This window comes from Kitasatospora sp. NPDC048286, assembly GCF_043201735.1.
Classification (GTDB): Bacteria; Actinomycetota; Actinomycetes; order Streptomycetales; family Streptomycetaceae; genus Kitasatospora.
On the sequence record NZ_JBICZE010000003.1, the window covers coordinates 1 to 57,083 of the forward strand.

Here is a 57,083-nt window from a genome sequence, read left to right on the forward strand (position 1 = left end):
GGCTCCCAGTAGACGACTGGGTTGATAGGCCGGATATGGAAGCCCTGTAAGGGGTGGAGTTGACCGGTACTAATAGGCCGAGGGCTTGTCCTCAGTTGCTCGCGTCCACTGTGTTGTTCTGAAACAACGACCCGCCCGATTCCGGGTGTCGGTTTGACAGTTTCATAGTGTTTCGGTGGTCATAGCGTGAGGGAAACGCCCGGTTACATTCCGAACCCGGAAGCTAAGCCTCACAGCGCCGATGGTACTGCAGGGGGGACCCTGTGGGAGAGTAGGACGCCGCCGAACAATTCTTCTAGAGAAGCCCCCGCCGGGCGAACCGGTCGGGGGCTTCTCTGTTGTAGGGTCAACATGCAATTGTCGTCACACGGGACAGGAGGCCCCCGGGTGGAGGTCCAGGAGACGCGGGTCCAGACCGATCGCGTCCTCACCATCCCCAACATGCTGAGCATGGGCCGGCTGGTCGGTGTTCCGCTGTTTCTCTGGCTCATCCTGTGGCCGGTCTTCGACGGGCCCAACAACGATGGTTGGGCGCTGCTGATCCTGGCGTTGAGCGGGGTCAGCGACTACCTGGACGGAAAGCTCGCCAGGCGGTGGGGGCAGATCAGCCGGGTGGGGCAGCTGCTCGATCCGCTGGCCGACCGGCTCTATGTGCTCTCCACGCTGGTCGGACTGACCTGGCGTGAGATTCTGCCGTGGTGGCTCACCGCGATCCTGTTGGCCCGTGAGGTATTCATCGCCGCGCTGCTGCCGATTCTGAACCGGCACGGCTACGGCCCGCTCCAGGTGAGTTTCCTGGGGAAGGCCGCGACGTTCAATCTGATGTACGCGTTTCCGCTTCTGCTGCTCGGCAGCGTGGACAGCTGGATCGCGCGGCCGGCCGAGGTGGTGAGCTGGGCGTTCATCTGGTGGGGGACGACGCTGTACTGGTGGGCCGCGATTCTTTACGCGGTTCAGGCGAGGCGGATCGTCCGGGCGAGCGCCGCGGGCTCCGCGTCCACAGTCTGAGACATGATCTGAGAGAAGCCCCACGCCTCATCGGTGCGTCGGACGAGACCTTCCGGGTAGAGAACCTTCTGGAACGCTTTGATGGACCTGCTGGTCCACCACCGCGAAGGAGGACGCACCCGTAATGAAAGCCGTTGTAATGGCAGGGGGCGAGGGCACCCGACTCCGCCCGATGACCTCCAGCATGCCGAAGCCGCTGCTTCCGGTCGCCAATAGGCCGATCATGGAGCACGTGCTTCGGCTGCTGAAGCGGCACGGTCTCTCCGACACCGTCGTCACCGTGCAGTTCCTGGCGTCGCTGGTCAAGAACTATTTCGGCGACGGCGAAGAGCTGGGCATGCATCTGACCTATGCCCACGAGGAGACGCCACTGGGCACTGCGGGGAGTGTCAAGAACGCAGAGGACGCGCTCAAGGACGATTCCTTTCTGGTGATCTCCGGTGACGCGCTGACCGACTTCGACCTCTCGGAATTGATCGACTTTCACCGCAGCAAGAACGCTCTGGTCACCGTCTGCCTCACGAGGGTGCCGAATCCACTGGAGTTCGGCATCACGATCACGGACGACGAGGGCAGGGTCGAGCGTTTCCTGGAGAAGCCGACCTGGGGGCAGGTCTTCTCCGACACCGTGAACACCGGTATCTACGTGATGGAGCCCGAGGTCTTCGACTACGTCGCGGCGGGTGAGTCCGTCGACTGGTCGAGCGATGTCTTCCCACAGCTGTTGAAGGAGGGCAAGCGGGTCTACGGCTACGTCGCCGAGGGTTACTGGGAGGACGTGGGCACCCACGAGAGCTACGGCAAGGCCCAGGCGGACGTCCTGGAGGGAAAGGTCGACGTCGAGCTCGACGGGTTCGAGATCTCCCCGGGCGTCTGGGTCGCCGAGGGCGCCGAGGTGGACCCGGAGGCGGTGCTGCGCGGGCCGCTGTACATCGGGGACTACGCCAAGGTCGAGGCCGGCGTGGAGATCCGCGAGCACACCGTGCTGGGCAGCAACGTGGTCGTCAAGCGCGGCGCGTTCCTGCACAAGGCGGTGGTGCACGACAACGTGTACGTCGGGCCGCAGAGCAATCTGCGGGGCTGCGTGGTCGGCAAGAACACCGACGTGATGCGGGCCGCGCGGATCGAGGACGGCGCGGTGATCGGGGACGAGTGCCTGGTCGGCGAGGAGTCGATCATCGGGGCGAACGTCCGGGTCTACCCGTTCAAGACCATCGAGGCCGGCGCCGTCGTCAACACCTCGGTGATCTGGGAGTCGCGCGGCCAGGAGCACCTCTTCGGGGTCCGCGGCGTCTCGGGCGTCCTGAACGTCGAGATCACCCCGGAGCTGGCCGTGCGGCTCGCCGGGGCGTACGCGACGACGCTCAAGAAGGGCGCCACCGTCACCATCGCGCGTGACCACTCGCGTGGCGCGCGTGCGCTCAAACGGGCGATGATCTCGGCGCTCCAGACCTCCGCGATCGACGTCCGCGACCTCGAGAACGTGCCCATGCCGGTGGCCCGGCAGCACACGGCACGGGGGAGCGCGGGCGGGATCTTCCTGCGGACCACGCCCGGCGTGCCGGACTCGCTGGACATCCTCTTCTTCGACGAGCGCGGGGCGGACCTCTCGCAGGCCGGCCAGCGGAAGCTCGACCGGGTCTACGCGCGCCAGGAGTTCCGTCGGGCCTTCCCCGGTGAGATCGGGGACCTCACCTTCCCGTCCAGCGTCTTCGACTCCTACGCCGGCAACCTGCTGCGGACGGTGGACACCACCGGGGTCCGGGAGGCCGGGCTGAAGGTGGTCGTGGACACCGCGCACGGCAGCGCGGGCCTCGTTCTGCCGAGCATCCTCGGCCGGCTCGGGGTCGAGGCGCTCACCGTCTCCACCGGGCTGGACGAGGCGCGGCCGACCGAGGACGCGGAGGAGCGCCGGGCCGGCCTGGCCAGGCTCGGCGAGCTGGTCGCCTCCTCGCGGGCGGCCTTCGGGGTGCGGTTCGACCCGGTGGGCGAGCGCGTCGCGTTCGTGGACGAGCTCGGTCGGGTGATCGACGACGACCGGGCGCTGCTGGTGCTGCTCGACCTGGTCGCGGCCGAGCGGCGCAGCGGGCAGGTGGCACTGCCGGTGACCACCACGCGGATCGCCGAGCAGGTCGCCGCGTACCACGGAACCCAGGTCATCTGGACCACGACGACACCGGACGACCTCGCGAAGGCGGCCTCCGCCGAGGGCACGGTGTTCGGCGGGGACGGGCGCGGCGGCTTCGTGGTGCCCGAGTTCAGCGGTGTGCTGGACGGCGCCGCGGCGTTCGTCCGGCTGGTCGGCCTGGTGGCGCGGACCCAGCTCACGCTGAGCCAGATCGACGCGCGGATCCCGCAGGCGCACATCCGTCGCCGGGACATCGCGACGCCGTGGGCGGCCAAGGGCATGGTCATGCGCTCGGTGGTGGAGGCGGCCGGAAGCCGTCGGCTGGACACCACCGACGGCGTCCGGGTGGTCGAGGCGGACGGGCGCTGGACGCTGGTGCTGCCGGACCCGGCCGAGGCGGTCACCCACCTGTGGGCGGAGGGCCCCGACGACGAGGCCACCGAGGCGCTGCTGGACGAGTGGGCGGCCGTGGTCGACGGGGCGGGGCGGTGACGGCCCCGGCCGAGCCGAGGACCTGAGCCGGGCACGGTCGGGAACCGGGCTCGGAACTGCCTCGAACGGCGGGGCGCACGGTGTGATCCGTGCGCCCCGCTGTCCGTTTTCACATCATTCGGAACAATCCGTCACTCGCCGTCATGTGTGCAGCGTGTGTGCAGCTCAGGGGCCGTGCAATGGCCCTCTCGGCGACGTGGGACGATGGTCTCCATGCCAGCGACGCCGACACCGAGTGCCCCGAACGGACGGTACAACCGTCCGGATGCCTCGATGTCCTTGCTGACCAACGTGATGGACCACAGCCTGGACGAGGGCTACGCGGAGGCGGCCGCCGCCCGCGGCGGTGCCCGCGACAGTCGGATACCCGGCACCTGGCAGGGGCTGCTCACGCTGGGTGCCGGACTGTCGCTGGTCGGCGCGGTGGTGACGGTGGGCGCGGTGAACGCGCACAAGGCCGAGCCCTCGCTGGCCAAGGAGCGGGACGCGTTGATCCACCGGATCAACGACAGCAACACCTCGGCCGACCGGCTGCAGAAGCAGGTGCAGGAGCTGCGGCTCAAGGTCGACACCACGCAGCAGCAGGCGCTCGCGTCGGGGGCGGGCGACACCGGGGGGATGGCCGAGGCGGTGGGCCTGGGCCAGGTCACCGGGCCGGGCGTGAAGCTCGTCCTGGAGGACGCCGCCGGTACGGGCCTCGGCGGCAACGTCGACCCGCGGGCCGGGCAGGGCTTCTCCAACAGCGGCCGGCTGCGGGACCGTGACCTCCAGCTGGTGGTGAACGGCCTCTGGGGATCCGGGGCCGAGGCGATCGCGATCAACGGCCAGCGGCTGACCGCGCTGTCCGCGATCCGGGCCGCGGGCGAGGCGGTGCTGGTGGACAACCGGCCGCTGGTGCCGCCCTACAACATCCAGGCGATCGGGGACGGCTCGAAGCTCCTCACGGCCTTCGAGAAGGACATGGCCGGGCAGTACCTGCGGCTGCTCCAGGAGCAGTACGGCATCAAGTCGACGCTCTCCGTCCAGAAGAACCTGACGCTGCCGGCCGCGGTCGGGCTCACGCTGCGGACCGCGCAGCCGGTGACGCCCGAGGCGTCGCCCCCGGCGGCCCCGGTCGGAACGCCCTCGGCCGGAGCCGGAACCCAGGAGAGCCCCGGCGCGTCCGTCTCACCATCGGCCTCGCCTTCCGCCTCCGGGTCGCCGGCCGCGTCCGGCGGTACCCCCACCCCCAAACGGCGTCCGATGACCGGAGCCACCAAGACCACGACAGGGACAGGAGCAGCCAGACCGTGATTGCCGTACTGGGTCTTGTGATCGGGGTGGTCGTCGGCCTCTTCGTCCAACCCGAGGTGCCGGACGCCGTCGTGCCCTACCTGCCGATCGCGGTGGTGGCGGCGCTGGACGCCGTGTTCGGCGGCGTCCGGGCGATGCTCGACGGGATCTTCAACGACAAGGTGTTCATCGTCTCGTTCCTGTCGAACGTGGTGGTCGCGGCACTGATCGTCTTCCTCGGCGACCAGCTGGGGGTCGGCTCGCAGCTGTCCACCGGCGTGGTCGTCGTCCTCGGCATCCGCATCTTCTCCAACGCGGCCGCGATCCGGCGCCATGTCTTCCGCGCCTGAGCCGGGCCGCGGGGCGGCGGAGGAGAAGCGGGAGGCGGTGGCGGTGGAGCCGACCGCCGGGAAGCCGCGCGAGGAGTCGGGCGAGAAGCCCGTCGAGCAGGCCGCGAACGGACCCGAGCCGGAGCCGGACGCGCGGTCCGGGGCGGCGGGGGCGGCGGAGGCCAGCGGGGCTGTCGAGACGGCCGGGGAGGCCGCCGAGTCCGAGGAGTCCGGGGAGGCGTCGGAGGGGAAGCCCGACGCCGAGGCCGAGCCTGACGCCGGTACGGGGCCTGAGCCGACGTTGCGGCTCACGAAGCCCGCCGAGCCGGCGCCCGAGGCCGAGCCGGACGCCGAGTCCGTGGCCGAGCCCGCGGCGAAGTCCGCGCCGGCACCCGTGCCTGTCGCCGAGCCCGAGCACAAGCCGGAAGCATCGCCGGAGCCGGAGCCGGAAGCCGAGCCCGACCCCGCCGCGGACCGGAACGCCGGCCGACGGCGGCTGAAGGCGGCGATCTGGCCGCCGCGGCTGTCGCGCGGGCAGCTGGTGGTGGCGCTGCTGCTGTTCTCGCTCGGTCTGGGGCTGGCGATCCAGGTGCGGTCGACCAACGACCACCACAGTCAGCTGCGCGGGGCCCGCCAGGAGGACCTGGTGCGGATCCTCGACGAACTGGACAGCCGGCAGCAGCGTCTCCAGCAGGAGAAGGCGGAGCTGGAGCAGTCCCTGGCGAAGTTGGAGAACAGCTCCAACCAGGCCAAGGAGGCCCAGGAGCAGACCAGGAAGAAGATGACGGAGCTCGGTGTGCTCGCCGGCACCGCCAAAGCCACTGGTCCGGGCATCGTACTCACGGTCGATGATCCCCAAGGGCAGGTGAAGGCAGATATGCTGCTGGACACCCTGCAAGAACTTCGAGCGGCGGGGGCGGAGGCGATTCAGATCAACGATGTGCGCGTGGTGGTCAACACCTACTTCACCGACCTGTCGGCCGGTGGGGTGCAGATCGACGGGAAGAAGGTCTCGCAGCCCTACCGCTTCACGGTCGTGGGGAACCCGCAGGATCTGACACCCGCGCTGAACATCCCGGGAGGTGTCGTCCGCACGCTGGAGAGCCACCAGGCGCGGGCGACGATCGCCCCGCAGCAGAAGGTGGTCGTCGACGCCCTCGTGGACCCGAAGTCGCCGCAGTACGCCAAGCCGGCTTCGAAGTGACGGGGCGCCCGACGAACGGCCTGTCAAGGGCGGGCGGCACCCGCTGCGGGGTGCCGCCGTCACATGGGCGAGACTGGTTCGCACCAGTACGCTCCGGAGCAACAACCGCAGCACCAACCGACGAAGTACCACTCCGGCGAGCCGCAAGGATCGGGCTCGCAGCATGTCCGAGGTTCTCACCCTGCCCCGCGGGCGGGTCTGTCACACGCAAGGGGATTCGCCCGTGAGTTTCTTCTCGAAGTTGTTCGGTCGCAACAAGGGCCGTGACGCGGCCGCCGTCGAGGCGCCCACCGCGCGTCACCGCCGGTCGGAGGACGAGCCCGCGGTGCCGGGCATGCGTCCGGCCCCCGAGGCCGCGCCGTACGGCCAGCAGCTCTACCGGGACGGCGGCGCCGCCCAGTATGCGGCCAATCCGGCGGGCTACGGCGCGTCGGTTGACCCTTCCGGCGAGCCGCGCATAGGTTTCCCGTCAGGACCCTCAACCTCCGGTGGAGGGTTTGCCCCGGATCCGTACGCCGGGCACAACCCGTCGGGTGTGCCCCGCCAGGAGGCTGTGAACATGGCTGGCCCCACTCCGTGCCCCAGGTGCGGCAACCAGAACCCGGCCTCGGCCCGGTTCTGTTCAAACTGCGGCACGGCGCTGCGCGGCGGCCTGCTCCCGGAGGGGGCTGCGGAGACCACGTCGACCATCTCCATCTCCGGCCTGGAGTCGTACGACCCCAGCGCCACGACCGGCACCGGCGCCACGCCGGCCCTGTCGGCCGAGGTGCTGTCGGCGATCGACGCGCTGCCGCCGGGCTCGGCCCTGCTGATCGTGCAGCGCGGCCCGAACTCCGGCAGCCGCTTCCTGCTGGACTCGGACATCACCACGGCGGGTCGTCACCCGCAGGGTGACATCTTCCTGGACGACGTCACGGTCTCGCGCCGGCACGTGGAGTTCCGCCGCACCCCGGCCGGCTTCAGTGTCGCGGACGTGGGCAGCCTCAACGGCACCTACGTGAACCGGGAGCGGATCGACGAGGTGTCGCTGAACAACGGCGACGAGGTGCAGATCGGGAAGTACCGGCTGGTGTTCTTCGCCGGCCACCACCGGGGGTACTGAAAACGACGTCGGCGGGAGCCCGAGTGAATACGAATACCCCTTCCTCTTCTCTCGGGGCGGCCACCCCAACCCCGTCCGGTCCGCAGGCGGACCGCGGCGGGCGCGCGGTGGTCGCGGGCCCGCGGCAGCCGGTCCGGGCCGAACGGCCCGCCGGCCGCCGGCGCGGCGGTGACGAGCTGCTGAGCATCGGCGCGGTGCTGGCCTTCCTGCGCGACGACTTCCCCGAGGTCACGATCTCCAAGATCCGCTTCCTGGAGACGGAGGGACTGGTCGAGCCGCAGCGCACGCCCTCGGGGTACCGCAAGTTCAGCCCGGCCGACGTCGAGCGGCTGGCCTACGTCCTGCGCATGCAGCGGGACCACTACCTGCCGCTGCGGGTGATCCGGGAGCACCTGGACGCCATCGAGCGCGGCGAGAACCCGCCCGCGCTGCCCTCCGCCGACACCCGGCCCGGACCGCTGGAGGAGGCGGACCGGGAGCTGGTGGCCGCCGGCGAGGTGCCCTCCGGCGTCCGGCTGGGGCGCGCCGAGCTGCTGGCGGCGGCCGAGGCCGGGGAGCAGGAGCTGGCGGAGTGGGAGTCCTACGGGCTGGTCGCCCCGGGCCCGGACGGCGGCTACGACGGTGAGGCGCTCCAGGTGGCCCGGTTGGTCGCGGAGCTCGGCCGGTACGGGCTGGAGCCCCGCCACCTGCGGGCCATGAAGGCCGCGGCGGACCGCGAGATCGCGCTGGTGGAGCAGGTGGTGGCGCCGCTGCGCCGACACCGGAACCCACAGACCAGGGCGCACGCGGAGGCCACCGCCCGGGAGCTCGCGACGCTGTCCGTACGGCTGCACGCGGCGATGGTCCAGGCCGGCCTGCGGGCCCGCGGATAGCGGCTCCCGACGTGGCCGGGCGCGTCCGACACGCCCTGCGGCACCGGCCGCACCTCGCTGACCAGCGGCGTCGGCTCTGCGCTTTCATATCCGGGAGCGGAGCCATAGGGTTGCCTGTGTGAATGAGCTCGACGTCGTGGGTGTCCGAGTGGAGATGCCTTCCAACCAGCCGATCGTGCTGCTGCGGGAGGTCGGGGGAGATCGCTACCTGCCGATCTGGATCGGCCCCGGCGAGGCGACCGCGATCGCCTTCGCCCAGCAGGGCATGACCCCGGTGCGCCCGCTGACGCACGACCTGTTCAAGGACGTCCTGGAGGCGCTCGGCCAGCAGCTCACCGAGGTCCGGATCACCGACCTGCGGGAGGGCGTGTTCTACGCCGAGCTGGTGTTCGCCGGCGGGGTCGAGGTGAGCGCCCGGCCGTCCGACGCCATAGCGCTGGCGCTGCGCACCGGCACGCCGATCTACGGGAGCGAGGAGGTGCTCGCCGAGGCGGGCATCGCGATCCCGGACGAGCAGGAGGACGAGGTCGAGAAGTTCCGCGAGTTCCTCGACCAGGTCTCGCCCGAGGACTTCGGGGGCAGCGGCCCGCAGTAGCGGGGGCCGGGCGCGCGGCCGTTTGGCCTACCGTTTTGCCAAAAACCGTCCATCTACCCACACTAGGGGCACGAAAAACCACTCTCCTGAGTGATGTGGTTTGTCCGGTCCGGCGTGGCGATCGTTGACGGGTCATAGGGGACTGCCTACCGTCAGGAGTGGCTGTCCGGGTGGCCGATGCCCGCAGTCGGGTTGCCCGCAGCACAAGTGGACGGAGGCAGGCATGAGCAGCACCGGCGATGACGCGGCCGTGGGAGGCCGGTGCGCCGTGCACATGCCGCGCACCGCTCGCACCGTCACGGATCTCCCCCGGATGGGCAGGTTCCCGGCCGTACAACCGGGTCAGCCGAGCATCGAACGGCTGGCGCCGACGTCCGAGCTGCTCGGCTTCCGCGGCCCGACGGCCTGCGCGGCGGCCGGCATCACCTACCGCCAGCTGGACTACTGGGCCCGCACCGGACTGCTGGAGCCCAGCGTCCGCACCGCGTACCCGTCGACCAGCCAGCGGCTCTACAGCTTCCGCGACATCCTGCTGCTGAAGATCGTGAAGCGGCTGCTCGACGCGGGTGTCTCGCTGCAGAACATCCGGGTGGCGGTCGCCCACCTGCAGGGCGCCGCCCAGGCCGACCTGGCCGGGATGACGCTGATGTGCGACGGCGCGACGGTGTACGAGTGCGCCACGCCGCAGCAGGTGGTGGACCTGCTGAAGGGCGGTCAGGGGGTCTTCGGCATCGCGGTCGGAGCGGTCTGGCAGGAGCTGGAGCTCACCCTCGGGAGGCTGCACGCGGAGCGCACCGACACCGGCGAGACGCTGGTCGGGCACGACCCGGCCGACGAGTTGGCGCAGCGGCGCAACCGGGCGGTCTGAGCAGGAGTTCGACGGGGCCGCGGGCCCGGACGGGGAACCGTTCGGACCCGCGGCCCCGTCGTGTTCCCTGAACTGGCGTGATCGAGGGAGGGCACGTGGGAGACGGCACCGGGATATCGGGGCTGCTGTGGCGCAGGGCCGGGCTGCTGGGGGCGCGGCTGCGGCAGCGGCGGACGCAGCGCAGGCTGTTCCAGCTCGGGACGGTGCTCTGCTCGCTGGCGCTGGCGCCGAGCGCCTGGGTGTGGTTCTCCGCGGGCGACCGGGTGGGCACGGTGGAGAGCGCGCCCGCGGCGCCGGTCGCGGTGGTCTTCGGCGCAGGGCTGGACGAGGGGAAGCCCTCGCCGTACCTGGAGCACCGGCTGGTCGCGGCGTTGGACCTGTACCGGGAGGGGAAGGTGCAGGCGATCCTGGTGACCGGGGACAACGGGCGGGTCGAGTACGACGAGCCCGACGCGATGTACACGTACCTGACCCAGCACGGGGTGCCCGAGGACCGGGTGGTCCGGGACTACGCCGGCTTCGACACCTGGGACTCCTGCACCCGGGCGCGCCGGATCTTCGGGGTGGACCACGCGGTGCTGGTCAGCCAGGACTTCCACGTCCGCCGGGCGCTGGCGCTGTGCGAGGCGGCGGGCATCCGCTCGTACGCGGTCGGGGTGCCGGAGTGGCACGACGCGACCTGGCTGTACGGCGGGCTGCGGGAGGTCGCCGGGGCGGGCAAGGCGGCGGCCAACGCCTGGCTGCGGCCGGACCCGTTGTTCCTCGGGCCCAAGGAGGACGGCATTCCGAAGGCGCTGGCGGAGGCGGCGGGGAAGTAGCGCCCGTCCCGTGCCGCCGGTGGCCCGTCGCGGGCCGTCCGGCCCGGGTCGTACGCACTGTCGGACCCGTACGCGATGATCGGCGGGTGCGATCTCTGCCGAGCATCATCCACCTCGACATGGACGCCTTCTTCGCGGCGGTGGAGCAGGCGGCCAAGCCGAGCCTGCGCGGCAAGCCGGTGGTCGTCGGTGGGCTCGGCGGTCGCGGGGTGGTCTCCACGGCCTCGTACGAGGCGCGGAGGTTCGGGGTGCACTCGGCGATGCCGATGGCGCAGGCGCGCCGGCTCTGCCCCAACGCCGCCTTCCTGACGGGGCGGTTCGAGGCCTACCGGCGGAACAGCGAGATCGTGATGGGGCTGCTGCGGCAGCTGTCCCCGCTGGTGCAGCCGCTGAGCCTGGACGAGGCCTTCGTGGACCTGGAGGCCGGTGCGTACGGTCCCGCGCTGCTGGAGGCGGACCACGAGACCGGCGAGCGGCTGGTCCTGGCGCTGGCCGAGGACCTGCGGGCGGACATCCGGCGGCTGACCGGGCTGACCGGCTCGGTCGGGGCGGCCGGGTCCAAGCTGATGGCCAAGATCGCCTCCGAGCGGGCCAAGCCGGACGGGCTGGTCATGATCGAGCCCGGGCAGGAGCGGGCCGTGCTGGGGCCGATGCCGGTGCGGGCGCTGCCCGGGATCGGGCCGGCCACCGAGCAGGTGCTGCGCCGGGCCGGGCTGAACACGGTGGCCGACCTCGCGGAGGCGGGGGAGGCGGAGCTGGTGCAGCTGGTCGGACGGGCGCACGGCGCCGGGATCTTCCAGATGTCCACCGGCCTGGACGACCGGCCGGTGATCGCCGACCAGGACGCCAAGTCGGTGTCGGTGGAGGACACCTACGAGGTCGACCTGGCCGACCGGGAGCGGGTGCTGCGCGAGGTCGAGGCGCTGGCCGGCCGGTGCGTACGGCGGCTGCGGGCGGCCGGGCGCTCGGGGCGGACGGTGGTGCTCAAGGTCCGGCGGTTCGACTTCTCGACGCTGACCCGCTCGGAGACGCTCGGCGGACCCACCGACGACGAGGCGGTGATCACCGCGACCGCGCGCCGGCTGGCCGAGCAGGTGGACATCACCGGCGGGGTCCGGCTGCTCGGCGTGGGCGTCGCCCAACTCGCCGACTACACCCAGGAGGACCTGTTCGCCCAGGCGCTGCGGGAGGAGGCCGCGGAGCACGCCGAGGTCGCGGCCGCGGCGCAGCAGGCCGAGGAGGAGCCCGAGGTCGTCGTGGTGCGGCGCTGGATGCCCGGACAGGACGTCCGGCACGAGGAGTTCGGGCCGGGCTGGGTGCAGGGCAGTGGCGTCGGGCGGGTCACCGTGCGGTTCGAGACGCCGTGGAGCGGGCCGGGGCGAGTGCGGACCTTCGCGGTGGACGACCCGGCGCTCGAACCCTCCCGGCCGCTGCCGCTGCGCCGGGAGGAGGGCGGGGACGAGGGCGGGGACGGCGCGTCGGACGGGGGCGGCTGAGCGGACGGGGAGGTGGCCTGCGGAGCGGGCCCGGAACGCGAAGCGGCCCCACCCGGTGGGGGAGTACCGGGTGGGGCCGATCACCGTGCCGGACCCCGTACGTTCGTGATGCCCTCGCGACGTACGGGGACCGGGGCCCCGCGCCCTGTCCCTGGGCGCGGGGGCCGGACGCCTCGTCAGGCGTCGGTCTTGACCAGCGCGGGGCTGGAGTCCTGCTGGGCCGAGCCGCCGAGGACGGTCGGGGTGGCGGCCGACTTGGCGCCGCGGATCAGGAAGGGGACGACGCCGGCGACGATGCAGACGACGGCCGCGGTCCAGAACGCGTGCTTGTAGGCGTCCAGGGTGGGCAGGGAGAGCGGGATCTGCGGCGGCAGCTTCAGGGTGTCGCCGGTCAGGATGGCGGCCATGACGGCGGTGCCGATCGCGCCGCCGACCGTGCGCAGCACGGAGTTCATACCGTTGGCGATGCCGCTCTGCTCGGCCGGGACGGCGCCGTTGATGTAGGCCGGCATCGCGGCGAAGGCGAGGCCGACGCCGAGACCGAAGATCGCCGAGGCGGTGTAGATGTCGCCCTCTCGGCCGTGGCGCACGGCGAGGTAGGCCATCGCGACGGCGCCGAGGACGCCACCGAGGACCAGGGGCAGGCGCGGGCCGCGACGGGCGATCAGCAGGGCGCCGACCGGGGCGGCGACCATCGAGCCGATCGCGGACGGCAGCAGCATGATGCCGGCGTGCAGCACGGTGGCGGTGAAGCCGTAGTGGGTCAGCTTCTCCGGGGTCTGGGCGAAGTTGCTGATGACCATGAAGGAGCCGTACATGCCGAAGCCGATGAGCAGGCCGGCCACGTTGGTGAAGGCGACGGCCGGACGGGCCATCATCTTCATGTCCACCAGGGGGTGCGCGACCTTGGTCTCGATGATCCCCCAGACCAGGGCGACCACGGCGGCGACGGCGAAGAGGCCGAGCGTCTTGTTGGAGGTCCAGCCCCAGTGGTTGCCCTGGCTGACCGCGACCAGCAGCGCGGAGAGCCAGCCGGCCAGGGTGAGGGCGCCCAGCGGGTCGGCGCCGCCCTCCTTGTCGGTGACCGGGTCGGTCGGCACGCGGAAGGCGACCAGGGCGATGGCGATCAGGCCGAAGACCAGGCCCATCCAGAAGATCGACTTGTAGTCCCAGTGCTCCAGCAGGAGACCGGTGGCGACCAGGCCGAGGCCGGAGCCGACGCCCATCGAGGCGCTGATGGCGGCGACGCCGCCGGTCACCTTCTGCTTGGGCAGCTCGTCACGGACGATGCTGATCGCGAGCGGCAGGACACCGCCGCCGGCGCCCTGGAGGACGCGGGCGACGACCAGCCAGGTGAAGGAGTGGGTGCTGACCGCCAGCGCCGAACCGGCGACCAGGCCGGCCAGCGAGATCAGCAGCATCGGCTTACGGCCCCGGAGGTCGCCGAAACGGCCCAGGAGGGGAGTCAGCACGGCTGCGGAGAGCAGGTTGGCGGTCATCAGCCAGGTGATGCTGGAGGCGGAGACGCTCAGTTCCTTGGCCAGCGAGGGCAGGATCGGGACGACCGCGGTCTGCACCACGCTGAACGACAGCATCGCCAGGATGAGGGCCGGCAGGACCCGGGCGCTGCTCTGCTTCTCGGCCGCGGTGGTGGGCTGTGGTGCCTCACTCACGGTTGCTTCCTCCCGTACATAGTGAATGAACTGAAGTAACCATGCAGGGAGATACTTCAGAGTGTCAAATATCGAGTGGTTAAGCTTTGGCAAAGTCGAAGGGTCGGGTACGCGACAAGGGCCCCGGACGGTGTCCAGGGCCCTTGCTGGTGGGGGCGGTCAGGCGAGCGGGCGTGCTGGGGCCGGGCGGGGGGTGTCGGGAGTGAAGGCGGACGGTGGGGTGTGGGGGTTCGTGGTGTCGTGGACCTCGACGTGCTCGCGACGGAGTTCCTCCCGGATCACCTCCTCGGTCGTGTACCGCTCGACGACCAGGCGGATCCGCTCGACGGGCGCGAGGTACTTGCGGGCCACCGCACGTTCCTCACGGAGAGTGACCTCCTGGACGGTCTCGGCGATCTCCTTGTCGGTGAGCGTGGCGCGCTCGGCCTCGCTGATCGGCGTCCGCTCGACCCGGACGCGCTCGCGGACCACCGGAACGCGGCGCTCGACCTGTTCGGTCGTCACGTACTTGCGCAGCTTCGCGGTGCCGAGGACGTGCCACTCGGTGGTGACCTCCAGCCGCTCCTCGCGGCAGGTGATCTCGACCGGGCTGCTCGGGGCGGCCGTGGGGGTGCCCGAGTGCGCGGTGGCGGTCGTGGTGGCCGCCGCCGGGGTGGGCATGGGGGCGGGCTGCGACTGCTTCGGTTCCATGGCGGGTGCGGCGGGGGCGGGCGCCGCCGTCGGCGGGGTGGCGGCCGCGGGGGTGCCGGGGGTCCGGGTGTCGGCCTCCGGGGCGGTCCTGGCGCTGTCGGGGGTGACGGGCGTGGCGGCGGCAGCGGGGGGCCTCGCCGGGGCGTGCTCGGGGGATCGCTCGGGGCTGTGGAAGGTGAGTGGCTTGGCCGGGGCCGCGGCGGTCGTGGTGGTGGCGGCAGCGGCCGCCGTGGTGCCGAAGTCGAGGTCGGGCTGCTTGGCCCGGCTCCCGTTCCCGTGTGGACGGCTGTCCATCGGGGTGTCGAGCCCGTAGTAGCGGTAGAGCTGGAGCTCCTGGGCGGGGGACAGGTGCTGGCCGACGCCGAAGTCCGGTGACTCCTTCACCAGCGACTTGTCGTACGGCACCCGCAGTTCGTCGCCCGCGAACTCGCTGGTGGTCAGCGGGACGAAGGCGTCCCGGCCGAAGATGCCGGTCCGGACCGCGGCCCACTCGGGCCGGCCGGTGGCGTCGTCCAGGTAGACCTCGTCGACCGTGCCGATCTTGTCTCCGTTGCGGTCGACGGCCTTGTGACCGATGAGGTCCCGGGGGTCGATGTCGGTCTGCACTTCTTTCCTCCCGCGTGCGCTGGGCCTGCGGAACTCCCGCAGCAGGGCGGCCGGAGCACCCGTCCCGTCCGCCACTTCACACCAAATGCCATGAATCGGACGGGCGCGAGCGGGGTGCGCCGGACGGGGTCGTGCGATCGGCCGTCCGGGGGACGCGCGTAGACCTCGAGTGACCCGACGCACCCGTGATCGGGAGGCCTCCCGCTGGTACCCTGGGCGGCGACCGCAGAGCCCGCTCGGGAGAGTCTCCGACAACGAAAACCGCTGGTCGGGGCGCCGAAGGAGCAACTCCTCCCCGGAATCTCTCAGGCATCCGTACCGTGTGGGGTAGGTCACTCTGGAAAGCAGGGCAGGAGCGTCGGCACGGAAGCCGGCGATCACCACCCTCACCGACGGTGCAAGCCGGCGGAGCGCCCACAGCGCCCCGTGCGGGTGAAGCTCTCAGGTCCCGATGACAGAGGGGGAGGCCTGTCGGGTCCGCCCGCCCAGGTTTGTCCGCCGCCCGCAGCGGCGAGGCCGGCCGGCGTGCGTACCCCCGCCGGTCCGTGACCAGGAGGCCTCGACCACCATGAACGCCCAGCCGAACGCGGGACGCCCCACCGGCGCCTCGACCCTCACCGAGCTTGAGCTGGCCAGTCCCTTCGAGAACCGCCACATCGGCCCCGACGCCGCCGCGCAGGAGAAGATGCTGGCGTCCGTCGGCTACGGCTCGCTGGACGAGCTCGCCGCCACCGCGGTGCCCGAGGCGATCCGTTCCATCACCGCCCTGGACCTGCCCGCGGGCCGGACCGAGGCCCAGGTCCTCGCCGAGCTGCGCGAGCTGGCCGACCGCAACCAGGTGCTCCAGCCGATGATCGGCCTGGGCTACTACGGCACCTTCACCCCGCCGGTGATCCTGCGCAACGTCATGGAGAACCCGGCCTGGTACACCGCCTACACCCCGTACCAGCCGGAGATCTCGCAGGGCCGCCTGGAGGCGCTGCTCAACTTCCAGACCCTGGTCTCCGACCTGACCGGCCTGTCGACCTCCGGCGCCTCGCTGCTGGACGAGGGCACCGCGGCCGCCGAGGCGATGGCGCTCGCCCGCCGTGTCACCAAGGTCAAGGGCGGTGTCTTCCTGGTCGACGCCGAGACCCTGCCGCAGACCCTCGCGGTGATCAACACCCGCGCCGTGCCGACCGGTGTCGAGGTCGTCGTCGCCGACCTGTCCGAGGGCATCCCGGCCGAGATCGCCGAGCGCGGCGTCTTCGGCGTGCTGATCCAGTACCCGGGTGCCACCGGTGTGGTCCGCGACCTCGCCCCGGTGATCGAGCAGGCGCACGGCCTGGGCGCGATCGTCGCCGTCGCCGCCGACCTGCTGGCGCTGACCCTGCTCAAGTCCCCGGGCGCGCTGGGCGCCGACATCGCCTGCGGCACCACGCAGCGCTTCGGTGTGCCGATGGGCTTCGGCGGCCCGCACGCCGGCTACCTGTCGGTGCGTACCGAGTACGCCCGCTCGCTGCCCGGCCGCCTGGTCGGCGTCTCCGTCGACGCCGACGGCAACCGCGCCTACCGCCTGGCGCTGCAGACCCGCGAGCAGCACATCCGCCGCGAGAAGGCCACCAGCAACATCTGCACCGCCCAGGTGCTGCTCGCCGTGATGGCCTCGATGTACGCCGTCTACCACGGCCCGGACGGCCTGGCCGACATCGCCCGCCGCACCCACCGCTACGCCGCCGCCCTCGCCGAGGGCCTGCGGGCCGGCGGCGTCGAGCTGCTGCACGGCGAGTTCTTCGACACCGTCACCGCCGTCGTCCCGGGCCGCGCCGCCGAGATCGCCGCCGCCGCCCGCGCCAACGGCATCAACGTGTACCAGGACGGCGAGGACCGGATCTCCGTCTCCACCGACGAGACCACCACCCGCGAGCACCTGGCCGGCGTCTGGGCCGCGTTCGGCGTTCCCGCCGGCGAGGTCGCCGAGGCCGCCGAGACGCTGCCCGCCGCGCTGCTGCGCGAGGACGAGTACCTGACCCACCCGGTCTTCCACAGCCACCGCTCGGAGACCGCCATGCTGCGCTACCTGCGCCGCCTGTCGGACCGGGACTACGCGCTGGACCGCGGCATGATCCCGCTGGGCTCCTGCACCATGAAGCTCAACGCGACCACCGAGATGGAGGCGGTGACCTGGCCGGAGTTCGGCCAGATGCACCCCTTCGCGCCGATCGACCAGGCCCAGGGCTTCCTGACCCTGATCCGCCAGCTGGAGCAGCAGCTGGTCGAGGTGACCGGCTACGACGCCGTGTCGATCCAGCCGAACGCGGGTTCCCAGGGCGAGTTCGCCGGTCTGCTGGCCGTGCGCGCCTACCACCACGCCAACGGCGACACCCAGCGCGACGTCTGCCTGATCCCGTCCTCGGCGCACGGCACCAACGCGGCCTCCGCGGTGATGGCCGGCATGCGCGTGGTCGTGGTGAAGACCCTGGCCGACGGCGACGTGGACGTCGAGGACCTGAAGGCCAAGATCGAGCAGCACCGCGACAACCTCGCCGTGCTGATGGTCACCTACCCGTCCACCCACGGCGTGTACGAGACCCAGATCACCGACATCTGCGCCCTGGTGCACGAGGCCGGCGGCCAGGTCTACGTGGACGGCGCCAACCTGAACGCCCTGGTCGGCCTGGCCAAGCCGGGCAAGTTCGGCGCGGACGTCTCGCACCTGAACCTGCACAAGACCTTCTGCATCCCGCACGGCGGCGGCGGCCCGGGCGTCGGCCCGGTCGCGGTGCGCGCCCACCTGGCGCCGTACCTGCCGAACCACCCGCTGCAGGCGGAGGCCGGCCCGGCCACCGGTGTCGGCCCGGTCTCGGCCGCGCCGTGGGGCTCGGCGGCCATTCTGCCGATCTCCTGGGCGTACGTCCGGCTGATGGGCGGCGAGGGCCTCAAGCACGCGACCCAGGTCGCGGTGCTGAACGCCAACTACATCGCCAAGCGCCTGGCGCCGCACTTCCCGGTGCTCTACACCGGCCCGGGCGGGCTGGTCGCGCACGAGTGCATCATCGACCTGCGTCCGCTGACCAAGGAGACGGGCGTGACGGTGGACGACATCGCCAAGCGCCTGGTCGACTACGGCTTCCACGCGCCGACGATGTCCTTCCCGGTGGCCGGCACGCTGATGATCGAGCCGACCGAGTCCGAGGACCTGCACGAGATCGACCGGTTCTGCGACGCGATGATCACCATCCGCGCCGAGATCGACAAGGTCGGCTCGGGCGAGTGGGCGGCCGACGACAACCCGCTGCGCAACGCCCCGCACACCGCCGCCACGCTGGTCGGCGACTGGGCGCACGGCTACTCGCGGCAGGAGGCCGTCTTCCCGGCGGGCGTGAACCCGGCGGACAAGTACTGGCCGCCGGTCAGCCGGATCGACGGCGCGTACGGCGACCGCAACCTGGTCTGCTCCTGCCCGCCGCTGGACGAGTACGGCGTCTGACCGGACCGGGCCCGCAGGCCCGGATCGGACGGCAGGGCCCCGGCGGAGTCTTCCGCCGGGGCCCTGCCCGTTTCGCCGGCCGAGTCGGCGGCTGCCCCCGCCGTCCGGCCGGACCGTTCGGTCAGGCCGCGTGGGCGACGGGACGGCGCGGGGCGATCACCCGACCGTCGGGCAGCAGTTCTCCGGTGTCCTCGAACAGGACGACGCCGTTGCAGAGCAGGCTCCAGCCCTGCTCCGGGTGGCGGGCCACCGAGACGGCCGCCTCGCGGTCCTCGGACTCGGCCGACGGGCACTCAGGACGGTGCTGGCACATACGCGTACCCTCGCTTCGCTCTGCGATCCTCCCCGTGATGCGGTCGCCGGAGGTGGTGCCGTCCGGGACCGCCGCGGTGGTCGGATCCTGTCCGCACGCCGGCCAAGTGTGGACCGGCGCTCAAGTGGGTAGGACAGGTGGTCCTTCCACGCTGGTTCCCAGTGTCGGCATCCTGAGACCCGCGCGCAGGGTTTTCGTGACATGCGCCACAACTCGCGGGTAGAGATCACCCGTTCAGGTGGGGCCGACGGGAAAGAGCGCACCAGTGGGTCAGCCGGAGCATGACCCGATGGGGCCATGCCGGATGGTCCGAGCGGGTGGTCGCCGTTCGGGTGAGGGCCCGCGGGCGCACGGGCGCACGGGCGCGGGCGGGGGTGGGGGCCGCCGGGCGGGTGGGCCCGGCGGCCCGTGGGGCACCGGCCGGGTCAGGAGGAGCCGAGCAGCAGCGGCCTGGCGAGCGGGGCGCGGGCGAGCAGCGGCAGCAGTTCGGCGGCCGGGCGGGCGCGGTGCGCGGTGACGCCGAGCGGGGCCGGGGCGAGGGGGATCAGCAGGTCGGCGGCCGGGCCGCCGTCGGGGCTGTGCAGCCAGAGCGCCGTGGCGTACTGGCCGGGGAAGGTCAGCAGCCGGGGCTGCCGGCGGGTCCGGGAGTTCTGGGCGAGCTGCCAGGCCTCGCGCAGTGCCCGGACCGTCGAGTCGAGGTAGGGGCCCGCGGTGAAGTGGGAGAAGCTGTGGCCCTCGGCGCTCTGTACCACCTCGGCGGCGGCGGCCACCTCGGGCCCGTCCTTGATCAGGAAGCGCCAGCCGGTGCGGCGGGCGGCCGGGAGTTCCGGGCGCGGGCCGTTCAGGACGTGCACCGCGAGCGGGTGGGCGGGGAGCAGTGGGCCGGTCGGATGGCGCAGTGCTGCGGCGGCGGGCTGGCGCAGCGCGGTCTCCGAGTCGAGCGCGCCCAGGACCGCGCGCAGCGCGCTCGGCGGGGGCTGGGGGGTTTGCAGAGTCATGGCGGGTCCGCCTCTCCAAGCGAGATCGGCGTGCGAGTGCGTCATACCGGCGTGGCGAGGCGACGCGTCTTCGGTGACGGGGCCCGGCCGTGTCCGGTTGTGCAGGATCGCGGAGCCGGCACGGTCGCCGCCGTCGACGAGGGCTTCTGGGCGGGGCGGACCGGCCGGAGCGCTGTGCCAATTCGAACAGGTGCGCAGGGTGATCTGTTTATCACAGGCTGTGGTGCCGGGCAAGTCTACAGTTCGTCTGATTTTCCGTCAGATGCCTTGCAATGCAAGCCAGTACAAGCGTTCGGGTATCGATCTTCGAGGTGGGCATGATGCTTGCACGGTCGGTCGACCGGGTGCTCGACGGGGTGGCTCTGGAGGAGGGGACCGTGGGCGAGAAGGTCGTGGCTACTCGGGCGGAACTGGCGGACCGGCAGCAGTACCGGCGCAAGCTCCACACGTGTCTCGAAACACTCGGACGGATGATCCGGGAGGACCGCTTCGACCGTCCGCGGGCGGTGATGGGCCTGGAGATCGAGCTCAACCTGGCCGACGAGCAGGGCCTGCCGGCCATGAACAACGCGCAGGTGCTGAGCGCGATCGGCTCCAGCGACTTCCAGACCGAACTGGGCCGCTTCAACATCGAGGTCAACATCACGCCCCACCGGCTCTGCGGGCACGTCTTCGAGGAACTGCGCGAGGAGATCGACACCGGGCTGCGCTACGCCGACCGGCGGGCCGCCGAGGCGGGCACCAGGATCGTCATGGTGGGCATCCTGCCGACCCTGGAGCACGCCCACACCGGGCTGGACGCGATGAGCCACAACCAGCGGTACAGCCTGCTCAGCGACCAGATCCTGGCCGCCCGCGGGGAGGACATCGCGCTGGACATCGAGGGGGTCGAGCACCTCCAGCTGGAGTCGATCACCATGGTGGCCGAGGCCGCCGCCACCTCGCTCCAGCTGCACCTCCAGGTGACCCCGGAACGGTTCTCCTCGGTCTGGAACGCCGCCCAGGCGATCTGCGGGCCGCAGCTCGCGCTCGGCGCCAACTCGCCGTTCCTGTTCGGGCGGGAGCTGTGGCGGGAGACCCGTCCGGTGCTCTTCCAGCAGGCCTGCGACACCCGTACGGCGGAGCTCAAGGCCCAGGGGGTGCGCCCGATCACCTGGTTCGGCGAGCGCTGGGTGGACTCCGCGTACGACCTGTTCGAGGAGAACCTGCGGTACTTCCCCGCGCTGCTGCCGATCTGCGACGACGAGGACCCGCTGAAGGTGCTGGCCTCCGGCGGTGCGCCCAGGCTCGCCGAGATGCGGCTGCACAACGGCACCATCTACCGCTGGAACCGCCCGGTGTACGACGTCGCCGGCGGGGTGGCGCACCTGCGGGTGGAGAACCGGGCGCTGCCGGCCGGGCCGACGGTGGCCGACACGCTGGCCAACGCCGCCTTCTACTACGGACTGGTGCGGGTGCTCGCCGCGCAGCCCCGGCCGATCTGGACCCGGCTGCCGTTCGAGCGGGCGGACGAGAACTTCCAGCAGGGCGCCCGGTACGGCATCGACGCGGTGTTCCAGTGGCCGCGCTCGGGGCGGGCCGGGCGCGGCGGCGGGCTGCAGACCGTGTCCGCGGTCGACCTGGTGCTGAACGAGCTGCTGCCGATGGCCTACCAGGGCCTCGACGAGTGGGGCGTGGAGCCCGCCGACCGGGACCGCTACCTGGGCATCATCGAGCAGCGCTGCCTGCGCCGCACCAACGGAGCGTCCTGGCAGACCGCGACCTTCCACCGGCTGCGCGAGCAGTACGGGATGGACCGGCCGGCCGCGCTCGCGGCGATGACCAGGCGCTACGCCGAACTCATGCGCGGCGGCGAGCCGGTGCACACCTGGCCGGTGGGCTGAGACCTCCCCTCCGGGGCGGCCGCGCGGCTGTGCCAGGATGATCGCTCCGGTGGTCGGCCGACGGCCGGAGCGACCGCCCCGTCCGCTGGAGCCCCCGTGACCACCGTCCCGACCGCGCCGGAGACCGCGAAGCCCACCCGTCGGCTGCTCGGCGTGGAACTGCTGATCGTCCTCGGCCTCTCCCTCGGGGCCAGCGGGATCAGCGCGCTGATCAGCTTCACCGGTTCGCTCACCGAACCGCTCAAGCTCGGCCAGCAGATCGCCACCCTGAACGGTTCGCGGGCGCCCCGGCGGCCCTGGCTGGACCTGGTGTGGCAGCTGTACTACATCGGGCGCGGGCTGATGCCGGTGGTGCTGGTCGGCTACCTGCTGGTGCGCGAGGGCGTCGCGCTGCGGGTGCTGGGCTTCGATCTCGGGCAGAAGCTGCGCGACCTGGGGCGGGGCGCCGCCGTCGCGGCCGCGATCGGCGGGTCGGGGCTGGCGCTCTACCTGGCCTCGCAGGCGGCCGGGTACAACCTGACGGTGGCGCCGTCCGGGCTGCCGGACGTGTGGTGGCGGGTGCCGGTGCTGGTGCTGTCGGCCTGCCAGAACGCCGTCCTGGAGGAGGTCGTCGTCCTGGGCTACCTGCTGCGCCGGGTGGAGCAGTGGGGGTGGTCCTGGCCGGCGGCGGTGGCGGCGAGCTCGGTGCTGCGCGGCTCGTACCACCTGTACCAGGGGGTCGGCGGGATGGTCGGCAACATGGTGATGGGCGTGGTGTTCTGTCTGCTGTACCGGCGCTGGGGGCGGGTGATGCCGCTGGTGGCGGCGCACGCCCTGATCGACACGGTGGCCTTCGTCGGGTACGCGCTGCTGGCCGGGCACGTCAGCTGGCTGCCGACCCCCTGACCGACGGCGCCCGGCCGCGCGGCGGACGGGCGAGCAGCCGGTCGACGTGCCGGCGCTCCAGGCCCTGGCCCGGATCGACGGGCAGCAGCAGGCGGTCCCGGCGCCACAGGGAGCGGCGGACCAGGCGCGGCGGGATGACGTCGTCCACCCAGGCGAACGGCCGGCCCCCGGCGTAGCGCAGCAGTGGGGCCCACTTGGCGGCCGAGAACAGTTCCATCAGCGGGACGCGCGGGTCGCCGGGCTGCGGGGCGTAGCCGGCGAGGGCGACCACCGGCAGCGGGTCCAGGCCGATCGCCGGGGCGATGTGGGTGTTGGCGTTCTCCTCCCAGGTGGTGGCCCAGACCAGGTCGTACGTTCCGGCGAGCTCGCGCAGCCAGCTGCCGTGCCGGGTGGACAGCAGGACGGTGTAGCCGAACAGGATGTGCGAGTCGAACTCGGTGTCCGGGTGCGGACGGACCGGGTTCAGGACGCCGTCGACGTCCAGGAACAGCAGTGGCTTCGGCACCGGTGGCCCCCAGAGACTCGTGGTGTTTCCCGACTGTCCGGACGACACTCGCGCGTCTCCGGTTGCTCCCGGACGGGCGCACGCCGGGCGCGCGGGGCGCTCACGGGGTGGGCGCGGGCTCACCGGCGGGCACCGGTGCGTCCGCCGTGCTCCGACGGCTCAGTCGGCGCACCTGGGGGTCCAGCAGGACGACCGCGCTGAGCACCAGGCAGGCGGCGGCGCACGTCCAGAGCGCGCCGGACAGGCCGAGCGCCACGGCGGCGGGGCCGGCCAGGGCGGTGCCGACCGGGGCCAGCGAGTAGGAGCCGAGTTCGTCGTACGCGGTGACCCGGGAGAACATCTCCGCGGGTATCTCCTGCTGGAGCGCGACCATCCAGTTGACGCCGAAGACGGTGACGCCGACACCGGACAGGAACATCGCGACGACCAGCAGCGGCAGCGGCACCTCGGCGGCGAGGGCCAGGGCGGGCACGCCGAACAGGAAGACCCCCCAGTTGCCGACCAGCAGGATCCGGCGCGGCCGCCAGCGCGTCATCAGCACGCCGGTGGCCACCAGGCCGACCCCGTAGGCGGACATCGCCAGGCCCCAGGCGCCCGCGCCGCCGAGCCGTTGCTCGGCGGCCGTCGGCCCGTACACCGACTCGACCGCGTTGATGCAGGCGACCAGGACGGAGAACTGGAGCACGATCACCCAGAGCCAGCGGCGGGAGGCGAACTCCCGCCAGCCCTCGCGCAGGTCGCGCAGCATGCTGCCGCCGGAGGGCGCGGGGGCCTGCTCCGGTTCCAGGAAGAAGCGGAGGGCGGCGGCGACCAGGAAGCACAGGGCGTCCAGGGCGAGCACCCAGCCGGGGCCGACGACGGCGGTGAGCGCGCCGCCGAGGGCGGCGCCGCCGATCTGGGAGGCGTTGAGGCCCATCCGGAAGACCGCGAAGGCGCGGGCGGCGTGCTCCTGGGGGACGGCCTGCATGATCATGCCGCCGGAGGCCGGGGTGTAGAGCGCGTAGCCGGCTCCGCCGGCCGCGGAGAGCGCCAGCATCTGCCAGAGCCGTACGTCCCCGGTCAGCACCAGGGCCGCCAGGACGGCCTGGGAGACCCCGCTGAACACATTGGCGGCGACCATGATCAGGTGGCGCGGCAACCGGTCGGCGAGGGTGCCGCCGACCACCAGGAGCAGCACGGTGGGCACCAACCGGGCGGCGGTGACGTAGCCGACCTCGGCGGTGGTGCCGCCGGTGCCGAACACGGCGAAGGCGGTGGCGATGGGGGCGCCGGCGTTGCCGAGGCCGCTGATCACGGTGGCGGCGGTCTGGATGCGGAAGTTGCGGCTCGCCCAGGCGAAGCGGCGCGGAGGTGGGGTCGGCACCCGGAGACTATGCCGAAAGGTCGTACAGGTGTCCATCCCGTTGTCACACCGGAGCCCGGGCGGGAGGGGAGTCAGCCGAGGTGGCCCCGGAGGAAGGTGAGGGTCCGGCGCCAGGCGATCCGGGCCTGGAGCGCGTCGTAGGTGCCGATCAGGTTCTCGTCGTTCATGAAGGCGTGCCCGGCCGGGTAGAAGTGGATCTCCGGGCGGACGTCGGTGGCCTCGCCGATCCGGATCGCCGCCTCGTCCACGGCGGCCATCGGGATCGAGCCGTCCAACTCGCCGAAGTGGCCGAGCACGTGGGCGGTCAGGCCGCGGTAGTCGAAGTCCGGATCGGGCGGCAGGCCGTAGAACGGGACCACGGCGGCCACCTTGTCGCCGGCCCGGGCGGCCAGCAGCAGGGCGAAGCCGCCGCCCATGCAGAAGCCGACCACCCCGACGGCGTCGCCGACCACGGCGTCCAGTGAGAGCAGGTGGTCGACGGCTCCGGCCAGGTCCTCCACCGCCCGCTCGACCGGGAGCTCGCGCCTGAACCGGGCCGCCTCGGCGCCGTCGTGGGTGGTGGCGCCGCCGAACAGGTCGGGGGCGAGGACGGTGAAGCCCTCGGCGGCGAAGCGGTCGGCCATGTCGGCGATGTGCGAGGTGAGCCCCCACCACTCCTGGACAACCACCAGGCCGGGCCCGACGCCCTGCGGCGGCCGGGCCAGGTAGCCGTGCGCGGTGCGGCCGTTGCTCGGGAAGGTGACGTTCTGCCGGGATCCGCCCTGGTCAGGCATGGCTTCCTCTCGGTGGGTCGGGCCGCGAGCGGCGGGGGCCGGCGGTGCGGGCCGCCTGCGGCGGGGGCGGTGGACGGGGCCGGGTCAGCCCATCTCCTCCAGGGCGCGGCCCTTGGTCTCCTTGATGCAGAAGGCCACGAACGGGATGGAGAGCAGCGCGAAGGCCGCGTAGATGACGTACGTCGCGGAGAGGTTCCAGTCGGCGAGGTCCGGGAAGCTGACGGTGATCGCCCAGTTGGCGATCCACTGCGCCGAGGCGGCGACGGACAGCGCCAGCGCGCGGATCCGGTTGGGGAACATCTCGCCGAGCAGAACCCAGACCACCACGCCCCAGGAGAAGGCGAAGCAGAGCACGAAGACGTGCGCGGCGACCAGGGCGACGGTGGCGTGGGTGTTGTCCAGGGTGGCGGTGGCGCCGGTGCCCTCCCGGTACGAGAACGCCCAGGCGGCGGTGCCCAGCGCGGCCGCCATGCCGATCGAGCCGGCCAGGGCCAGCGGCTTGCGGCCGATCCGGTCCACCAGGACCATCGCGATCACCGTGCCGATCACGTTGATGATCGAGGTGGAGAGGCTGATCAGCAGGGAGTTGGCCTCGTTGATGCCGACCGACTGCCACAGGAAGGACGAGTAGTAGAAGATCACGTTGATGCCGACGAACTGCTGGAACACCGAGGCGCCGATGCCGACCCAGACGATCGGCAGCAGGCCGAACCGGCCGCCCATCAGGTCCTTCGCCCGGGGCTTGCGGGCGGACGACAGCACCGAGCGGATCTCCGCCACCCGGGCGTCCAGGTCCACGCCCTCGCCCTCGACCTCGACCAGCACCCGGCGGGCCTGCTCCTCGCGGTGGTCGGCGATCAGGTAGCGCGGCGACTCCGGGATGGCGAGCGCCATCAGCCCGTACACCAGGGCCGGGATGGCCTCGACGCCGAGCATCCACTGCCAGGCCTGGATGCCGCCGAGGTGGTTGGTGGACTCGCCGCCGGCGGCCTGGTTGAGGGCCCAGTTGGCCAGCTGGGAGACGGTGATGCCGAGCACGATCGCCATCTGCTGGAAGGAGGCGAGCCGGCCGCGGTAGGCGGTCGGGGCGACCTCGGCGATGTACGTCGGGGCGATCACCGAGGCGATGCCGATCGCGATGCCGCCGATCACGCGCCAGGCGGCGAGGGTCTCGATGTTCGGCGGGAACATCGAGCCGATGCCGCTGGCCGCGAACAGTGCGGCGGCCAGCAGCATCGTGCGGACCCGGCCGAGGTGGTCGGCGAGCCGGCCGGCGAGCACCGCGCCCACCGCCGAGCCGAGCAGCGCGATGGCCACCACGAACGCGGTGGTGCCGTGGCCGACCGCGAAGTGCTTCTGGATGCCCGTCACGGCACCGTTGATCACCGCGCTGTCGTAGCCGAACAGGAAACCGCCCATGGCGGCGGCCGCCGAGATGAACACCACGTGGCCGAGGTGGGCCTCGCCGGACGCCCGTTGGCTGTTGACTGAGGACACACGCGCTCCCGGGGGTGGACGGGCCCGCTCCGACGGTGAGTGGGCAGGGCTCGTCTCACATTCGAGCAGCGCCGCGGCCGACCTGCCCGAGTTGGCGGCCGACCGGGTGACCCGGAGTCAGCCGACGGCGCGCGGCCGCCGGTGCGCGGGGCCGCCGGTGCGCGAGTGGTCGACGCGCGGGGCGTGGCCCGGGGGGCGTCGGTGCCCCGCGGCGTTCGCGGTGCCCGGCTAGGCGGTGCGCCGTCGGTGACGGCGGAGCAGCTGGGTACGGGCGGCGGCGTACTGGTCGTGGCCGCGCCCCGGGCCGTCGGCGCGCTCGGCGAGCCGGTCGGCGATGGCGTACTGCTCCTCGGCGGGCTTCTTGTCGTCGTACTTGAACTTGGCCCGTACCTCGTTCACCGTCAGCCGGAGCCCGCGCAGCCCGGGCAGCTGCCGGGCCAAGGTGCCCTCGCCGGGCACCACCCGGACCTCCGGTGTCTCGGGCTGGAAGTGCGCCAGTTGGCGGTTGAGGATCTCCGCCTTGCCGGCCGCGGACTCGACCACCTCGGCGGTGCAGTGGAAGTGGACCGAGGCGTAGTAGCTGGTGGGCGTGCCCGGTTCGCCGCGCCAGTGGCCGGGGGCGAACGTGTAGCCGTCGGTGACCGCGAGGGTGACCTGGGGGTCGGCCCGGACGGCGGCCAGCAGCGGGTTGGGCGCGGCGAGGTGGAGCAGGATCTCGCCGCGTTCGGCGTCCAGCAGGAAGTGCGTCGGGACGAGCACCGGGCCCTCGCCGGGGCCGCCGTTGGCGGCGAGCAGGCCGAAGTCGCGGCCCTCGGCCAGCCAGGCGCGCCACTCCTGCTCGTCGCCGCGGTCCCAGGATCTGATCAGCACGGGAGCTCCTCCCGTCAGCGGGGGTAGCCGCGCAGGTGCGCGGGGAGCGGGACGGCGGTGCCGGGGTGCGGCTCGGGGGTGCCGTGCACGGTGGTGACCGGGATCAGACCGGACCAGTGTGGCAGGTCGGCGTCCTCGGGGTCGTCGTCGGCGCCGTCCTCGCGGGTCTTGGCCGAGACCTCGTCCAGCTCCAGCCGGAGGACGGCGGTGGCGGCGAGCTCCTTGGCGTTGGCCGGACGGACCTCGGCTGAGCGCCCCGGAATCGCGTGGTCGACCAGGGCGGCGAGCGCGACGTCCAGCTCCTCGGGGTCGGTGACCTGGTGCGCGGTGCCGTGGGCGACCACCGAGCGGAAGTTCACCGAGTGGTTGAACGCGGACTTGGTCAGCACCAGCGCGTCGACCTGGGTGACGGTGACGCAGACCGGCATGCCCTGCTCGCCGGAGGCGTTGCGCAGCGGGCGGCTGCCGGTGGAGCCGTGGACGTAGAGCCGGCTGCCGACCCGGGCGAAGATCGTCGGCAGGACCACGGGGGCGCCGTCGACGACGAAGCCGAGGTGGCAGATGTAGGCGCTGTCGAGGATGGCGTGGATCGCCTCCTGCTCCCAGGTGGCCCGGTCCCGGTAGCGGGTGGGGGTGGTCCTCGGGGTACGGGAGTAGCTGGGCGAACCCTCCGCGCTGGCTGACATGACATCCTCTATGTACTAGTGCATAATTTGCTTTGTGCTAGGAGACTATCCGCTGAAAGGGCGACGCGCCAGCGAAATCGCGGCCCACATCGAGCAGGGCGTGAGCAGTGGGCAGCTCGCCCCCGGAACCGCGCTGCCCCCGCTGCGCGACCTCGCCGCCGAACTGGGCGTCAACCCCAACACCGTCGCCGCCGCCTACCGGCTGCTGCGCGACCGCGGCGTGATCGAGACCGCCGGCCGCAAGGGCAGCCGCATCCTGCCCAGGCCCGCCCTCACCCCGCGCGACCAGATCCGCATCCCCGTCCCGCCGCACGCCCGCGACCTGTCCACCGGCAACCCCGACCCGGCCCTGCTGCCCGACCTCGCCCCGGCCCTCGCGGCCGCCGCCGAGGCCGCGCGCACCGACCCGGTGCTGTACGGGCACGCCGCCGTCGACCCGCTGCTGCTCACGCTCGCCCGCGCGTCCTTCGAGGCCGACGGCCTGCCCGGCGGCCCGATCGCCGTCGCCTCCGGCTCGCTGGACACCGTCGAACGCATCCTCGGCGCCCGGCTGCGCCCCGGCGACGCGGTGGCCGTCGAGGATCCGGGCTGGGGCAGCCTGCTCGACCTGCTGCCCGCGCTGGGGCTGAAGCAGGCGCCCGTCCGGCTGGACGACGAGGGCCCGCTGCCGGACGCGCTGGCCGCGGCGCTGGCCGAGGGCGCGCGGGCCGTGGTGGTCACCAGCCGGGCGCAGAACCCGACCGGGGCGGCGCTCACCGCACGGCGGGCCGAGGCGCTGAAGGCCGTACTGGCCGAGCACCCCGGGGTGCTGCTGATCGAGGACGACCACGGGCACGGCATGGTCGACCAGCCGTACCACTCGCTGGTCGGCGCCGACACCCGGCACTGGGCGGTGGTGCGCTCGGCGGCCAAGGCGTACGGGCCGGACCTGCGGGTCTCGGTGGCGGTCGGCGACCAGGAGACGATCGGACGGGTGGCCGGCCGGCTGCGGCTGGGTGCCGGCTGGGTCAGCCACCTGCTGCAGCGCACCGTCGCGGAGCTGTGGGCCGGTGACGCCGCGCCGGCCGATCGGGTGGCCGCCGCCTACCGGGCCCGGCGGGACGCCCTGCTGGGCGAGCTGGCGGCCCGTGGGATCGCCGCGCACGGGCGGAGCGGGCTGAACGTCTGGGTACCGGTGCCGGACGAGACCTCGGTGCTGGCGGCGCTGGTGCAGCGCGGCTGGGTCGCGGCGCCGGGCGCGCGGTACCGGATCCAGTCGCCGCCCGGGCTGCGGTTCACCACGGCGCGGCTGGAGGCGGCGCAGGCGCGGGAGCTGGCGGAGGATCTGGCGGCGGTGCTGGGGGCGGGTGGGGGCGGGTCGCGGCTGGTGTGAGTCCGGGGCGGGCGTCGGGAGCGGGGCCTCCGCGGGGCGGACGGGCGTGCGGCGGGGGCTTGAGGCGGGAGGTCGTGGGGCGGATGTGGCGGGTGTGAACCGCGGGCGGCATCCGGTCGTCGTTCGCCCGCCTGGTCTGAACCCGTCGGTAACAAAAGCGGAAACCTGCCGCAGACTCCTAGCGGAGGCCCGCGCGGGCATGTCATCTTCATCGCGCCACCGGCCGGCGGCCCACCCTCACCCAGGCGTCTTCCCGTTCCCCGATCCTCGGGAAGACCGAGCCGCAGGAGTTCCGCAGTGCCCGAGAACCGTTCGAGCATCACCCGCAGCACCCCGCGACCCGGCCGCCGGCTGCTCGCCGCAGCCCTCGCCCTCCCGCTCGCCGTCGCGAGCCTGGCCGTCGCCTCCCCGGCCTCCGCCGCGACGCCCGCACCGGCCGTCGTGCCGTCCGGGCCCACCGCCAGCGTCACGCTCGGCGACAGCTACATCTCCGGCGAGGCCGGCCGCTGGAAGGGCAACTCGGCCGGTACCAGCGGCAGCCGCAACGGCACCGACCGGGCCTGGACCGGCAGTTCGTACGACGCCTCGCGGGTCTACGGCGCCACCGCCGCGAGCGGGTGCGACCGCTCGGACGTCGCCGAGGTGCTCAGCGCCTCGACCGGGGCCCAGAACGAGATCGACCTGGCCTGCTCCGGTGCCGTCACCGCGAACGTCTTCCGCGCTTCCAACGGCGGCCAGTCCCTCAAGGGCGAGGCCCCGCAGGCCGACCAACTCGCCACCGTGGCACGGCAGAACAACGTCAAGCTGATCACCCTGTCGATCGGTGGCAACGACCTGGGCTTCTCGGACGTCATCTCCACCTGCGTCAAGGACTACCTGATCTGGTACTCCTACTGCCACGACTCCGCGCAGTCCCAGATCGACGGCCGGATGCCCGCGGCGATGGCCGGGGTCGGCAAGTCGATCGACGAGATCCGCGCGGTGATGGCCGACGCCGGCTACGCGCCGTCGGACTACCGCCTGGTACTGCAGTCCTACCCGTCGCCGATCCCGCGCAGCGCCGAGATGCGCTACCCGGAGAGCGGCTGGACCCGCTCCAACACCGGCGGCTGCCCGTTCTGGGACGGGGACGCCGACTGGGCCCGAGACTCGATGGTGCCGCAGATCTCCCAGGCGCTGGCGGGCGTCGCCGCCGCCAAGGGTGCGCAGTTCCTGGACCTGTCGGACATGCTGCAGGGCCGCGAGGTCTGCTCGACGGCCACCAGGCAGCCGACCGCGGGCTCCGGCCCGTCCGCGACCACCAGCGAGTGGGCGCGCTTCCTGGACGGCGGGCTCAACTCCACCCAGGGCGCGCTGCAGGAGTCGATGCACCCCAACTACTACGGCCAGCAGGCGGTCGGGCGCTGCCTGACGCTGCTGTGGGCGCGCCCGAGCGGTGACTACGCGTGCCGCAACACGGCCGGGCAGGACGCGAGCGGGATGTACCTGGCCGCGCGGTGATCGTACGGTGACGGCGCGGTTCGGCGCCCCCGCGGCCGGTCCTGGCGGCGGGGGCGCCGTTCCGTCGGTCTGCCGTGCTCAGCCCTTGGCGAGCAGCGACTGGGCGTGCGCGCGGACCTGATCCTTCGTCAGGTAGGAGTCGGTGTACTCGAAGTCCCGCAGCCGGGCGGGTTGGCGGGCGAGGAATCCGATGCGGACGAACTCGTCGCCGGCGGTCGCGTTGAGCAGCCAGTTGGTGCCCACCCGGAACTTGGCCACGTTGGTGCGCATCGCCATCAGGTGGTAGCCGCGCGCCACCAGCTGCGCGGGCACGCCGCGGAGTTCCACGCCGAGCGGCTTGGAGACCGCGTCCTTGCCGCCGAGGTCGACCACCAGGCCCAAGTCCTTGTGGTAGTACGGCTCCAGGGGCTGGTTGCGGAGCGAGGCGATCACGTTGTTCGCGACCGCGCGGCCCTGGCGGGCGGAGTGCTGGGCGGTCGGCGGGCAGACCGCGCCGTCGCCCTTGGCGAGGTCGGGGACGGCGGCGGCGTCGCCGAGCGCGAACACGCCCTCGAACTGCGGCACCCGCATCTCCGCCGTCACGGCGAGCCGGCCGCGGACCGTCTCGGCGTCCAGGGTGCCGATCAGCGGGCTCGCGGCCACGCCCGCCGTCCAGATCAGGGTGCGGCAGGGGAGCACCCGGCCGTCGGTGAACTTGACCGTCTCGGCGCCGACTTCGGCGACCGAGACGCCCAGTGAGACCTCGATGCCGCGGTCGCGCAGCACCTCCAGGGCGGCCTCGCCGAGCGGGTCGCCGAGTTCCGGCATCAGCTTCGGGGCGATGTCGATCAGGTGCCACTTGATCTGCCGGGCGTCCAGGCGCGGGTAGCGGTGGGCGGCGGCGGTGGTCAGCCGCTGGAGGCAGGCGGCCGTCTCGGTGCCCGCGTAGCCGCCGCCGACCACCACGAACTGGAGCCGGGACTCGCGCTCCTTCTGGTCCAGGGTGGTGGAGGCGAGGTCGAGTTGGGCGATCACGTGGTCCCGGACGTAGGCCGCCTCGGCGAGCGTCTTCATGCCGCGGGCGTAGTCGGTGAGGCCGGGGATGTCGAAGGTGCGGGTGACGCTGCCCGGGGCGAGTACCAGGACGTCGTACTTCAGCGCGACCACCTCGTCGGTGATCTTGCGGACGACGCACACCTTGGAGGCCGGGTCCACGCCGATGGCGCCGCCCGGGACGATGTGGGTGCGGCGCAGCGAGCGGCGCAGCGAGACGGCCACGGACTGCGGGGTGAGGACGCCGGCCGCGACGTGGGGGAGGAGGGGGAGGTAGAGCTGGTAGCTGAACGGTGTGACCAGCGAGATCTCGGCCTCCGACGGTGACAGCTTGCGTTCGAGGCGGCGGGCGCACTCCAGACCGGCGAAGCCACCGCCCACGATCAGGATCCGAGGTCGTTCCATCGCTCATCCCTTTGCCGTGAAGGTCCCCATTTACTGTCCGCCACACTCGCACGGAGCAGCGGGGGCTGCCACCGGGGCGGGGCCGTGGGGGTGGGGAGGGAAGGGAGGTGCCGGGGGGGAGGTGCGGAGGTGAAGGGAGAGGAAGGGGCGCAGACACCGATAGGCTGTCGGCCGTGCTACCCGAGGTGACGGCGATCCGCTATGTGACGCCACTGCGAGAAGGCGGCTCGATGCCGGGCCTGGTCGAGGCCGACGATCGGCGGCTGTACGCGCTGAAATGGGTCGGTGCGGCGCAGGGCCGCAAGGCGTTGGTCGCGGAGGTGCTGGCCGGGGAGCTCGGCCGGCGGCTCGGGCTGCCGGTGCCGGAGCTGGTGACGGTCGACCTGGACCCGGTGCTCGCGCGCAGCGAGCCGGACCACCAGATCCAGGACCAGATGCGGGCCAGCGGCGGGACCAACCTGGGGATGGCCTTCGTCAGCGGCGCGCTCAACTTCGACCCGCTCTGCTTCGAGGTGGACCCCGAGCTGGCCGGGCAGGTGCTCTGGTTCGACGCGCTGATCGGCAACGTCGACCGCTCCTGGCGCAACCCCAACCTGCTGGTGGCGACCGGCGGGCTGCGGCTGATCGACCACGGCGCGAGCCTGATCTTCCACCACAACTGGTCCGGCGCCGCCGCCTGGATCCGCCGTCCGTACGACGCCTCCGACCATGCGCTGCTGCGCGCCCGGCCGGACCTGGCGGCGGCCGACAAGGCGCTCGCGCCGCTCGCCGAGGCGGCGATCGAGGGCGCGGTGGCGCAGATCCCCGAGGTCTGGCTGGCGGACGAGTTCGGCTTCGACTCGCCCGACGAGGTGCGCGCCGCGTACCGCGCCCAGTTGACCGAACGACTGGCCGGTCCGCGCGACTGGCTTCCGGAGGTGCCCGCATGACCGAGCCCGTGCTGTCCGCGCTGCCGGTCACCGTCGAGCTGCACGACTACGAGTACGCCGTGATCCGCGCGGTGCCGAGGGTCGAGCGCGGCGAGTGCGTCAACGTCGGGGTGCTGCTGTACTGCCGGCAGAGCTCGCACCTGGCCGCCCGGACCCACCTGGACCAGGCCCGGCTGCTGGCACTGGACCCGGTCGCGGACGTCCAGGGCGTGCGGCGGGCGCTGCACGGGATCGAGGCGGTCTGTCAGGGCGGCCCGCAGGCCGGTCCGGCGGCGGGGGACAGCCCCGGGCAGCGGTTCCGCTGGCTGACCGCGCCGCGCAGCGCGATCGTCCAGCCGGGGCCCGTGCACACCGGGCTGACCGCGGACCCGGAGGCGGAGCTGCGGCGGCTGTTCGACCAGCTGGTGCTCTGACCCCGGGGCGGTGTGAGGCGGCTCGCCGACGGTTGCCGTGGTCAAAGCTTGAGTTACTGAAGCACCTGGTCGTACGCTGACCCCATGGGTTCGACAGCGACGACGACCGTACCGACCAACGCCGAGTTGATGGAGGTGTTGGCCGCCGTCGGTGCCGCGTACTTCCAGGACTTCGCGGCGGCCGCCGCCCGGCACGGCCTCTCCTCCTCGCAGGCCAAGGCGCTGGGCGCGGTGCAGGAGCCGGTGCCGATGCGGGCGCTGGCCGGGCGGCTGGGCTGCGACGCGTCGAACGTGACCGGGATCGTGGACCGGCTGGAGTCGCTGCGCCTGGCCAACCGGGAGGCGGCGGCCGGTGACCGCCGGGTGAAGATCGTGGTGATCACGGCCGAGGGCCGGGAGATCCTGAACCGCATCCGGGGCGAGATGGCCCGGACCCACCAGGCCTTCGAGGCGATGACCGACGAGCAGCGGATCGCGCTGCACTCGATCTGCTCCCAGGTGCTGCCGGTGCTGGCCCGTACGGGCGGCGCGCAGTAGGACCCCGCGCCGCCCGTGCCGCCAGTGCCGCCCGTGCCGCCCGTGCCTCGCGCCGGTCAGAGCAGCCCGGCGAACTCCGGCGGCAGCGGTCGGTGGTGGAGCAGGGTGAGTGAGCGGGTGGCCCGGGTCAGGGCGACGTAGAGGTCGCGCGGGGCGAGTCCGGCCGGCTCGACCACCACGACCGCGTCGAACTCCAGCCCCTTGGCGTCCGCCACGGTGAGCGCGTCCAGTTCCGCGGCCAGGGCGTCCGGTGCGATCACGCCCAGGGTGCCGGGGCCGGCGGGTAGCCGGGTGAGCGCGGCGGCGAAGTCGCCCTCCGGGACGTGGACCGCGCGGGGTCGCTCGGTGCCCGGGCGGATGGACTCGGGCGGCCGGTGGCCGGGTGCGGCGGCGCGCAGCACGGCGGAGGCGAGGGCCATGAAGGGCTGGGGCGTACGGTAGTTGACGGTCAACCGCTCCTCGCGCCAGCGGCCGGGCAGGTGCGGGTCGAGCATCTCGGCCCAACTGCTGGCGCCGGCGGGGGATCCGGTCTGGGCGAGGTCGCCGACGATGGTGAGCGAGTTGGTCGGGACGCGCCGCAGGACGGCGCGCCAGGCCATCGCGGACAGCTCCTGGGCCTCGTCCACGACGACGTGGCCGTAGGCCCAGGTGCGGTCGGCGGCGGCGCGTTCGGCGGTCGAGCGGTACGGGCCGTCGTCGCGGAAGCGCCCGGCCAGCGCGGCGGAGTCCAGCAGGGCATCGCCGGTCTGTCCGGTGATGGTCAACACGCCCTGGGCGAAGGCAAGTTCGTCCGGATCCTGGTCGGCAGCGGCGGATTCCCCTGCCGTACCGAGGAGTTCGGCGGCCTCGTCGAGCAGTGGGACGTCCTCGACCGTCCAGCCGGAGCCGGGCGGGCGGAGCAGGGCGGCCGCGTGTTCGGGGGTCGCTGTGGTGAGCAACTCCCGGTCGGTGAGCAGCCGTTCGAGCAGCTGTTGCGGGGTGAGCCGGGGCCAGAGCGGGTCGAGGGCGGCGCGGACGTCCGTCCGCTCCCACAGCTCGCGCGGGGCGTAGTGCGCCTCCTCGTCGTCGTAGGGGCGGCCTAGGGTGAGCGCCTGGGCGATGGCGAGGGCGTCGAGCAGGGTGCCGAGGAAGAAACCGCGGGCCCGGTTGTGGGGCAGCCGCAGGCCGCGGGCGGCGTCGCGGGCCTCGGCGCAGGCCCGGGCGGAGACCTTCAGCCCCTCGCCGAGGTCCAGGCCGTCGGCCGGGGCCGTCTGGTGGGCGGCAAGGGCGCGCCGGAGCACCCCGGCCATCCAGGGGCCGCCCTTGGCGAAGGCGGTGGCGGGGGCGTCGGTGCCGGTGGCGGTGACGCCGGGGAGGAGTTCGCCGACGGTGCGCAGCACCACCTCGGTCTCGCCGAGGGCGGGCAGCACCTCGTCGATGTACCGCAGGAAGCCGGGGTTGGGGCCGATCACCAGCACGCCGCGGCGCTCCAGCGCGGCGCGGTGGGTGAACAGCAGGTAGGCGGCGCGGTGCAGGGCGGCCAGCGTCTTGCCGGTGCCGGGGCCGCCCTGGACCACCAGGGCGCCGGGCAGCGGGGAGCGGATCACCCGGTCCTGCTCGGCCTGGATGGTGGCGACGGCGGTGCCCATCCGGCCGGTGCGCTCGCGGCCGAGGGCGGCGAGCAGGGCGGCCTCGCCGACCAGGCCGCGCCGGCCGGACTCGTCCAGTCCGGTGAGGTCGAGCGCCTCGTCGTCCAGTCCGGTGAGGGTGCGGTCCCGGGTGTGCAGGTGGCGGCGGCGGACCACGGGGCCGGGGTGGGCGGGGGTCGCGGTGTAGAAGGGGCGGGCGGCCGGGGTCCGCCAGTCGAGCAGCAGCGGTTCGTACGCCTCGTCGGTCAGGCCGGTGCGGCCGATGTAGTGGACGGTGCCGTCGCGCTCGTCGAGCCGGCCGAAACACAGGCCGCGCTCGACCGCGTCCAGCCGGGCGGCGTGACGGGCGGCCTCGCGGGCGCGCACCTCGCGTTCCAGCCGGGCCTGGTGGGTGCCGCCGGGTGCGGCCTGGTCGTGGGCGCCGTCGGCGGTGCGGCGGGCGCGTTCGCGGACGGCGTCCAGTCGGGCGTAGAGCCGGGTGAGATGGGCCTGCTCGGTGCGCAGGGCCGCGGCGAGGGCATCGCCGGGGTTCCCCGTGGCCGCTGGTGCTTCGCTCATCGATGTGATATCCTTGCGGTGAGGAGGCTTTGAAGTGCCATCTGAAGGGCGCTCAATTGACCCAGCCTACCCCATCCGCCGACGTCCGGCGTGACCTCGGCTGTTACCCTTGCGAAGCGTGAGCGCGAAGCCCCAGATCCCCAATGTCCTGGCCTCCCGGTACGCCTCGGCGACCCTGGCCCAGCTGTGGTCCCCCGAGCACAAGGTGGTCCTCGAGCGCCACCTGTGGCTGGCCGTCCTGAAGGCCCAGCAGGACCTCGGCGTCGAGGTGCCGGCGACGGCCGTCGCCGACTACGAGCGGGTGATCGACCAGGTCGACCTCGGCTCGATCGCCGCCCGTGAGCGGATCACCCGCCACGACGTGAAGGCCCGCATCGAGGAGTTCAGCGAGCTCGCCGGGCACGAGCAGATCCACAAGGGCATGACGTCCCGGGACCTGACCGAGAACGTCGAGCAGCTCCAGATCCGCCAGTCCCTGGAGCACGTGCGGGACCGCACGGTGGCCGTGCTGGTGCGTCTGGCCAAGCTGTCCGCCCAGCACTCCGAGCTGGTCATGGCCGGCCGCTCGCACAACGTGGCCGCGCAGGCCACCACCCTGGGCAAGCGGTTCGCCTCGATCACCGACGAGCTGCTGGTCGCCTTCCGCCGCCTGGAGGAGCTGATCGCCCGCTACCCGCTGCGCGGGATCAAGGGCCCGGTCGGCACCGCCCAGGACATGCTGGACCTCCTCGGTGGGGACACCGAGAAGCTCGCCGAGCTGGAGCGCCGGGTCGCCGGGCACCTCGGCTTCGACCGCGCGCTGACCAGCGTCGGCCAGGTCTACCCGCGCTCGCTGGACTTCGAGGTGCTCACCGCCCTCGTCCAGCTGGCCGCCGCGCCGTCCAGCCTGGCCAAGACCATCCGCCTGATGGCCGGCCACGAGCTGGTGACGGAGGGCTTCAAGGAGGGCCAGGTCGGCTCCTCCGCGATGCCCCACAAGATGAACACCCGCTCCTGCGAGCGCGTCAACGGCCTGGCCGTCATCCTGCGCGGCTACGCCTCGATGACCGGCGAGCTGGCCGGCGACCAGTGGAACGAGGGCGACGTCTCCTGCTCGGTGGTGCGCCGGGTCGCGCTGCCGGACGCGTTCTTCGCCTTCGACGGCCTGCTGGAGACCTTCCTGACCGTCCTCGACGAGTTCGGCGCCTTCCCCGCCGTGATCGAGGCCGAGCTGGACCGCTACCTGCCGTTCCTCGCCACCACCAAGGTGCTGATGGGCGCGGTGCGCGCGGGCGTCGGCCGGGAGACCGGGCACGAGGTCATCAAGGAGCACGCCGTCGCCTCCGCGCTGGCGATGCGCGCCGGCGCCCGGGAGAACGAGCTGCTGGACCGGCTGGCCGCCGACGAGCGGATCCCGCTGGACCGGGCCGCCCTGGACGCGCTGCTGGCCGACAAGCTGTCCTTCACCGGCGCGGCCGGCGCCCAGGTCGCCGAGGTCGTCCGCCGGGTGGAGGCCGTCGCGGCCGCCTACCCGGAGGCCGCCAAGTACGCGCCCGGCGACATTCTCTGACGGGCGGCATTCCCTGACAGGAAGCGCCTTCTGACGTAGCGTCAGCCCTTGGGTGAGGGCCCCGCCGCCGGACCGGTGGCGGGGCCCTCGCGCGTCACGGGGACGTGGCCCGGGTCGAGCGGCGGGGCGGTGGGCCCGCACGGCCAGTCGCAGTTCGGCTCGGCCACCGGCTGCTCCTCGGGGGCGAGCACGTTGCCCCGTACGGTCGCGGAGGCGATCAGCCCGCCGGCGACCAGCAGGCCCGCGCAGATCAGCATGGCGGTGTGGAAGGCGGCGTCGACCGAGGCGGGCACCCGGTAGGCGTCGCCGCTCAGCCCGGCCAGCGCCGGCAGGGCGGCCACCGCGAGCAGGCCGGCCGCGCGGGCGGCGGCGTTGTTGACCCCGCTGGCGATGCCCGCGTGGCGGACCTCGACGGCGGCCAGCACGGTCGCCGTCAGCGGTGCGACCAGCAGCGTCATGCCGCAGCCCAGCACCGTGACGGCGGGAAGCACGTCCACCCAGTACGAGGAGTCCGGGCCGATGCGCAGCATCAGCAGCACCCCGGCGGCGCACAGCATCGGGCCGACGGTGAGCGGGATGCGCGGGCCGATCCGCTTGCCGAGGCGTCCGGCACGGGCGGACAGCAGCAGCATCAGCACGGTGATCGGCACCAGGGCGAAGCCCGAGACCAGCGGCGAGAACCCCGACACGATCTGGAGCTGCACCACCAGCAGGAAGAAGACGCCGCTGAACGCCGCGTACACGCACAGGGTGACCAGGTTCACCGCGGTGAACAGCCGGGAGGAGAAGAGGCCGAGCGGCAGCATCGGTTCGGGTGCGCGGCGCTCGACGGCCACGAAGGCGACGCCGAGCGCCACCCCGATCACCCCGCTGACCCAGACGGTGGGGGACAGGCCCTCGCCGGCCGCGGTCAGCGCGTAGGTGATCGCGCCGAGGGCGAGGGCGGCGAGCACGGCGCCGAGCACGTCGAAGCGGCCGGAGGCGTCCTTGTCCCGGCTCTCCGGCACCGACCGGGTGGCGACGGCGATCACGGCGGCGGCGAGCGGCAGGTTCAGCAGGAAGATCCAGCGCCAGCCGGGTCCGTCCACCAGCCAGCCGCCGAGGAACGGGCCGACCGCGGCCGACACCCCGCCCAGGCCGGACCAGAGGCCGACCGCCGCCGAGCGGTCGTCAGGGTGGAAGACGGCCTGGAGCATGGCGAGCGAGCCGGGGGTGAGCAGTGCTCCGCCGATGCCCTGGACGGCGCGGGCGGCGATCAGCACGTGGATGTTCGGTGCGGCGGCGCAGGCGGCGGAGGCGATGGCGAACCAGACCACGCCGATCAGGAAGACCTTGCGCCGCCCGTAGCGGTCGCCCAGTGCGCCGCCGAGCAGGATCAGGCCCGCCAGGGTGAGCAGATAGGCGTTCAGGGTCCATTGCAGGGACGCGAGGGAGGCGCCGAGGTCGGCGCCGATCCGGGGCAGGGCGACGTTCACCACGGTGCCGTCGAGCATCGCCATGCTGGAGCCGAGCACCGTCGCCAGTAGTACCCAGCGGCCCTGCGCGGTGCTCAGGCGCAGGGTGCCGGCCTCTGAGGTGGCCACGGGCGAATCCTGCGCTGCCGAGGCGCACGTGACAAGGGTCACCGGTGGGTGTGTTGACGGTGGGCGGGGTGTGAGTAGGCGGCTGCGCAGCGTCGCGGATCTCGGCGCAGGGTCGTGGATCAGTGGCGGGGGGTGAATGGATTGTGTACGGATGGTGGGCTCCGGCCTGCGGAGGGTCACCGGGGGAGGGGGAATGGTTGCGCTTTCAAAGATCGACATTGCTTCACCCGAACGGATGGGTTTTAGTTCAGCGACCGCCCGGCCAGTCCGGACGGATCCGCCGGGTGGAACGCCGAGTCCTGCCGCTGCCCGGTGGTTCGAAACGAACTCTGTACGGCAGGAGCGGGGGACCCACAGGTAAGTCGCCGGACCGGAGTTCGCGCCTCAGGGCGCGGGCGTCCAGGACCGGCTAGGGGTGAAGCCGCGCATGCGGCCGGGCAACTCCAGCCCGAACCCGACAGCTCACCTCGCAGGCGTCGGAGAGGAAACTTCCATGCCTGCTCAGGCTCGTCGTATCGCCCTGCCCCGCGCCGCCCGCATCGGCATCGCCACCGCCGTCACCGGTGTCTCCTTCGCCCTCCCGCTCGTCACCGCGATGAGTGCCCAGGCCCACACCGCTCCGGCCGCGCCGGTCGCGCAGGCCGCCGCCTCCGCCGGCGCCGAGTCGGCCGCTCCGGCCGCTGCTCCGGCCACCGCTCCGGCCGCCCGGGCCGCGCAGGAGAGCTACCGCGTCGTCAGCGGTGACACCCTGTCCAAGATCGCCGAGGTCAAGAACGTCGAGGGCGGCTGGCACGCGCTGTACGAGCGGAACCGCTCGGTCGTCGGTGCCAACCCGAACCTGATCTTCGCCGGCCAGCAGCTCGCGCTGCCGGGCCACGCCGTCGCGCCGTCGGCCGACTCCGCTCCGGCGAAGCCCGCCGCCCCGGCCGCCCCGGCCGCTCCCGCGACCCAGGCCGCCAAGGCGCAGGACCAGGTCCAGGTGCGGACCGAGGTCGCCAAGCCGTCCGCGCAGCTGCAGACCCAGCTGCAGGTCGCCACCCCGGCCCAGGCCGTGACCGCCACTCCGGTCGCCGCCGCCACCTCCGGCTTCGTCGCCCCGCTGGCCAACCCGAGGCTCGGCACCGCCTACGGCGTGGCCGGCTCGATGTGGGCCTCCGGCCACCACACCGGCCAGGACTTCGTCGCCTCCACCGGCACCCCGCTGCGCGCCATCGCCAACGGTGTCGTGGTCAAGGCCGGCAACGGCGGCGCCTACGGCAACGAGGTCGAGATCAAGCTCGCCGACGGCCACTACGCCGAGTACGCGCACCTCTCCTCGATCGGTGTGAGGATCGGTCAGGCCGTCACCGTCGGCCAGCAGATCGGCCTCTCCGGCGCCACCGGCAACGTGACCGGCCCGCACCTGCACTTCGAGATCCGCAACGGCTCGGAGTACGGCTCGGACATCAACCCGGTCGCCTACCTGCGCGCGCACGGCGTCGCGCTCTGACCCACGGCTGAACTCCGAGGGTTTCCGGAACCACCGTCGCTGCGGGGCGAAACGATCCTCCGGGATGGTCATGTCGGGTGACCGCTCGACCGGGTGATCGCCGCACGGCGGACATGGGCGCGGGACACGCCCAGGCCGGCCCGGCCGTACGAGGACTCCTCGTGCGGCCGGGCCGGCCACTGCCGTTTCCGCGCCGCCCGGCTGTTCCCGGGTTCGTTCGGACGGGTCGAACGCGGCGTCAACTCCGGTGTCACGGAGGGGTTCGGGGGCATCGCCGGGTGGCCGCGGCACGTCATGCTGGCGGACGGTCAGCGCCCGGTCGGTCCGGCCGGGCGGGCGGGTCCGGAGGCGAGGAGGGCGGATGGCGGTCCGGAGTGGGGGCGTGGCGGGGAGGACGGCCGGCCGGGAGCGACCCGGGGAGGACGGGGTCGACCGGCTGAAGGCCGATTCGGTCGGCCTGGTCGGCGTGGTGTTCATGGCGCTCGCCACCGCCGCCCCGATCACCGCGATGACCGGCAACCTGCCGATCATCGTCGGGCAGGGCAACGGCGTCGGCGCGCCCGCCGCGTACGTCGTGGCGACCGTGGTGCTGACGGTGTTCTCGGTCGGCTACGTGGCGATGGCCCGGCACATCACCGCGGCCGGCGCGTTCTACGGCTACGTCTCGCACGGGCTGGGCCGGGTGGTCGGGATGGCCTCGGGGCTGCTCGCGGTGCTCGCGTACGTCGTCACCGAGGCCTCGGCCCTCGGCTTCTTCGCGTACTCGCTGCGCGGGCTGGTCCGTTCGCAGCTGGGGGTGGAGCTGGGCTGGGGCTGGTACGCGCTGTCCGGGGCGGCGGTGATCGGGGTGATGGCCTGGTTCGACCTGCACCTGACGGCCAAGGTGCTCGGGGTCGCGCTGGTGCTGGAGATCGGGGTGCTGAGTGCGGTCTCGTTCGCCGTGCTGTTCTCCGGCGGCGGCCCGGACGGGATCGTGCTCGCGGCCGTGAACCCGCTGAACGCGCTGAGGGGGGTGGGGAGTTCGGCGGCCGCGGCGGGGCTCGGCCTGTTCTTCGCGTTCTGGTCCTGGGTGGGGTTCGAGTCCACCGCGATGTACGGCGAGGAGTCCCGCGACCCGAAGCGGGTGGTGCCGCGGGCGACGCTGGTGTCGGTGATCGGGGTCGGGCTGCTCTACGTCTTCGTGTCCTGGATGATCGTGTCCGGCAACGGGGTCGAGCGGGCGATCGCGGTGGCGGGCGGCGCGGTGCCGGGCAAGGACGGCAACAACCTGTTCTTCGACCCGCTCGGCGCGCACCTGGGGGCCTGGGCGGTGAAGGTGTTCCAATGGCTGGTCGTCACCGGCTCGTTCGCCTGCGCGATGGCCTTCCACCAGTGCGCGGCCCGCTACCTGTACGCGATCGGGCGGGAGGGGCTGCTGCACCGGGGGCTCGGCCGCACCCATCCGCGGCACGGCTCGCCGCACGTCGCCTCGGTGGTGCAGTCGGTGATCGCGGTGGGGCTGGTGGCGGGGTTCCTGGCGGCCGGGATGGACCCGTACGCGCACCTGTACACGCTGCTGGCGCTGCTCGGGACGATGGCGATCCTGGTCGTGCAGACGCTCTGCTCCTTCGCCGTGGTCGGGTACTTCCACGTGCGGGGGCGGCACCCGGAGACCGCCCACTGGTTCCGGACGCTGGTCGCGCCGCTGGTGGGCGGGGTGGCGATGGCCGGGGTGGTGGTGCTGCTGGTGCTCAACAAGGACGCCGCGGCCGGGGCGGCGGCGCACACGCTGCTGTTCCGGCTGATCCCGTACCTGGTGATCGGGGTGTTCGCGGGCGGGGTGGCGCTGGCGCTCGCGGTGCGCCGGTGGCGGCCGGAACTCTACGTGCGGATCGGGCGGGTGGTGCTGGAGGACGCGGTCGAGCGGTGACGGGACGGGGGTCAGCGTCGGTGGACCGGCAGGCCGTACTGGGCGGCGGCCAGCAGCTCGTGCATCCGGTGGCCGAACTCCTCGGTGTCCCGGGCGGGTTCGGAGAAGACCAGGCGGACGTCGCGGTGACCGTATGGGTGGTCCAGGCGCAGCACCAGGCCGTGGCGGTCCAGGGCGAGCGGGCGGACCTCCGGGCCGTGGACCAGTACGGCCGGGTCGAGCAGGCGGGTGAGGACGTCGAGTGCCTCGGCGTGGTCGTCGGCGAAGTGGGTGAGCATCGCGGCCTCGTGCCGGGCCATCGGGTCGGGGACGGCGACGGCGAGGTCGGCGGCGGTGACCGCGCCGGTGCCGTACGGGGTGGCGAGGACGGCGTGGGCGACGTCCACCCGCAGGTGGACGCTGAGGCCGTCGTCGGCGAGGTGGGCCAGGTGCAGTCGGCCGGCCAGGGTCAGGCGGGCACGGACCCGGTCGCGGACGGCGACGGGGGAGACGTCGGTGACGTCGAGGACGACGGCGAGGCCGTCGGTGGCGCCGGCGGCGGCCGCGGTGAGCGGGTCGTCCAGGGCGGTGCGCAGCCGCAGCCGGGAACCGTGGACGGAGACCGGGGTGTCCAGGTGGTGGTGCTCGCCCAGGGCTCGGACGGTGAGCGAGGAGGTCGTGCTGAGCAGGCTGTGGATCCGTTCGGCGGTGGTGGGCTCGGGGGCCTCGGTGTCGCCGGTGGGCAGGCTCATGGGCGGACCTCCAGTTAGTTAGGTGAGCCTAACCTAATATTCCGCTGGAGGTGTGGCAAGCGGGCGGTCGGGGGTGTGGCGGGCGGCCGGACAGGCCGAAGGGCCCGGACGCGCGGCAGGCGTCCGGGCCCTCCGGGGGGCGGGGGCGGTCAGCCGACCACGGCCTGGGCGTCGATCTCGACCAGCATCGGCTCCTGCGGAAGCTCGACGAAGACGGTGGTGCGGCACGGCTTCACGCCGCCGGGCTTGATGTTCTCGTCGATGAACTCGGCGTAGACCTCGTTCATCAGCGGGAAGTCGGCCCGCTTGGTGAGGTACACGCGGAACATCACCACGTCCTCGATGGTGGCGCCGCCGGCCTCGACGATGGCCTTGACGTTCTCCAGCGTGCGGCGGGTCTGCGCCTTCACGTCGCCGTGGTGGAGGTACTCACCGGTGGCCGGGTCCTGCGGGCCCTGGCCGGAGACCTGGAGGATCGGGCCCTTGCGGACGCCCTGGGAGAACATCCAGGCGGGGGCGGGGGCGCCGTCGGTGCGGATCTCGACCTTCCCGTCGGTCCGGGAGTGCTCGTCGGTCTGCGGGTGCTCGGAGGACATCGGGTTCCTTTGCTGTGCTTGACGGTTCGTCAGTTGTGGTCGGGGCGGCCGCAGTCGGCCGAGACGGCGCGGGTGGTGGCGAGCAGCTGGGGGAGCAGGTCCAGCACCTGCTCGTACGGCAGGACCATGTCCGGGACGGAGATCGAGGCGGCGGCGACCACCCGTCCGCTGGCGTCCCGGACGGGCGCGGCCACGCAGTTGATGAAGGCCTCGTGCTCGGCGTGGTCCTGCGCCCAGCCCTGGGCGGCGACCTTCTCCAGCTCGGCGAGCAGCGCCTCGGGCGTGGTCAGGGTGCGCTCGGTGTGCGGGGTGAAGTCGATCCCGGCCACCACCCGGCGCCGCTCGGGCAGCGGCAGGTCGGCCAGCAGCACCTTGGAGACGGCGGCGCTGTGCAGGGCGGCGCGCAGGCCGATCCGGGAGTACATCCTGACCGGGTGGCGGGAGTCGAACTTGTCGATGTAGACCACCTCGCCGCCCTCGTACGCGGCCAGGTGCACGGTCTGGCCGGTGGCGGCGTTCAGCTCGGCCAGGTGCGGGGCGGCGATCCGGCGCACGCCGCGCTGCTCCAGGGCCAGGCCGGAGAGTGCGAAGAGGCCGGCGCCCAGGTGGTAGCGGTAGGCCACGTCGCGATAGACGAATCGTTCCTCTTCGAGGCTCTGCAGCAGTCGGAGCACGGTCGTCTTGTGGACGCCGAGCACCTCGGCGAGCTGGTCGAGGGAGCGCTCGCCCTCGCCGAGCTCGGCGAGGATGCGCAGCGCGCGGGTGACGGTCTGGCTCATCGTGCTCCGCTTCGAGGGCTGGGGTTCCTGCTCATTGTGCCCGGGCCCGGTCGGTGAACGGGGGCCGGTCGGCGGACTGGGGCCGGTCGGTGGACCGCGCCTGCTCGGCGGACCGGGTCCGGTCGGTGGACGGCGCCCGGTCGGTCTGGCGCCGGTGGCCGGCGGGCAGGGCCGGGCCGGTGATGCCCGCCGCGGTGACCCGGGTGGCGGCCCACTGGGCGGGGGTGGCGTCGAGCAGCGCGCTCACCACGGCGGCGTCCGGCAACTCGGCCTGGTCGCCGTGGGCGGTCAGGGCGCAGGCGGCGCTCAGGTGGCCGAGCCGCAGCCGGCGCCGCTGGTCCAGGCCCCGGACGGTGCCGGCCAGGTAGCCGGCCGCGAAGGCGTCGCCCGCGCCGGTGGCCTCGACCACCTCGACCGCGAGGGCCGGCTCGGTGACCGCCGTACCGTCCCGGTCCAGGACGGTCACCTGCCGGGCGGCCTCCTTGACCACGACGGTGGCCGGGCCGGGGAAGCGGCGGCGCAGGGCGGCCGGGTCGCCCGTGCCGAAGGCGGCCTCGGCCTCGTCCGCCCCGAGCAGCAGCAGGTCGGCGGCGTTCAGCAGCGGTGGCAGCACGGCCGGGTCGCGCTCGCGCCAGAGCGAGGGACGCCAGTTGAGGTCGAAGCTGACCGTCCGGTTCGGGCGGCGCTCGGCGAGCAGGCCGCGCAGCAGGGCCAGGCAGCCGTCGGAGAGGGCGGCGGTGATGCCGGACAGGTGCAGCAGTCGGGCGCCGGCCAGCAGCGCGGCGGCGGCGGGGTCGGCGAGCAGGTCCGGGGAGAGCGCGGCGGCCGCGGAGCCCCGCCGGTGGTAGTGCAGCCGGCTGCGGCCGGGCCCGAGGTCGTGGCGGTCGCCGGTGGTGCCACCGACCTCCTTGAGGTAGAGGCCGGTCGGGCGGTGCGGGTCGACGGCGACCGCCGAGACGTCCACGCCTCGGGCGGCGACCTCGGCGAGCAGCCGGCGGCCGAAGCCGTCGTCGCCGACCCGGCTGATCCAGGCGGTCGGCACGCCGTGCGCGGCCAGCGCGCCCGCCACGTTGGACTCCGCGCCGCCGACGGACAGCCGGAAGCTCTCCACCGACTCCAGTGGGCCCGGGCGGTCCGGCAGCAGGACGGCCATCGACTCGCCCACACACACGGCCGTCGGGGGAGGACCGGGGCGGGTCGGGCCCTGGGTGTCCTGTCGCGGCATGTGTGGGGCTCCTCGTCTGCGGCCGTTCCGTCGAGAGCGGGCCCACCGGGCCGACTCGTTGCACGTCGGCGCCGCGTCGTCGGTGAGCGCCGGACGTGAGTCGACCCCGTTGACCGGGAGTCAGGTCCGTTGACCGTGATCCGGCGCCGATGCTAGAACCGTGTTGCCAGCATGTGCAACCCTCGTTGCGCATGTTGCAACTTGTGCGGATGGAGGAAGACGGTGGAGCAGACCTTCGCAAGCAACGGCACCGGGCCGGGCATCGCCCGCGGGGCGGTGGCCGCCCTGGCCGACGAGCCGCTCGACTGGCGGTTCAAAGCCGCTCCGCCGCAGTCGTGGGGCCGCACCACGCGGGAGTGGCTCGCCACCGGCCCCACCCTCTCCACGCTCGGCACCCCGCTGCTCACCCTCGACGGCTCCGCCCTCGACCACAACGTCCGCACCATGGCCGACTGGTGCGCCGACGCGGGCGTCGCGCTCGCCCCGCACGGCAAGACCACCATGGCGCCCGCGCTCTGGCAGGCCCAGCTCGACGCCGGCAGCCACGGCATCACCCTCGCCAACCTGCCCCAGGTGCGGATCGCCCGGGCCTTCGGGGTGCAGTGCATCCTGCTCGCCAACACCCTGCTCGAACCCGCCGGACTGGCCTGGCTCGCCGACGAACTCGCCGCTGACCCGGACTTCGCCTTCCTCTCCTGGGTCGACTCCGCCGAGAGCGTGCGGCTGATGGACGAGGCGCTGCGCGCCGCCGGCGCCGAGCGGCCGGTCGAGGTGCTGGTCGAGCTGGGCGGTCCGGGCGGGCGGACCGGTGCCCGCGGCGTGGACGCCGCCGCCGAGGTCGCCGCCGCCGTGCTGCGCGCCCCCACCCTGCGCCTGGCGGGCGTCGGGGGGTACGAGGGCGCGCTCGCGCACGACGCCTCGGCCGAGGCGCTGGCCACCGTCCGCGGCTACCTGCGGGACCTCGGCGAGCTGTACGGCCGGCTGGCGGACGCCTACCCGCAGGACACCCGGCCGGTGGTCTCGGCCGGCGGCAGCGCCTACTTCGACCTGGTGGCCGAGGAGCTGGCGAAGCTGCCGGAGGCCTTCGTGGTGCTGCGCTCGGGCGCGTACATCGCCCACGACGACGGCTTCTACCGGGGCATCTCCCCGCTGGCCCGGCACGGCGGGCGGACGCCGTTCCGCGGCGCACTGCACGGCTGGGCCCGGGTGGTCTCCCGGCCCGAGCCGCAGCTCGCGCTGCTGGACGCCGGCAAGCGCGACCTGCCCTTCGACGAGGGCCTGCCCGAGCCGCAACGGGTACGCGGCGGAGCCGAGTTGACCGGCACGACGGCCCGGATCACCGCGCTCAACGACCAGCACGCCTTCCTCCGCGACGCGGGCGACCTCGCGCCGATCGGCGCGGTGCTGCGGCTGGGCGTCTCCCACCCGTGCACGGCCTTCGACAAGTGGACGGCGATCCCGGTGCTGGACTCCGCGGACGCGGCCGAGCCGAAGGTCACCGGCCTGGTCAGGACGTTCTTCTGATGCCCGGGGAGAGAACGGCCCGCCCGGACGCGGGGCGCGGCAGGGGAGCGACGGTCTTCCGCGGTGCCACCGTGGTGGACGGCACCGGCGCGGACCGCTACCGGGCGGACGTCCGGATCGCGGACGGCCTGATCACCGAGATCGGCGAGGGCCTCGACGCCCCCGAGGCGGTGGACGCCGACGGGCTGGTGCTGGCCCCCGGCTTCATCGACATGCACGCCCACTCCGACCTCGCCCTGCTGCTCGAACCGGAGCACCCGGCCAAGGTCACCCAGGGCGTCACCTGCGAGGTGCTCGGCCAGGACGGCCTGTCCTACGCCCCGGCGGACGACACCACGCTGCCCGCGCTGCGCCGCCAACTCGCGGGCTGGAACGGCGATCCGGACGGATTCGACTGGGACTGGCGGGACGTCGCCGGATACCTGGAGCGGATCGACCGCACCGGTGTCGCCGTCAACGCCTGCTACCTCGTCCCGCACGGCACCCTGCGGATGCTCGCCATGGGCTGGGCCAACCGCCCGCCCACCTCCGGCGAACTCGACCGGATGCGGCAGGTGTTGGCGAAGAGCCTGCTGGACGGCGCGGTCGGCATGTCCAGCGGGCTCAGCTACACCCCCGGGATGTACGCGGACACCGCCGAGCTGGTCGAGCTGTGCACCGTCGTCGCGGCCTACGGCGGCTTCCACGCGCCGCACCAACGCTCGTACGGTGCGGGGGCGTTGGAGGGCTACGCGGAGATGGTGGAGATCGCCCGGCAGAGCGGGTGCGCGCTGCACCTGACCCACGCCACGATGAACTTCGGGCTCAACCGGGGCCGGGCCGGCGAACTGCTGGAGCTCCTCGACCGGGCGCTCGCCGACGGAGTCGACCTCACCCTGGACAGCTACCCCTACCTGCCCGGATCCACCACCCTGGCCGCGCTGCTGCCGAGTTGGGCCACCGAGGGCGGCCCGGCCGCGACGCTGGAGCGGCTCACCGACCCGGCGCAGTGCGCGAAGATCCGGTACGAGGTGGAGGAGAAGGGCAGCGACGGCTGCCACGGGGTGGTCACCGACTGGACGACGATCCAGATCTCCGGTGTGCGCGCGGCCTCGCTCGCCGGGGTGGTCGGCCGCACCGTCGCCGAACTGGCCGAGGAGGAGCAGTGGACCGGCACCGAGGTGTTCCTGGACCTGCTGCGCCGGGACGAGCTGGCCACCACGATCCTCCAGCACGTCGGGCACGAGGAGAACGTCCGGGCGATCATGCGCCACCGCGCGCACACCGTCGGCAGCGACGGGCTGCTGGTCGGCGCCCGGCCGCACCCGCGCGCCTGGGGCACCTTCCCGCGCTACCTCGGCCACTACAGCCGGGAGTTGGGCGTACTGACGCTGGAGGAGGCGATCGCCCGGATGACCGGGCGCCCCGCCGCCCGGCTGGGGCTGGACCGGCGCGGCCGGATCGCCCCCGGCCACCACGCCGACCTGGTGCTCCTCGACCCCGGGAAGGTCCGGGACGCCGCCACCTTCGAGCACCCCCGGCTGCCGGCCGAGGGCATCGAGTACGTGTACGTCAACGGCACCGCCGTCGTCCGGCAGGGTCGCACCACCGGCGCCCGGCCGGGGCGCGCCCTGCGTCGAACCGACCGAGGAACCCTGGCCATATGACCGAGCTCTCCGCCCCGACCGATCCCTCGCCGCTGCGTGAGCCGTCGAGCAAGCCGCCGAGCAAGCCGCCGCGTGAGCCGTCGAGCGAGCCGCTGCGCGAGCTGCTGCGCGCCGAACCGGTGATCGCGGTGGTCCGCGCGCCCCGGATCCCGGACGCCGCCGCGCTCTGCGACGCCCTCGCCGAGGGCGGCATCACCCTGACCGAATTCACCTACACCACGCCGGATGTGACGGATCATCTGCTCAGGGCGTCGAGGGCGGGCCGGCGGGTCGGCGTCGGGACGGTGCTGACCGCCGAGCAGGCCCGGCGCGGGGTCGAGGCCGGGGCGTCCTTCCTGGTCACCCCGGGCTGCCGGCCCGAGGTGGCCGAGGCGGCGGCCGCCGCCGGGGTGCCGGTGGTGCTCGGGGCGCTCACCCCGACCGAGGTGGCGCACGCGGTGGACCTCGGCGCCGCCGCCGTGAAGATCTTCCCGGCCCGGTCGTTCGGCCCCGGCTACTTCAGGGACCTGCGCGGCCCGTACCCCGACGTGCCGCTGGTGGCCTCCGGCGGGGTGAACGCGGGCAACGCCGCCGAGTTCCTGGCGCACGGCGCGCTCGCGGTCTGCGCCGGGACGGACGTGGTGCCGCCGGACGTGGTCGCGGCGGGGGACTGGGCCGAGATCACCCGGCGGGCCCGGGTGTTCACGGCGGCCTGCGCGGGGGCGTTCTCGTAGGGGGGGGCGGGCTCGCGGCGGCCCGGTGCGGGCCTCGCCGCGGTGGGGGCCCCGCCGCGGTGCGGGCCCCGAGGCGCAGGCGGCGGCGGGGCGAGGCGGGCTGTCGGGACGGCCGGGATTGGACGAGAATCGGGGGCGCCCCGGCTCGGCCCCGGCCGAGCCCGTCCCGGCTCAGCCCCGCCCGGCCAGGCCCCGGCCCCCCGGACCCCGGTAGGAGGAACCGCCCATGACCTCGACCCGCCCCGGCCCCGACTGGCTCGCCGACGCCGTGCTGTACCAGATCTACCCGCAGAGCTTCGCCGACTCCGACGGCGACGGCATCGGCGACTTCGCCGGCATCGCCGAGCACCTGGACCACCTCGCCTGGCTCGGCGTCGACACCGTCTGGCTCAACCCCTGCTTCGCCTCGCCGTTCCGCGACGCCGGGTACGACGTCACCGACTACCTCGCCCCCGCCCCGCGCTACGGCAGCGCCGAGGACCTGACGGCCCTGGTCGAGGCCGCCCGCCGCAGGGGCATCCGGGTCCTGCTGGACCTGGTGGCCGGGCACACCTCCGACCGCCACCCCTGGTTCCTGGCCTCCGCCGGGGACCCGTCCGACCACCGGTACATCTGGTCGGACCGCCCGGTGGACGGCTTCGTCGCCTCGCCCGGCAGCCGGCCCGGCTGGTACCGGCCGAACTTCTTCGACTTCCAGCCCGCGCTCAACTTCGGCTACGCGCGCAGCAGTTCGGAGGAGCCCTGGCGCCAGGCGGTGGACGCGGACGGCCCGCGCGCCAACCGGGCGGCGCTGCGCGCGATCATGGCGCACTGGCTCGGTCTCGGGGTGTCCGGCTTCCGGGTGGACATGGCCTACTCGCTGGTCAAGGACGACCCGGGCAAGGCCGAGACCGCCAAGCTCTGGACCGAGCTGCGGGACTGGCTGGACCGCGCCCACCCCGAGGCCGTCCTGCTCGCCGAGTGGGGCGACCCGGCCGCCGCCGTCGCGGCCGGCTTCCACGCCGACTTCTTCCTGCACTTCGGCGGGGAGGACGACGGCCTGCCCCTGCGATCGCTCTGGAACAACAACGGCGGGACGGTCGAGGAGTTCTGGCACCAGGAGGCCTGCTACTTCGAGGCCGAGGGCCGGGGCACCCCGCAGCCCTTCCTGGACGCCTGGCGCTGCGCCGCCGAACTCACCGAGGGCAGCGGGCACGTGGTGCTGCCCACCGCCAACCACGACTTCTCCCGCCTGGCCACCGGCCCGCGCACCGCGGAGCAACTCGCTCCCGCCTTCGCGTTCCTGCTCACCTGGCCCACCCTCCCGGCCGTCTACTACGGCGACGAGATCGGCATGCGCTACCTGCCGGGCCTTCCCGACACCGAGGGCAGCGTGCTCGGACCGCGGTTCAACCGGGCCGGCTCACGCACCCCGATGCAGTGGATGCCCGGCCCCACCGCCGGCTTCTCCAGTGCCCCGCCCGAGCGGCTGTACCTGCCGGTGGACCCGGACCCGCACCGCCCGGACGTGCTCTCCCAGCGCGCCGATCCGACCTCGCTGCTGCACACCGTCCGGCGGCTGATCGCGCTGCGCCGGGCGCACCCGGGGCTGGGCTCGGCCGGCGGGGTGGAGGTCCGGCACGCCGGCTACCCGCTGGTGTACACCCGGGCCGGGCGGTACCTGGTGGCGGTCAACCCGCGCCGGGAGCCGGCTTCCGTGCGCCTGTCGGGCCTGTCGGGCCTCTCGGGCCCGTCGGGTCGGCCGGGGGGCCTCCGGTCGCTGGACGTCCAGGGTGTGCGACTCGCGGACGGCGAGCTGCGGGCGGACGGGTTCTCGTACGGGGTGTTCGACCTGGGCTGAGTGCGGATGAGGGAGCCGGGCCGCGTCGGTCGGCGTGCGGGGCCCGGCTTCCGATCATCGCCGGATGGTTGTAAGCTACATCGATAGTTGGTTGCATTCACCACCCATATTGGTTGTATTTGCCACCTTCTGCCATCGAGAGACACCACCGGAGGACGGTACGAACGCCATGAGCACACCCCGGAACCCCGCCGCAGCGCCCACCCTGGGGCACTCGCTCAAGCACCTGGCCATCCACCTGATCACCCCGCTGCTGATGTGCCTGGGCATGGCACTCGCCTACCTGGGCGCCTTCCACCAGCCCGAGCCGCACCACCTCAAGGTGGCCGTGGTCGGCACCACCCAGCAGGCGCAGGGCCTGGCGCAGGCGATCCAGGGCAAGGCCGGGGACGCGCTCGACGTCCGCACCGTGGCCGACCGGGCCGCCGCCGAGCAGCAGCTGCGCGACCGGGACCTGGTGGGCGCCTTCGTACCGGACGCCAGGAACCCCGAACTGATCGTCGCCAAGGGGAACTCGGAGACCTCGGTGGTGGCCGCCACGGCGGTTTTCGCCAACGTCACCGACCGGCAGGGCGTGCCGCTGCACGTCACCGACCTGACCACCCCGGCCGAGGGCGACCCGACCGGACAGGGCCTGTTCTTCCTGCTGGTCGCGCTGAGCATAGGCTCCTACGCCAGCGTCGCGGTGATCGGTGCCGCCGGCGCCGGGCTGAGCATGAAGGTCCGGGCGCTGGTCGGGTTGGCGGTCTCGCTGGCGGTCAGTGTGATCGGGATCGTCACCGCCGGGCCGGTCTTCCACGTGGTCGACCACGACCTCGCGGCGGTCTGGGCGCTCGGCTGGCTCTACTCGGCGGGCATCGTGCTGATCGGCATCGGTCTGCACAGCTTCCTGCGGAAGTGGACCACGCTGGTCATGATGGTGCTCTTCGTGATGCTGAACTTCACCTCCTCCGGCGGCATCTACCGGCCCGAGCTGCAGAACGGGTTCTTCGGCGGCCTGCACGGCTTCTGGACGGGCGCCGGCTTCCTGGAGGGCGCGCGCAGCGTCCTGTACTTCGACGGCGGCGCGGGCCTCGGCGGGAACGTCGTGACCCTGCTGGTCTGGCTGCTGCTCGGCGGGGCGGCCGTGGTGGCCGCGGCGATGTACGAGGGCCGAGGGCGCCGTCCGGTGGAGACGCCGCAGGAGGCCGAGGAGGAGATGGAGGAGGCGGTCGCGGTCTGACCGCGCCCCTCGGAGGAGCTTCACCCGGTGCCACGGGCATCGGCACCGAAGGTGGGGATCGGAGGCCCGCGCCCGGCTCTGGACAAGCCGGACGCGGGCCTCGGCACGTGCCCGGACGGGTTCCGTCGACCGGGCGGCCGAACGGGTGCCCGGTTGGGGCGGGTTCTACCGGTAGGCGGCCTGCCCGGTGAGCGCCTGGCCGACCACCAGCGTGTGGATCTCGCGCTCCTCGTCGGTGAGCAGGGTGGCGAAGTCGATCAGGTCGAGCGGGTCGGCCAGGGCGGTGCCGGTGCTGTGCGGGGTGCTCATGGGCGGTCCTCGAGGTCCTTGTCGTGCGTGGGCCCGTCGTGCGCGGGCGCGTCGTGCCGGTGCGCGTCGTACGGGGCGTCCAGCCAGGCGGCCAGCTCGGCGGTGTGCTCGCCGAGCCGGGGCGGGGGCAGCTGGTAGCGGGGCGGGGTGCGGGAGAGGCCGATCGGGTTGGCGACCAGGTCCAGCGGCCGTCCGTCCGGGCCGGGCAGCGGCGCCCGGGGGTGCAGGCCGAGTGAGTCGGCGAGGTCGAAGGCCTCGGCCAGGTCGTTGACCGGGCCGCAGGGCACGCCGAGCGGGGTGAGCACGGCGAACCATTCGGCGGCGGTGCGGCGTTCGAGCCTGGCGGTGAGCTCGCGGGCCAGCGCGGTCACGTGCGCGACCCGGTCGGAGTTGGTGGCGAAGCGCGGGTCGTCGGCCAGTTCGGGGGCGCCTACGCCCTGGCAGAGCGCGGCGAACTGCCGGTCGTTGCCGACCGCGACGACCAGCGGGCGGTCGGCGGCGGTGAACACCTCGTACGGGGCGATGGACGGGTGGCGGTTGCCGAGGATGCCCGGCACGGCGCCGGCCAGCGTGTAGCCGGCGGACTGGTTGACCAGGCCGGAGAGCAGCGTGGAGAGCAGGTTCAGCTCCACCAGCTGGCCCCGGCCGGTGCTCTCGCGCTCGCGCAGCGCGGCCAGCACGCCGACCGCCGCGTGCAGCCCGGTCAGCACGTCCACCATCGCGACGCCGGTCTTCACCGGCTCGCCGGGGGCCGGCCCGGTCACCGACATCAGGCCGCCGACCGCCTGCACCAGCAGGTCGTAGCCGGGCAGTTCGGCGCCCCTGCCGGAACCGAAGCCGGTGATCGAGCAGTAGACCAGGCGCGGGTTGAGGGCCTGGGCGCGGTCCGGGCCGAGGCCGTGGCGGGCCATCGTGCCGGGGCGGAAGTTCTCCACCAGCACGTCGGCGCGGCGGACGAGTTCGACGGCGCGGGCGTGGTCGGCCGGGTCGCGCAGGTCGAGGGCGAGGGAGCGCTTGTTGCGGTTGACGGAGAGGAAGTAGGTGGCCTCGCCCTGGGCGTGCGGCGGGCCCCACGCGCGGGTGTCGTCGCCGGTGCCGGGCTGCTCGACCTTGATCACGTCGGCGCCGAGGTCGGCCAGCAGCATGGTCAGGTACGGCGCGGCGAGGACCCGGCCGAAGTCGGCGACCAGGACGCCGTCCAGCGGGAGCCCGGTCACGTCCGGCCCCCGGTCGCTCCGGCGGTGGCCGTCGCGCCGTCCGCGGCCGTCGCGCCGTCCGCGGCCGTGGCGTCGCCCGAGGGGGCGTCGCCACGCAGGTGCGGGCGGGCCAGCAGCAGGTAGAGGCCGCCGGCCGCGAGCACCACCACCGCCGAGAGCAGTACCAGGTAGTTGTCGTACCAGGCGGCGTCGGGGGTGCGGCCCCAGCAGATGTTGACGATCGCGGCGACGCCGTAGACCAGCGCGCCGACGTTCACCGCCAGGCCCCAGCGGCCGAGCCGGAAGTCCCCGCTCGGGCGCCAGCGGCGCAGCCGGGCCCGCAGGGCGGCCAGCACCACCATCTGGAAGGCCAGGTAGATGCCGATGCTGGAGAAGGAGATGATCTTCGTGAGGGCGCCTTCGGAGAGCGCCGAGGCACCCACGATGATCACGCCGGGCAGCGCCGCGGCGAGCAGCAGCGCGTACGGCGGCACCCGCAGCCGGTCCGAGACCGTGGCCAGCAGCCGGCTGCCCACGATCATCCGGTCCCGGGCGAAGGAGTACGTGAGCCGGCTCGCCGCCGCCTGGAGGCTCAGCACGCAGGACAGGAAGGAGATCAGCACCACGCCGATCACCACCCGGGCGCCGGCCGCGCCGAAGGCCTCGTGCAGCACCGTGGCCACCGGGTCCGTGTCGTCGCCGGAGACCACCGCCCCGATGTCCCGGATCGACATCACCAGGGCCAGGCTGACGCCGATCGCGGCCGCGCCGCCGACGTAGATGGTGCGCCGCATCGACTTGGGGATCTGTCGACCCGGGTTGGGCACCTCCTCGGCGACGTCGCCGCAGGCCTCGAAGCCGAAGAAGAGGAAGACCGCGATCAGCCCGGCGGCCAGGAAGGCGTCGGCGTAGTCGCCGTCGCGGCCCGCGCCGAAGCGGTCGAAGACCACGCCGAGGCCGTGGTAGCGGTGGGTCAGCAGCAGCCAGGCGCCGACCGCCAGGGCGCCGAGCAGCTCGGCGGCGAAGCCGATCATCGCCGCCGCCGACAGCACCCGGGTGCCCTTGAGGTTGATCACGGTGGCGAGGGCCAGCAGGCCGAGTGCGCACCAGACGGTCGTCGCGGTGCTCGGCTCGACGCCCAGCAGGACGGCCACGTAGGGGCCGGCGCCGTAGGAGACCGCCGCGATGGTGGACATCAGCGCCAGCAGGTAGACCCAGCCGGTCAGCCAGCCCCAGGTGCGGCCCCAGAGCCGGCGCGCCCACGGGTACACCCCGCCGGCCACCGGGAACTGGGCGACCACCTCGCTGAACACCAGGGCCACCAGCAGCTGGCCGAGGCCCGCGATCAGGAAGCTCCAGACCATCGGCGGCCCGGCGGTCCGGAGCGAGGAGGCGAAGAGTGTGTACACCCCCACGACGGGGGAGAGGTAGGTGAAGCCGAGCGAGAAGTTCGCCCAGAGGCTCATGTCGCGCTTGAACTCGGAGGTGTAGCCGAGGGCGGCCAGCCGTTCGGCGTCCGGGTCGGGGGAGTGGAGGGTGGCACGGGCACGGGCATCGGTCATGACCTGCTCCTGGGAACGTGTCGTGATGCGTGGGGGAGCGCTACGGGAGTGCGGGGTGCTGTGCGGGCCGAGGCTGCGGGAAAACATACGAGATTGGGTTTCTAGCGGCAAGAGTGCGCGCTCGACCGGGAGGTACCCTGCGGGAAACATCCGGTCGGACGGTGAACCGGCGGCGACTCGGCAGTGACCAGGTGGCGAGGGCGACGTGCCCGGTGACGACCGGGCGGCGGCTTGGTGGCGGCTCGGCGGCGGTGAACGAGGAGGGGCAGGCATGACGACCATCGGCAGTGCGACCCCGCTGCTCAGCGCCGTCCTCGCGCCGCTCGCCGACCTCGGGCGCGCCGACGCGGTGGCCCGCCGGATCACCGAGGCGATCGCCCTCGGGCTGGTCGCCGACGGGGACCAACTGCCCAGCGAGAACGACCTGGCCGACCAACTCGG

Annotated in this window: 48 protein-coding genes, 2 rRNA genes and 2 riboswitches (1 of these 52 running past the window's edge); of the genes, 30 read left to right on the forward strand and 20 right to left on the reverse strand. The window is 73.2% G+C overall.

Translation table 11 applies throughout. From position 1 onward, the window contains the following. From ACGF13_RS07875 to ACGF13_RS07935, 13 genes are all read left to right on the forward strand, one after another. Positions 1-93, forward strand: a 23S ribosomal RNA gene (locus tag ACGF13_RS07875); the annotation flags it as partial. 78 nt (positions 94-171) lie between these two features. After that, positions 172-288 (forward strand): 5S ribosomal RNA (gene rrf / locus ACGF13_RS07880). Between the two features lie 99 nt (positions 289-387). After that, a complete protein-coding gene (locus tag ACGF13_RS07885; protein ID WP_392870148.1) occupies positions 388-1,008 on the forward strand; it encodes a CDP-alcohol phosphatidyltransferase family protein in 621 nt (206 codons plus the stop codon). A 124-nt stretch (positions 1,009-1,132) separates the two neighbouring features. After that, positions 1,133-3,628, forward strand: a complete 2,496-nt coding sequence (locus tag ACGF13_RS07890; RefSeq protein WP_392870151.1) for a sugar phosphate nucleotidyltransferase — start codon at positions 1,133-1,135, stop codon at positions 3,626-3,628. 273 nt (positions 3,629-3,901) lie between these two features. Further along, positions 3,902-4,921 carry a DUF881 domain-containing protein gene (locus ACGF13_RS07895; RefSeq protein ID WP_392870154.1) on the forward strand — a complete coding sequence of 340 codons (1,020 nt, stop codon included), beginning with the start codon at positions 3,902-3,904 and terminating at the stop codon, positions 4,919-4,921. After that, entirely contained in the window at positions 4,918-5,250 is a 333-nt protein-coding gene (locus tag ACGF13_RS07900; RefSeq protein ID WP_030062488.1) for a small basic family protein, read from the forward strand. The genes ACGF13_RS07895 and ACGF13_RS07900 overlap by 4 nt, the downstream gene beginning before the upstream one ends. Then, on the forward strand, positions 5,234-6,433 hold the full coding sequence (locus tag ACGF13_RS07905) for a DUF881 domain-containing protein (protein WP_392870157.1): 1,200 nt from the start codon (positions 5,234-5,236) through the stop codon (positions 6,431-6,433). Before ACGF13_RS07900 ends, ACGF13_RS07905 begins: the two co-directional genes overlap by 17 nt. Positions 6,434-6,656: 223 nt before the next feature. Then, on the forward strand, positions 6,657-7,535 hold the full coding sequence (locus tag ACGF13_RS07910; protein ID WP_392870160.1) for an FHA domain-containing protein: 879 nt from the start codon (positions 6,657-6,659) through the stop codon (positions 7,533-7,535). A gap of 179 nt (positions 7,536-7,714) precedes the next feature. Then, positions 7,715-8,407, forward strand: a complete 693-nt coding sequence (locus ACGF13_RS07915; RefSeq protein ID WP_392871627.1) for a MerR family transcriptional regulator — start codon at positions 7,715-7,717, stop codon at positions 8,405-8,407. 118 nt (positions 8,408-8,525) lie between these two features. Next, entirely contained in the window at positions 8,526-9,002 is a 477-nt protein-coding gene (locus tag ACGF13_RS07920; RefSeq protein WP_030303568.1) for a bifunctional nuclease family protein, read from the forward strand. Positions 9,003-9,225: 223 nt separating this feature from the next. Next, positions 9,226-9,870 carry a MerR family transcriptional regulator gene (locus tag ACGF13_RS07925; protein WP_392870164.1) on the forward strand — a complete coding sequence of 215 codons (645 nt, stop codon included), beginning with the start codon at positions 9,226-9,228 and terminating at the stop codon, positions 9,868-9,870. 95 nt (positions 9,871-9,965) lie between these two features. Continuing rightward, positions 9,966-10,688 carry a vancomycin high temperature exclusion protein gene (locus ACGF13_RS07930; protein ID WP_392870167.1) on the forward strand — a complete coding sequence of 241 codons (723 nt, stop codon included), beginning with the start codon at positions 9,966-9,968 and terminating at the stop codon, positions 10,686-10,688. An 86-nt stretch (positions 10,689-10,774) separates the two neighbouring features. After that, a complete protein-coding gene (locus ACGF13_RS07935; RefSeq protein WP_392870169.1) occupies positions 10,775-12,184 on the forward strand; it encodes a DNA polymerase IV in 1,410 nt (469 codons plus the stop codon). A gap of 176 nt (positions 12,185-12,360) precedes the next feature. On the opposite strand, the gene ACGF13_RS07940 is transcribed toward ACGF13_RS07935, so the two are convergent. Both ACGF13_RS07940 and ACGF13_RS07945 read right to left on the reverse strand, forming a co-directional pair. Continuing rightward, positions 12,361-13,857, reverse strand: a complete 1,497-nt coding sequence (locus ACGF13_RS07940; RefSeq protein WP_392870172.1) for an MFS transporter — start codon at positions 13,855-13,857, stop codon at positions 12,361-12,363. A gap of 159 nt (positions 13,858-14,016) precedes the next feature. Beyond that, positions 14,017-15,153, reverse strand: coding sequence for a PRC and DUF2382 domain-containing protein (locus ACGF13_RS07945; protein ID WP_392870175.1), 1,137 nt, complete (start codon positions 15,151-15,153; stop codon positions 14,017-14,019). A 227-nt stretch (positions 15,154-15,380) separates the two neighbouring features. Beyond that, positions 15,381-15,484, forward strand: a riboswitch (glycine riboswitch). Between the two features lie 237 nt (positions 15,485-15,721). Between ACGF13_RS07945 and gcvP the strand changes: the two genes are divergently transcribed. Beyond that, entirely contained in the window at positions 15,722-18,622 is a 2,901-nt protein-coding gene (gcvP, locus tag ACGF13_RS07950; RefSeq protein ID WP_392870178.1) for an aminomethyl-transferring glycine dehydrogenase, read from the forward strand. Between the two features lie 121 nt (positions 18,623-18,743). Here gcvP and ACGF13_RS07955 read toward each other — a convergent pair whose 3' ends face one another. Next, a complete protein-coding gene (locus tag ACGF13_RS07955) occupies positions 18,744-18,935 on the reverse strand; it encodes a DUF5999 family protein (protein WP_097235094.1) in 192 nt (63 codons plus the stop codon). 425 nt (positions 18,936-19,360) lie between these two features. After that, complete coding sequence (locus ACGF13_RS07960) at positions 19,361-19,933, reverse strand: hypothetical protein (RefSeq protein ID WP_392870181.1); 573 nt, start codon at positions 19,931-19,933, stop codon at positions 19,361-19,363. Between the two features lie 377 nt (positions 19,934-20,310). On the opposite strand from ACGF13_RS07960, the gene ACGF13_RS07965 reads away from it, so the two are divergent. Together ACGF13_RS07965 and ACGF13_RS07970 are read left to right on the forward strand one after the other, a co-directional pair. Continuing rightward, positions 20,311-21,816 (forward strand): glutamate--cysteine ligase, encoded by a 1,506-nt coding sequence (locus ACGF13_RS07965; RefSeq protein ID WP_392871630.1) that lies wholly within the window; start codon positions 20,311-20,313, stop codon positions 21,814-21,816. A 96-nt stretch (positions 21,817-21,912) separates the two neighbouring features. Continuing rightward, the gene (locus ACGF13_RS07970) at positions 21,913-22,701 is read left to right on the forward strand and encodes a CPBP family intramembrane glutamic endopeptidase (RefSeq protein WP_392870184.1); all 789 of its coding nucleotides are present in this window, start codon (positions 21,913-21,915) and stop codon (positions 22,699-22,701) included. Here the strand turns inward: ACGF13_RS07970 and ACGF13_RS07975 are convergent. From ACGF13_RS07975 to ACGF13_RS08000, 6 genes are all read right to left on the reverse strand, one after another. Beyond that, positions 22,679-23,206 (reverse strand): HAD domain-containing protein, encoded by a 528-nt coding sequence (locus tag ACGF13_RS07975; protein ID WP_392870187.1) that lies wholly within the window; start codon positions 23,204-23,206, stop codon positions 22,679-22,681. The two genes, ACGF13_RS07970 and ACGF13_RS07975, sit on opposite strands and share 23 nt — an antisense overlap. A 100-nt stretch (positions 23,207-23,306) precedes the next feature. Then, positions 23,307-24,569, reverse strand: a complete 1,263-nt coding sequence (locus ACGF13_RS07980; RefSeq protein ID WP_392870190.1) for an MFS transporter — start codon at positions 24,567-24,569, stop codon at positions 23,307-23,309. Between the two features lie 71 nt (positions 24,570-24,640). Then, a complete protein-coding gene (locus ACGF13_RS07985; protein ID WP_392870192.1) occupies positions 24,641-25,342 on the reverse strand; it encodes a dienelactone hydrolase family protein in 702 nt (233 codons plus the stop codon). Between the two features lie 84 nt (positions 25,343-25,426). Continuing rightward, complete coding sequence (locus ACGF13_RS07990) at positions 25,427-26,839, reverse strand: sugar porter family MFS transporter (protein WP_392870195.1); 1,413 nt, start codon at positions 26,837-26,839, stop codon at positions 25,427-25,429. A gap of 228 nt (positions 26,840-27,067) precedes the next feature. After that, a complete protein-coding gene (locus ACGF13_RS07995; protein ID WP_392870198.1) occupies positions 27,068-27,709 on the reverse strand; it encodes an FMN-binding negative transcriptional regulator in 642 nt (213 codons plus the stop codon). 14 nt (positions 27,710-27,723) lie between these two features. Beyond that, positions 27,724-28,395: a pyridoxamine 5'-phosphate oxidase family protein gene (locus tag ACGF13_RS08000; RefSeq protein WP_392870201.1), complete on the reverse strand. Its 672-nt coding sequence runs from the start codon at positions 28,393-28,395 to the stop codon at positions 27,724-27,726. Between the two features lie 34 nt (positions 28,396-28,429). Here ACGF13_RS08000 and ACGF13_RS08005 point away from each other — a divergent pair, with 34 nt between their 5' ends. Continuing rightward, entirely contained in the window at positions 28,430-29,767 is a 1,338-nt protein-coding gene (locus ACGF13_RS08005; RefSeq protein WP_392870204.1) for an aminotransferase class I/II-fold pyridoxal phosphate-dependent enzyme, read from the forward strand. A gap of 297 nt (positions 29,768-30,064) precedes the next feature. Beyond that, positions 30,065-31,267, forward strand: coding sequence for a GDSL-type esterase/lipase family protein (locus tag ACGF13_RS08010; protein ID WP_392870206.1), 1,203 nt, complete (start codon positions 30,065-30,067; stop codon positions 31,265-31,267). Positions 31,268-31,345: 78 nt separating this feature from the next. Here ACGF13_RS08010 and ACGF13_RS08015 read toward each other — a convergent pair whose 3' ends face one another. Continuing rightward, positions 31,346-32,704 carry an NAD(P)/FAD-dependent oxidoreductase gene (locus ACGF13_RS08015; RefSeq protein ID WP_392870209.1) on the reverse strand — a complete coding sequence of 453 codons (1,359 nt, stop codon included), beginning with the start codon at positions 32,702-32,704 and terminating at the stop codon, positions 31,346-31,348. A 173-nt stretch (positions 32,705-32,877) separates the two neighbouring features. Between ACGF13_RS08015 and ACGF13_RS08020 the strand changes: the two genes are divergently transcribed. The 3 genes from ACGF13_RS08020 to ACGF13_RS08030 all read left to right on the forward strand — a co-directional run bounded on the left by ACGF13_RS08020 (position 32,878) and on the right by ACGF13_RS08030 (position 34,583). Then, the gene (locus tag ACGF13_RS08020; protein WP_392870212.1) at positions 32,878-33,633 is read left to right on the forward strand and encodes a HipA family kinase; all 756 of its coding nucleotides are present in this window, start codon (positions 32,878-32,880) and stop codon (positions 33,631-33,633) included. Next, on the forward strand, positions 33,630-34,046 hold the full coding sequence (locus tag ACGF13_RS08025) for a DUF3037 domain-containing protein (RefSeq protein ID WP_392870214.1): 417 nt from the start codon (positions 33,630-33,632) through the stop codon (positions 34,044-34,046). Before ACGF13_RS08020 ends, ACGF13_RS08025 begins: the two co-directional genes overlap by 4 nt. A gap of 84 nt (positions 34,047-34,130) precedes the next feature. Further along, positions 34,131-34,583: a MarR family winged helix-turn-helix transcriptional regulator gene (locus tag ACGF13_RS08030; protein WP_392870217.1), complete on the forward strand. Its 453-nt coding sequence runs from the start codon at positions 34,131-34,133 to the stop codon at positions 34,581-34,583. A 56-nt stretch (positions 34,584-34,639) separates the two neighbouring features. Here ACGF13_RS08030 and ACGF13_RS08035 read toward each other — a convergent pair whose 3' ends face one another. Further along, positions 34,640-36,769 carry a HelD family protein gene (locus ACGF13_RS08035; RefSeq protein WP_392870220.1) on the reverse strand — a complete coding sequence of 710 codons (2,130 nt, stop codon included), beginning with the start codon at positions 36,767-36,769 and terminating at the stop codon, positions 34,640-34,642. 118 nt (positions 36,770-36,887) lie between these two features. Here ACGF13_RS08035 and purB point away from each other — a divergent pair, with 118 nt between their 5' ends. Then, positions 36,888-38,318: an adenylosuccinate lyase gene (gene purB / locus ACGF13_RS08040; protein ID WP_392870223.1), complete on the forward strand. Its 1,431-nt coding sequence runs from the start codon at positions 36,888-36,890 to the stop codon at positions 38,316-38,318. A gap of 41 nt (positions 38,319-38,359) precedes the next feature. Here the strand turns inward: purB and ACGF13_RS08045 are convergent, their stop codons facing one another. Beyond that, entirely contained in the window at positions 38,360-39,901 is a 1,542-nt protein-coding gene (locus ACGF13_RS08045; RefSeq protein WP_392870226.1) for an MFS transporter, read from the reverse strand. Between the two features lie 353 nt (positions 39,902-40,254). Beyond that, a riboswitch (cyclic di-AMP (ydaO/yuaA leader) is annotated at positions 40,255-40,392 on the forward strand. A 2-nt stretch (positions 40,393-40,394) separates the two neighbouring features. Between ACGF13_RS08045 and ACGF13_RS08050 the strand changes: the two genes are divergently transcribed. Continuing rightward, a complete protein-coding gene (locus ACGF13_RS08050; RefSeq protein ID WP_392870229.1) occupies positions 40,395-41,390 on the forward strand; it encodes a peptidoglycan DD-metalloendopeptidase family protein in 996 nt (331 codons plus the stop codon). Positions 41,391-41,751: 361 nt separating this feature from the next. After that, positions 41,752-43,299: an APC family permease gene (locus ACGF13_RS08055; RefSeq protein WP_392870231.1), complete on the forward strand. Its 1,548-nt coding sequence runs from the start codon at positions 41,752-41,754 to the stop codon at positions 43,297-43,299. A gap of 11 nt (positions 43,300-43,310) precedes the next feature. Here the strand turns inward: ACGF13_RS08055 and ACGF13_RS08060 are convergent, their stop codons facing one another. From ACGF13_RS08060 to ACGF13_RS08075, 4 genes are all read right to left on the reverse strand, one after another. Then, positions 43,311-44,030, reverse strand: a complete 720-nt coding sequence (locus ACGF13_RS08060; protein ID WP_392870233.1) for a DUF2470 domain-containing protein — start codon at positions 44,028-44,030, stop codon at positions 43,311-43,313. 149 nt (positions 44,031-44,179) lie between these two features. After that, on the reverse strand, positions 44,180-44,626 hold the full coding sequence (locus tag ACGF13_RS08065) for a RidA family protein (protein WP_392870235.1): 447 nt from the start codon (positions 44,624-44,626) through the stop codon (positions 44,180-44,182). A 29-nt stretch (positions 44,627-44,655) separates the two neighbouring features. After that, the gene (locus ACGF13_RS08070) at positions 44,656-45,405 is read right to left on the reverse strand and encodes an IclR family transcriptional regulator (RefSeq protein WP_392870237.1); all 750 of its coding nucleotides are present in this window, start codon (positions 45,403-45,405) and stop codon (positions 44,656-44,658) included. A 31-nt stretch (positions 45,406-45,436) separates the two neighbouring features. Beyond that, the gene (locus ACGF13_RS08075) at positions 45,437-46,630 is read right to left on the reverse strand and encodes a sugar kinase (protein WP_392870240.1); all 1,194 of its coding nucleotides are present in this window, start codon (positions 46,628-46,630) and stop codon (positions 45,437-45,439) included. A 222-nt stretch (positions 46,631-46,852) separates the two neighbouring features. Here ACGF13_RS08075 and ACGF13_RS08080 point away from each other — a divergent pair, with 222 nt between their 5' ends. From ACGF13_RS08080 to ACGF13_RS08100, 5 genes are all read left to right on the forward strand, one after another. Next, positions 46,853-48,154: an amino acid deaminase gene (locus ACGF13_RS08080; RefSeq protein WP_392870243.1), complete on the forward strand. Its 1,302-nt coding sequence runs from the start codon at positions 46,853-46,855 to the stop codon at positions 48,152-48,154. Continuing rightward, complete coding sequence (locus ACGF13_RS08085; RefSeq protein ID WP_392870246.1) at positions 48,154-49,800, forward strand: amidohydrolase family protein; 1,647 nt, start codon at positions 48,154-48,156, stop codon at positions 49,798-49,800. Before ACGF13_RS08080 ends, ACGF13_RS08085 begins: the two co-directional genes overlap by 1 nt. Continuing rightward, a complete protein-coding gene (locus tag ACGF13_RS08090; RefSeq protein ID WP_392870249.1) occupies positions 49,797-50,513 on the forward strand; it encodes a bifunctional 4-hydroxy-2-oxoglutarate aldolase/2-dehydro-3-deoxy-phosphogluconate aldolase in 717 nt (238 codons plus the stop codon). Before ACGF13_RS08085 ends, ACGF13_RS08090 begins: the two co-directional genes overlap by 4 nt. Before the next feature lie 226 nt (positions 50,514-50,739). After that, positions 50,740-52,353 (forward strand): alpha-amylase family glycosyl hydrolase, encoded by a 1,614-nt coding sequence (locus ACGF13_RS08095; protein WP_392870251.1) that lies wholly within the window; start codon positions 50,740-50,742, stop codon positions 52,351-52,353. 169 nt (positions 52,354-52,522) lie between these two features. After that, complete coding sequence (locus tag ACGF13_RS08100) at positions 52,523-53,575, forward strand: hypothetical protein (protein ID WP_392870254.1); 1,053 nt, start codon at positions 52,523-52,525, stop codon at positions 53,573-53,575. A 165-nt stretch (positions 53,576-53,740) separates the two neighbouring features. On the opposite strand, the gene ACGF13_RS08105 is transcribed toward ACGF13_RS08100, so the two are convergent. The 3 genes from ACGF13_RS08105 to ACGF13_RS08115 form a co-directional block, all read right to left on the reverse strand. After that, a complete protein-coding gene (locus ACGF13_RS08105) occupies positions 53,741-53,884 on the reverse strand; it encodes a hypothetical protein (protein WP_392870257.1) in 144 nt (47 codons plus the stop codon). After that, positions 53,881-55,029, reverse strand: coding sequence for a CaiB/BaiF CoA transferase family protein (locus ACGF13_RS08110; RefSeq protein WP_392871633.1), 1,149 nt, complete (start codon positions 55,027-55,029; stop codon positions 53,881-53,883). Before ACGF13_RS08110 ends, ACGF13_RS08105 begins: the two co-directional genes overlap by 4 nt. A gap of 68 nt (positions 55,030-55,097) precedes the next feature. Continuing rightward, on the reverse strand, positions 55,098-56,642 hold the full coding sequence (locus tag ACGF13_RS08115; RefSeq protein WP_392870260.1) for an APC family permease: 1,545 nt from the start codon (positions 56,640-56,642) through the stop codon (positions 55,098-55,100). Positions 56,643-56,913: 271 nt separating this feature from the next. Between ACGF13_RS08115 and ACGF13_RS08120 the strand changes: the two genes are divergently transcribed. Then, positions 56,914-57,083 carry the 5' end (the start) of a FadR/GntR family transcriptional regulator gene (locus ACGF13_RS08120; RefSeq protein WP_392870263.1) on the forward strand. It continues 583 nt past the right edge of the window, so only the first 170 of its 753 coding nucleotides appear in the window; its start codon is at positions 56,914-56,916; its stop codon lies off the right edge, out of view.

What these genes read in the sequence shown, in the direction of transcription:
- ACGF13_RS07890 (WP_392870151.1), top strand. Translation starts at nt 1,133, where the DNA reads ATGAAAGCCGTTGTAATGGCAGGGGGCGAGGGCACCCGACTCCGCCCG.
- ACGF13_RS07895 (WP_392870154.1), top strand. Translation starts at nt 3,902, where the DNA reads ATGTCCTTGCTGACCAACGTGATGGACCACAGCCTGGACGAGGGCTAC.
- ACGF13_RS07905 (WP_392870157.1), top strand. Translation starts at nt 5,234, where the DNA reads ATGTCTTCCGCGCCTGAGCCGGGCCGCGGGGCGGCGGAGGAGAAGCGG.
- ACGF13_RS07925 (WP_392870164.1), top strand. Translation starts at nt 9,226, where the DNA reads ATGAGCAGCACCGGCGATGACGCGGCCGTGGGAGGCCGGTGCGCCGTG.
- gcvP (WP_392870178.1), top strand. Translation starts at nt 15,722, where the DNA reads ATGAACGCCCAGCCGAACGCGGGACGCCCCACCGGCGCCTCGACCCTC.
- ACGF13_RS07955 (WP_097235094.1), bottom strand. Translation starts at nt 18,935, where the DNA reads ATGTGCCAGCACCGTCCTGAGTGCCCGTCGGCCGAGTCCGAGGACCGC.
- ACGF13_RS07960 (WP_392870181.1), bottom strand. Translation starts at nt 19,933, where the DNA reads ATGACTCTGCAAACCCCCCAGCCCCCGCCGAGCGCGCTGCGCGCGGTC.
- ACGF13_RS07985 (WP_392870192.1), bottom strand. Translation starts at nt 25,342, where the DNA reads ATGCCTGACCAGGGCGGATCCCGGCAGAACGTCACCTTCCCGAGCAAC.
- ACGF13_RS08000 (WP_392870201.1), bottom strand. Translation starts at nt 28,395, where the DNA reads ATGTCAGCCAGCGCGGAGGGTTCGCCCAGCTACTCCCGTACCCCGAGG.
- ACGF13_RS08015 (WP_392870209.1), bottom strand. Translation starts at nt 32,704, where the DNA reads ATGGAACGACCTCGGATCCTGATCGTGGGCGGTGGCTTCGCCGGTCTG.
- ACGF13_RS08025 (WP_392870214.1), top strand. Translation starts at nt 33,630, where the DNA reads ATGACCGAGCCCGTGCTGTCCGCGCTGCCGGTCACCGTCGAGCTGCAC.
- ACGF13_RS08030 (WP_392870217.1), top strand. Translation starts at nt 34,131, where the DNA reads ATGGGTTCGACAGCGACGACGACCGTACCGACCAACGCCGAGTTGATG.
- ACGF13_RS08035 (WP_392870220.1), bottom strand. Translation starts at nt 36,769, where the DNA reads ATGAGCGAAGCACCAGCGGCCACGGGGAACCCCGGCGATGCCCTCGCC.
- ACGF13_RS08050 (WP_392870229.1), top strand. Translation starts at nt 40,395, where the DNA reads ATGCCTGCTCAGGCTCGTCGTATCGCCCTGCCCCGCGCCGCCCGCATC.
- ACGF13_RS08055 (WP_392870231.1), top strand. Translation starts at nt 41,752, where the DNA reads ATGGCGGTCCGGAGTGGGGGCGTGGCGGGGAGGACGGCCGGCCGGGAG.
- ACGF13_RS08060 (WP_392870233.1), bottom strand. Translation starts at nt 44,030, where the DNA reads ATGAGCCTGCCCACCGGCGACACCGAGGCCCCCGAGCCCACCACCGCC.
- ACGF13_RS08065 (WP_392870235.1), bottom strand. Translation starts at nt 44,626, where the DNA reads ATGTCCTCCGAGCACCCGCAGACCGACGAGCACTCCCGGACCGACGGG.
- ACGF13_RS08070 (WP_392870237.1), bottom strand. Translation starts at nt 45,405, where the DNA reads ATGAGCCAGACCGTCACCCGCGCGCTGCGCATCCTCGCCGAGCTCGGC.
- ACGF13_RS08075 (WP_392870240.1), bottom strand. Translation starts at nt 46,630, where the DNA reads ATGCCGCGACAGGACACCCAGGGCCCGACCCGCCCCGGTCCTCCCCCG.
- ACGF13_RS08085 (WP_392870246.1), top strand. Translation starts at nt 48,154, where the DNA reads ATGCCCGGGGAGAGAACGGCCCGCCCGGACGCGGGGCGCGGCAGGGGA.
- ACGF13_RS08090 (WP_392870249.1), top strand. Translation starts at nt 49,797, where the DNA reads ATGACCGAGCTCTCCGCCCCGACCGATCCCTCGCCGCTGCGTGAGCCG.
- ACGF13_RS08095 (WP_392870251.1), top strand. Translation starts at nt 50,740, where the DNA reads ATGACCTCGACCCGCCCCGGCCCCGACTGGCTCGCCGACGCCGTGCTG.
- ACGF13_RS08100 (WP_392870254.1), top strand. Translation starts at nt 52,523, where the DNA reads ATGAGCACACCCCGGAACCCCGCCGCAGCGCCCACCCTGGGGCACTCG.
- ACGF13_RS08105 (WP_392870257.1), bottom strand. Translation starts at nt 53,884, where the DNA reads ATGAGCACCCCGCACAGCACCGGCACCGCCCTGGCCGACCCGCTCGAC.
- ACGF13_RS08110 (WP_392871633.1), bottom strand. Translation starts at nt 55,029, where the DNA reads ATGCTGCTGGCCGACCTCGGCGCCGACGTGATCAAGGTCGAGCAGCCC.
- ACGF13_RS08115 (WP_392870260.1), bottom strand. Translation starts at nt 56,642, where the DNA reads ATGACCGATGCCCGTGCCCGTGCCACCCTCCACTCCCCCGACCCGGAC.